Consider the following 55,914-nt stretch of genomic DNA (forward strand, 5'->3'; position numbering starts at 1 on the left):
GCCCAACTCGACGATTCGAGTAAACACGCGCATGGCATTAAATCGGTCCAAAGCGGGGTGAACTCCGGGGATTGTTTAGAAAATTATAATAGTGATAGCGGTTTTAGCGACTTTATCCCTGAGTTGTCGAGGAGAACAATGGGCCTTTCCCTCCAAGGAGCTGCTCCGATGCACACACGTCAACTCGGCAAGAACGGCCCTCACGTCTCCGCCATCGGCCTCGGCTGCATGGGCATGACCGATTTCTACACCACCGGCATTGATACCCGGGAAGCGATTGCGACCCTGCACCGCGCCCTCGAACTGGGCGTCACCTTGCTGGACACCGCCGACATGTATGGCCCCTACACCAATGAAGAACTGATCGGCAAAGCCATCGCCGGCAAACGCGACGAGGTGTTCCTGGCGAGCAAATTCGGTTTTGTGCGGGACCCGGCAAACCCGGCGGCACGCGGTGTGAATGGTCGCCCTGAGTACATCCGCACGGCGATTGACGGCACGTTGAAGCGCCTGGGCGTGGACACCCTGGACCTTTACTACCAGCACCGCGTGGACCCCGAGGTGGCCATCGAAGAAAGCGTCGGCGCCATGGCCGAGTTGGTCAAACAGGGCAAGGTGCGTTACCTGGGCCTGAGTGAAGCCTCCGCCGCCAGCCTGGAGCGTGCCCACAAGGTGCACCCGATCAGCGCCTTGCAAAGTGAATACTCGTTGTGGAGCCGCGACCAGGAAGACAACGGTTGCCTGGAGACGTGCCGGCGCCTGGGCATCGCCTTTGTGCCTTACAGCCCGCTGGGGCGCGGCTTTCTCACCGGCACCCTGAAAAGCCCGGAGGACTTCGCTGCCGACGACTACCGCCGCTCCAGCCCACGGTTCCAGGGCGAGAACTTCGCAAAAAACCTGCTGCTGGTGGATAAAGTGCAGGCGCTGGCCGCCGAAAAAGGCGTGACGGCCGGGCAATTGGCTTTGGCCTGGGTACTCGCCCAAGGGGATTACCTGATCCCGATCCCGGGCACCAAACAGCGCAAGTACCTGGAAGAGAACGTCGCGGCCGTCGATATCGTCTTGAGCCCTGCCGAAGCGGCAGCGCTGGCATCGATCTTCCCCGCCGGCGCCACGGCCGGTTTGCGCTACACCGAGGCCTCGATGGGCTTGGTCAATCAATAGCCGGTGTGGCCCGGGCGCACCGATTCAGGGTGCGCCCGATTTTTGTTGCACGATGTTACCTAAAGCTCCGCCTTACCAAGCCGATAGCCTGATGAAGCTCTAACAAAGCCGCGTCGATAATAAACGCTTCGTAAGGACGACCCCATGCCCCCAATTCGCTCTATCCAAACCCGCTATACCCTGTTCCTGGTGCTGTTCGTCCTGGTGCTATTTGTACTGACTGTCGTGGGTATAGGCCAGTTGGTGGCACCCAAGCTGCAGCAAACGGAAGAGCAGGTGGTGCTCAACCGCGTCGCGGAGGTGGCCGAACAGATCAAGGGCGAACTGAACAAGGTCCAGGCCCAGCAACGCAGCATCACCCAAACCATTCCCCTGCTCGACAGCGATGCCATCGACAAAGTCCTGCCCGGCCTGGTGGACCAGTACGGCGAGCTGAAAGTATTCGGAGGTGGCATCTGGCCGCTGCCTAACCAGCGTACGCCCGGGCGCAACAAGCACAGCACCTTCTGGCACCGCGATGCCTCGGGCAAGCTGGCCGTCAATACCTTCTGGAACAGCGACGCTGCGCCCAATTACTACGACCAGAGCTGGTACAAAGGCGGCCTCGCCTCGCCGCGCGGCCAATGCGCCTGGGCAGCCGCCTATAAAGACGATGCCAGCCAGGAGCCGCGCACCAATTGCGCCATGGCCATCCAGCGTGACGGCGCAGCCTATGGCGTCGCCACCATCGACGTGACCCTGGGGTTCTTCAATGACCTGGTGGCCAACAAGGAAAAAGACATCGGTGGGCAGATGCTGATCGTCGAGGGCGACGGCAAGATCATCAGCAACAGTTCGCGCATCAGCAGCCCCGTGGTGTTGAAGAACATCAGCGAACTGGCCGGCACCTCGGCGTTTGCCGCTCAGGTCAGCAAGGCCCTCGCCCATCGCGACCAAGGGCTTCAACGCGCTGAGTTCGACAACCAGGGCGTGGCCAGCACCTTCTATCTGCGTGCGATCGAAGGCACTCCATGGTTCCTCGCCACAGCCCTCCCGACGGCGCTGATCACCGCTCAGCGTGATGACGTGCTCGGCAGCCTGGCCCTGCTGCAAATTCCCATGGTGCTCCTGCTGGTGCTGCTGGCGTTCTTTGCAATCCGCCAACTGGTGCAGCGCATGAAGTCGCTGAGAACCAATATCGAAGCACTGTCTGCCGGCGATGCCGACCTGACGCGACGCATTACCATTCGTGCCGAAGATGAACTGGGTGCCATCGGCCACTCGGTGAACCACTTTATCGTCTACTTGCAGAACATGATCGGTGAGGTGACCCAGGCCACGGGGGCCATGTCTTCCGGCCTTGAGCAGTTGCAGAAAACCTCGGCCCACACCAACCAGATTCTGGTCCGCCACGCCTCGGAGACCGATCAGACCGTCACCGCCATCACCGAAATGAGCTCCACCGCCGACACCGTCGCGCAAAACGCGGCCGAAACCGCCTCGTTTACCCAGCGCGCCAACGAGCATGCCGACCGCTCCCGCGTGGTCGTGGGCGAAGCGTCCAGCAGCGTCAGCGCCTTGATCGGCGAAGTCGCCAGCGCGACCCACACCGTGGAAAATATGCGCCAGGATGCTGCGCGCATCACCGAAACCCTTGGTGTTATCGGCGCGATTGCCGGCCAGACCAACCTGTTGGCACTCAACGCCGCGATTGAAGCCGCCCGCGCCGGCGAGCAAGGCCGTGGTTTTGCGGTGGTGGCCGACGAAGTCCGGGCACTGGCCGCACGTACCCAGTCCAGCACCTCGCAGATCAATGAGATGCTGGCACGCCTGACTACCGGGGTGAGTTCGTCGGTGGCAGCCATGGAAAACACCCAGGCCAGTTGCCAATCGGCGGCAGATGCCACCGCACGGGTGAACACCGGGCTTGACGAGATGGCGGGTTCGGTCAGCCATATCAACAACCTCAGCACCCAGATCGCCACGGCCGCCGAGCAGCAAAGCGCGGTGACCGAGGAGATCAACCGCAGCATGGTGCAGATCCGACATATGGTCGACGAGCTGGTGGAAAGTGGCCATGCCACTGAAACCAATACGCAAAGCCTGTTGAATGCCAATGGCCGAGTGATCGCGCTGATGAGTCGCTTCAAAGTCCGCTGATCATTTGCCTCAGTACTCCCGTGCAAAGCGCGGGAGTCGGACTATTCTGACAACTCCGATACGGTGCAAAAACTCGCCACACAGGAGGTGTGTCATGCACGCTGCTGAGCCTTCGGTCCGCTTGGAGCAAATCAGTCAGGAACGCTTTATTCAGGCGCCTCCCGAGATCGTTTACGACTATGTGACCCAGCCTGATCGCTGGCACGAGTGGCACCCCACTTCTCTCAGCGCCGACACCGGGACCACCGGTTCACTTGCGGTCGGCGCGCGCTTTACCGAAATCATCGACTTGCTGGGCGTGCGCGTGCCCTTGAGTTATCGCGTGCAGGTAGCCTGCCGCCCCAGTGAATTCAAAACCGTCTTCACCTCCCTGGCCGTCGACGGCACCATTCACTATTTCTTGCAGGCCTATCGCGACGGCACCCTGTTCAAGCGCGTATTGACCTACGAGACCGAGCTGCAGCTTGCCACCTTGCATGAGCGCATGATCGCTCTGTCAGCCATTGCGCTGGACCAGCTCAAACATCGGTTGGAAAACACCACCTCCGTATAATTTTGAAACATTACCACCGCGTCCTGCTCGAAAAAGCAGGGAGAATGCCCGGCTTATTGCCCTGCATTCAGTGAGATCCCATGAAAACCACCTTGCGACTGGCCCTGCTTTCAGCCCTGTTCACCACCACCCTGGCGCAGGCTGCCGACCTGATTCCCATTGACGTACATCGCGACGCCAACTGCGGCTGCTGCAAAAAGTGGATCAGCCACCTGGAAAGCAACGGGTTCAAGGTCAATGACTATGTGGAAGCCGACATGAGCGCCGTCAAGCAGCGCCTGGGCGTAGCGCCGCGCCTGGGTTCGTGCCATACCGCGGTGATCGCCGGCAAGTTCGTCGAAGGCCACGTGCCCGCCGAGCAGGTGCTGGCCCTGCGCAAGCGCGACGACTTGCTGGGGATTGCAGCGCCAGGCATGCCCATGGGTTCACCGGGTATGGAAATGGACGGAATGAGCGATGCCTACCAGGTCATCGGCCTGACCCGGGAAGGTAAAGACGTGGTGGTGGCCGACTACCCGGCCCGTTGATTGATGCTCGCCGGTTACCTGGGGCTATTTTTCGCCGCCTTCGGGGCTGCCACGCTGTTGCCGATGCAATCGGAGGCGGTGCTGGTGGGCCTGTTGATCAGCGGGCATTACAGCCTGTGGGGGCTGCTCTGCATCGCCACCGTCGGCAATGTACTCGGCTCGGTGGTCAATTGGTGGCTGGGGCGCTCGGTTGAGCGCTTTCAGGCACGGCGCTGGTTTCCGGTCAGCCCACGGCACCTGGAAAAGGCCCGAGCGCACTATCAGCGCTGGGGGCACTGGTCGTTGTTGCTCAGTTGGGTGCCCATTATCGGCGACCCGCTGACCTTGGTGGCCGGGGTCATGCGCGAGCCGTTCTGGCGATTCCTGCTGCTGGTCACCGTTGCAAAAGGCGCCCGATACTGCGTACTGGCCCTGCTGACGGTGAACCACCTGGCAACCGCATAACCAGGGTTGAAAGCCTTCGACTGATCGCTACCGCAGCGCCGGCCTATCTCGCCGCGCTCCGTTAATCCTCGCTTAATCCCCTCGCCACAGCATCCGGACACTGTCGCCTTCGGAGCCTGACCCCATGCCGTTGATCCGTTCACTGTGCGCTGCCGGCCTGCTGCTGGGCAGCGCCCTTCCCGCCCTCGCAGCCACCGAAAGCCCTGCCTACGGCCCTGAGCTGCAAGGCTTCCAATACCCCTACCCGGTCGAACATTTCAACTTCCAGTCCCAAGGTAAAACCTTGCAGATGGGGTATATGGACGTGCCCGCCAAGGGCAAGGCCAACGGGCGCACTGTGGTGTTGATGCACGGCAAGAACTTCTGTGGTGCCACGTGGGATGAGTCGATAAAGGCCCTCAGCGCCGACGGGTATCGCGTGATTGCGCCGGATCAGATCGGCTTTTGCACCTCCAGCAAGCCGGATCACTACCAATACAGTTTCCAGCAATTGGCGATCAACACCCACCAACTGCTTGAGCATCTCGGCATTCAAAAGGCCACCCTCGTCGGCCACTCCACCGGCGGCATGCTCGCCACCCGTTACGCGCTGCTCTATCCGGCGCAAACCGAGCAACTGGGGCTTGTGAACCCCATCGGCCTGGAAGATTGGAAAGCCCTGGGCGTGCCCTACCGCAGCGTCGACCAATGGTATGAGCGTGAGCTGAAACTCAGCGCCGACGGCATCCGCCACTATGAACTCAACACCTATTACGTCGGGCGCTGGAAGCCTGAATACGAGCGCTGGGTCGACATGCTCGCCGGCTTGAATAAGGGGCCGGGGCATACCCAGGTCGCCTGGAACTCGGCGTTGATTTACGACATGATCTTCACCCAGCCGGTGTACTACGAGTTCAAGGACTTGCAAATGCCCACCCTGCTGCTGATCGGCACGGCCGACACCACCGCCATCGGCAGCGATATCGCACCGCCTGCGGTCAAGGCCAAGCTCGGTCACTACGACGTGCTGGGCAAACAAGTGGCCAAGCTGATCCCCCACGCCACCCTGGTTGAATTCCCGGGCCTGGGGCATGCACCACAGATGGAAGAACCGGCTCGGTTTCACCAAGCGCTGTTACAGGGCTTGAACGCCCTTTAATCCAACCTTTTTCGAGGCACTCGTGAATGTCGGTACAGATCGCAGTCATTGATGATTGGCAAAATGTGGCCAGTGGCGTAGCGGATTGGTCGGTTCTTGCATCAGTCGGCGAAGTGCATTTTCTTCACGACTACCCGGGGGATACCGCCACGATGGTCGAGCGTTTGAAGGGGTTCGAGGTTATTTGCGTTATGCGCGAGCGCTCCACCTTCGGTAAAGCCCTGCTGCAAGGTTTGCCCAATCTGAAACTGCTGGTGACCGGCGGCATGCGCAATGCCGCCATCGACATCCCTGCCGCCAAGGCGCTGGGCATCCAGGTCTGCGGCACCGACAGCTATAAGCAGGCGGCGCCGGAACTGACCTGGGCATTGATCATGGCCTCTACCCGCAACCTGCTGGCTGAAGCCAACTCGCTGCGGGAGGGTGGATGGCAGGTTGGCCTGGGTGGTGATATGTATGGCAAAACCCTGGGCGTGCTCGGGCTGGGCAGCATTGGCCAGAAGGTCGCGCAGTTTGCCCAGGTGTTCGGCATGCGGGTGATTGCCTGGAGTGAAAACCTCACCCCTGAGCGTGCTGCCGAGTCAGGTGTCACTTGGGTCAGCAAGCGTGAGCTGTTTGAGCAGGCGGATATCCTGACCGTACACCTCGTACTCAGCGATCGCAGTCGCGGCCTGGTGGATGCCCAGGCATTGAGCTGGATGAAACCGAGTGCGCGCCTGGTCAATACGGCGCGCGGGCAGATTGTGGACGAACAGGCCCTGGTGCAGGCGCTGCGAGCGGGTCGATTGGCGGGGGCTGCCCTGGACGTATATAGCGAAGAGCCGCTACCGGCTGATCACCCGTTCCGCCGTTTGCCGAATGTCTTGGCGACCCCTCATGTCGGTTATGTCAGCGAGCAGAATTATCGGCAGTTCTATCAGCAGATGATCGAGGATATTCAGGCGTGGGCAAAAGCCGCGCCCATTCGCGTGCTTGGCTGACGCACCAATCGAGGGCACACGCACTCCTGTGGAGAGCGGACTTGCTCCCTTGCTACAACCACCGCGCTGATCCCCTCAATCAGCGCGCGTTTCAAACCTTGCATATCGTTACAACTTTTTTGTCCTACAAAATTCCCACATAAACCGTACAGGCTCTGGGATCTCGCCTAGACTCATGACCGATGGGTCCGTTCCAAAACAAAAACCCCGCAAAAAATCGAAACTTTCCAACTCTGCCATAGGTCCAGTTTTTAAGGGAGGCGAGTGCACGCGGCTCACACCAAATGCCCGTCCATCCAATCTTTTTTAGCAATGAGTGCAACTGGCATACGCATTGCCAGTTTGTACAGTGCTTGTGCGCCTGGCCGCAGGATGTGGCCAATCGGAGCCGATGGCAGCGGGCCATTAGCCAACCAAATATGTGGGAGAGAACTATGATCAGTGCCGCTGTAGATACTCAGGGAGAGCGTTTTAGTCAGCCGGCAGGGGGACCGACTACGTTGGCCGACCTGCCCAACACTGTGCGGCCGATCGTGAGTCAGAACCCTAATCGCAAGAAAGTCCTGTTTGTGACCTCGGAATTCGCCGACCTGGTGAAAACCGGCGGCCTGGGCGACGTGTCCGCCGCCCTGCCCCGCGCCATGGCCCACCTGCATGATGTGCGGGTGTTGATTCCGGGCTATCCGCAGGTGATGGAAAGCGACAACCCGATCCATATCATCGGCGAGCTGGGCGGTCACGCTGCATTGCCGCCCTGCAAGATCGGGCGCATGGACCTCAAGGACGGTCTGGTCATCTACGTATTGATCTGCCCTGAGCTCTATGAGCGTGAAGGTACGCCGTACGGCGCCAATAACGGCCGTGACTGGCCGGACAACCATATTCGCTTCGCCCGCCTGGGACTGGCCGCCGCCGACATCGCCGCCAACCTGGCACAGATCCACTGGTGCCCTGACCTGGTGCATGCCCACGACTGGCCTGCCGGGCTGGCGCCTGCCTATATGCACTGGCGCGGGTCGCGTACGCCCACCCTGTTCACCATTCATAACCTCGCCTATCAAGGTGTGGTCAGCCTGGCCTCCACGCCTGAGCTGGGTATCCCGCCGCATGCCCTGCAACAGGAAGGCATGGAGTTCTACGGCAAAATGTCATTCCTCAAGGCGGGCATGGCGTACTCCAGCCATATCACCACCGTGAGCGCGACCTACGCCCAGGAAATCACCACCCCGGAATTCGGCTGTGGCCTTGATGGTTTCCTGGCCAGCAAGACCCAGCAAGGTCTGCTCAGCGGCATTCCCAATGGCATCGATGAAAGCTGGGAAACCTCCACCGACACGCACCTGACCCATAACTTCAATATCGGTGACTGGGACGGCAAAGGCATTAACGCCGCCCACGTGCGTGAGTTGTTCGGCCTGGCCGACTCCACCGGTCCGCTGTTCGCTGTTGTCTCGCGCCTGGTGTATCAAAAAGGCCTGGACCTCACCGAAGCGGTCAGCAGTTATATCGTCGAAAACGGTGGCCAAATCGCGATTATCGGCCGCGGCGAGCCGGAAGAAGAGCAAGCCATGCGTGAACTGGCCTTGCGCTTCCCCGGCCAAATCGGCGTACGCATCGGCTTCAACGAAACCGATGCGCGGCGCATGTTTGCCGGCAGCGACTTCCTGCTGATGCCTTCGCGCTATGAACCATGCGGCTTGAGCCAGATGTACGCGCAACGCTTCGGCTCGTTGCCGGTGGCGCGCAATACCGGCGGCCTGGCGGACACCATCGAAAATGGCGTCACCGGGTTCCTGTTCAATGAATCTACCGCACAAAGCTACGAAGAGGCGTTGAGCCGCGCGTTCAGGGTATTTGCCAACAAAGGCCTGCTCAATGCCATGCGCAGCCGCGCCATGACTCAACCTTTCAACTGGTGCCAGGCGGTAGAACCCTACGCCGAACTGTACGAACAGCTTGTCGCCAAGGCGCTGGGGAAATCGGCTAAATAATCAAGGGAGGGCTTCATAGATGCCGTCACGGAATCTGGAAACCTGGCCCCACGGCGCAATCATGTTGGACGCGCAACACACGCGTTTTGCCTTGTGGGCGCCAGACGCGTTTTATGTCAGCGTTGAATTGGAAGACGGCAAGTCCATTGCCATGCTGCCCCAGGCCGATGGCAGGTTTGAGGTAGAGGTGAAGTGCCCGGCGGGCACTCACTACCGCTACAACATCGACGGCGAAACGGATGTTCCCGATCCGGCGTCCAGGGCTCAAGCTGCGGATGTGCATGGCTGGAGCGTCGTCGTCGATCCGCTCGCCTATCAATGGCGACACAGCAACTGGCAGGGCCGCCCCTGGCATGAGGCCGTGATTTACGAGCTGCATGTTGGCGTATTGGGGGGCTACGCTGCTGTTGAAAAGCAACTGCCGCGCCTCGCCGAACTAGGCGTTACCGCGATTGAACTGATGCCCTTGGCGCAATTTCCCGGCGAGCGCAATTGGGGCTACGACGGGGTTCTGCCCTACGCGCCCCAATCTTCCTATGGCTCCCCCGAACAGCTCAAGGCGCTGATCGACAGCGCACACGAGCATGGCCTGGCCGTGATCCTTGATGTGGTCTACAACCACTTCGGCCCCGATGGCAATTACCTGGGCCAATACGCCAAAGGCTTCTTCCAGGAAGAGGTGCACACGCCCTGGGGCGCAGGCATTGATTTCGATCGCCGTGAAGTCCGCGACTTCTTCCTCGATAACGCGTTGATGTGGCTGCTGGAGTACCGCTTCGATGGCCTGCGCCTGGATGCGGTACACGCCATCGACAACCCGGGGTTCCTCAAGCAATTGGCACATCGGGTTCGCCAGCAGGTGGACACCGGCCGTCATGTCTGGTTGGTATTGGAAAACGAACTCAACCAGGCCAGCCTGTTAAAGCACGATTTCGATGCGCAATGGAACGATGACTTCCATAACGTCCTGCATGTATTGCTGACCGGCGAAACCGACGCCTACTACAGCGACTTCGCAGAAAACCCTACCGACAAACTGGCGCGCTGCCTGGGCGAAGGTTTTATCTATCAAGGCCAGACCACACGCCATGGTCATGAGCGCGGCGAACCCAGTGGTGACTTGTCACCGAGCGCCTTCGTGGCGTTTTTGCAGAACCACGACCAGATCGGCAACCGCGCCTTGGGCGAACGCCTGCACCAGCTCTGCTCGCCCCAGGCACTTAAGGCGGCGACCACCTTGCTGCTCATGTCGCCGATGATCCCACTGATGTTCATGGGCGATGAGACCAACGCCAGCGAACCGTTTCTGTTTTTCACTGACCACCATGGCGAACTGGCGCAAGCGGTGCGCGAAGGTCGGCGCAACGAGTTTGCCGACTTCGCCGCCTTTGCTGACCCCGAACGACGCGAACGCATCCCCGACCCGAACGCCCTGCCGACGTTTCTGCAATCGGCGCCCAGCTTTGCCGAGAACGCGCACGCCCAGCTCTACCGCCAACTGCTGAGCCTGCGCCACCTGCATATCGTGCCGCATTTGCCGGGGAGCGTTCCCCTCGGCGCACAGGTGCTGGCTGAAGGCGCCGTGACTGCGCGTTGGCGCCTGGGTAACGGCAGCGTGTTGCAGATTGACTTGAACCTGAGTGCCACACCGCTGGATCACCCCGCGCCGCGCCACCTGTTATTCGAAACGCATGCCACTGATGAGGCGCATCTGCCGCCGTTCAGCGCACGCGTCGCCTTATCCCCTGTTGGAGAGCACCTTTGAGCGAAGCGAACCTGGAAATACTCGCCAGCCGCGCGGGCCTGGCCGTCGATTGGATCGACGCAAACGGCCGCCCGCAACATGTGAAACCCGCTGCCCTGCGTGCCGTTCTCAAAGGCCTGGGCCACCCGGCCGATACGGACGCCGAGATCGATGCCAGCCTGCTGGAACTGGAGCGGGTGCAACAAGACAAACACTTGCCGCCGCTGATGACCGTCGACACCGGCGATGGCCTGGACCTGGCGCGCTACTTCGCCCCGGACACGCCCTGCCGCGTCAGCCTGGAACAAGGCGAGACGCTGGAACTGCGCCTCGACAGCAACGCGGTGCTGCCGGGCGTCATCGCGCTCGGCTACCACCAGGTGCATATCGACGACCAGACTTTCACCCTGGCCGTGGCGCCCACCCATTGTTACAGCGTGGCGCAAGCGGTTGACAGCCAACCTGCCCGCGCCTGGGGGCTGAGTGCCCAGCTGTATTCGCTGCGCCGCCTGGGCGATGGTGGCTTCGGTGACACGCTGGCCCTGGAACACCTGGTGCGCTGCGCCGCCGAACGTGGCGCCGATGCCCTGGCAATCAGCCCGATGCACGCGATGTTCAGTGCCGATACGACGCGCTACAGCCCGTATTCACCCTCTAGCCGTTTGTTCCTTAACAGCCTGTATGCGTCACCCGGCTGCATTCTTGGCGAGCGCGAAGTGCGCAACGCCATAGAGGCCTGCGGTTTGGCCGATGAGTTGCACACACTCGAGCAACACACCCTGATCGACTGGCCCGCCGCCGCCAAGGCCAAGCAACAATTGTTGCGCGCCTTGTATGAAGACTTCCGTCACGGCGAGCATCCACAGCATGCCGACTTCCTGAGCTTTCGACAGGCGGGCGGCGAAGCCCTGGAAAACCACTGCCGCTTCGAGGCTGTGCAGGCCGTTCGCGCCGCCGCCGGGGAAGACCTCGACTGGCGGCACTGGCCCGAAGCATGGCGGACCCCGCAGAGCCCGGCACTGGCGCAGTTCGCCGAGGAGAACCGCGATGAAATCGGCTATTTCGCCTTCAGCCAATGGCTGATCGCCCGCTGCCTGGAGCGCGCCCAGCAAGCCGCCCGAGGCAGCGGCATGGGCGTCGGTTTGATCGCCGACCTGGCCGTTGGCGCGGACGGCGGCGGCAGCCAGGCCTGGAGCCGTCAGGATGAGCTGCTGGCCGGCCTGACTGTCGGCGCGCCACCAGACATCCTCAACCGTGCCGGTCAAGGTTGGGGCATCTCGGCGTTTTCCCCGGAAGGCCTCAAGCGCAACGGCTTTCGCGCCTTTATCGAAATGCTGCGGGCTAACTTCGCTCACGCCGGCGGCTTGCGTATCGACCATGTCATGGGCCTGAAACGCCTGTGGGTCATCCCGATGGATGCTTCGCCGCGTGAAGGTGCGTACCTGTATTACCCGGTCGACGACCTGTTGCGGCTGCTGGCATTGGAATCCCAGCGTCACAAGGCGATTGTGCTGGGTGAGGACCTGGGCACCGTACCCGATGGCCTGCGCGAAAAACTCATCGGCCGTTCGATTCTGGGCATGCGCGTGTTGCTCTTCGAACAAGGCCACGACGGCCAATTCAAGCCAATCCTCGACTGGCCGGACAACGCCCTGGCAACCACCAGCACCCACGATTTGCCGACCCTCAATGGCTGGTGGCACAGCCGTGATATCGAGTGGAACATCCAGTTGGGCCTGATCGATGCGCCGACTGTGGAGCAATGGAGCGAACACCGCCTGCGCGAACGGCAGGCACTGCGCCAGGCCTTGAGCCAGGACCCGCAGAACTTTGTCGATGAAATTCGCAATGACACGGACCACATGATTGACGCCAGTGTGCGTTACCTGGGCCACACCCGCGCGCCGCTGGTGCTGCTGCCGTTGGAGGACGCCCTGGGCGTTGAGGAACAAGCCAACCTGCCCGGCACGCTCGATACCCACCCCAATTGGCGCCGCCGCCTGGCGGGTGAAGCGGCAAGCCTGCTCGACAACGCTGGCGCCGCCCGCCGCCTCGAGCTGCTGGCCGTCGCTCGCAACCAAGCCCGTGAGCGTGACCGATGAAAGCCTTACCCCTGCGCGCCACCCAGCGCCTGCAATTTCATAAAGGTTTCACCCTGGATGATGCGGTGCCTTTGGTGCCCTACTTCGCCCAGTTGGGCATCAGCCATGTATATGCCTCCCCGCTGCTCGCTGCACGCGCCGGTTCCATGCACGGTTACGACGTGGTCGACCCGACCACCGTCAACCCCGAGCTGGGCGGCGAACCGGCCTTGCGCCGTCTGATCGCCGCGCTGCGTGAGCACGACATGGGGCTGATCCTCGATATCGTCTCCAACCATATGGCCGTGGGCGGCGCCGATAACCCGTGGTGGCTGGACCTGCTGGAATGGGGCCGGTTAAGCCCCTACAGCGAATTCTTCGATATCCAGTGGCACTCGCCCGACCCGCTGCTCAAGGGCCAACTGCTGATGCCATTTCTTGGCAGCGACTACGGCGAAGCGTTGCAAACCGGCACCCTGGCCCTGCATTTCGACGCCGCGCACGGTGCGTTCTACGTTGAGCATTACGAACACCGGTTCCCCATCTGCCCTCGCGATTACGCGGTGATTCTGGGCACCGATGCGTTGCTCAAGCCACTGTCCGACCGCTTCAGTGCCCTTGCCTATCAAGACGACGCCTATGCCGAAGCGGCGTGGCTCAAACAGGCGCTGGCCGAACGGGCCTCCGAGGGCGACGTGCTGCATGCCATCGAGCACAGGCTCAGCGAATTCGACGGGCGCCAGCCTGAAGGCTTTGACCGTCTGCACTCGCTGCTCGAGCAACAGGCCTACCGCCTGGCCAGTTGGCGCACGGCGGCAGACGACATCAACTGGCGGCGCTTCTTCGATGTCAACGAGCTGGGCGGGCTGCGGGTAGAACGCAGCGCCGTGTTCGAGGCCACCCACGGCAAGATTTTCCAGCTGATCAGCGAGGGCCTGGTGGATGGCCTGCGCATCGACCATATCGACGGGCTGGCCGACCCACGCGGTTATTGCCGCAAGCTGCGCCGTCGAGTGGATTCGCTGTCACCCAAGCGGCACTTGCCGATCTTCGTCGAAAAAATCCTCGGCGAAGGCGAGACGCTGCGCGAAGACTGGCAAGTGGACGGCACCACCGGCTACGAATTCATGAACCAACTGTCGCTGCTGCAACATGACCCTGAGGGCTTCGGCCCCCTCGCCGACTTGTGGACGCGTCACAGCGAGCGGCCCGCGGCCTTTATCGAAGAGGCTTGGCTGGCGCGCCGGCAAATCCTCAACGGTTCGCTGGCCGGTGACTTTGAAAGCGTGGCCCAGGCCCTGCTGCAAGTGGCTCGCGATGACGTGATGACCCGCGACCTGACCTTGGGCGCCATCCGCCGCGCCTTGCAGGAGCTGATTGTGCACTTCCCGGTGTACCGCACCTACATCAGTGCCCGGGGCCGCAGCGAACGTGACGATGTGTTTTTCCTGCAAGCCCTGGCCGGTGCCCGAAGCACCTTGAGCGAAGGTGACTGGCCGGTGCTCGATCACCTGGAAAAATGGCTCGGCGGCCAGCCATGGCGCAATCGCCCGGTGGGCCGTGAGCGCAAGATACTCAAGCATGCCTGCGTGCGTTTCCAGCAACTGACCTCACCGGCCGCCGCCAAGGCCGTGGAAGACACCGCGTTCTATCGCTCGGCGGTGCTGCTGTCGCGCAACGACGTGGGCTTCAGCACCGAACAGTTCAGCGCGCCGGTGGACGCGTTCCACGCCGTCAACCAGCAACGTTTGCAGACGTTCCCGGACAACTTGCTGGCCACCGCCACCCACGACCACAAGCGCGGCGAAGACACCCGCGCGCGTCTGGCAGTGCTCAGCGAATGTGCACCGTGGTATGCCGAACAGGTCGAGCACTGGCGTACCCTCGCCGCCAAATTGCGCGACGATGCCCAAAGCCCATCGGCAGGCGATGAACTCATCCTTTATCAAGTGCTGCTGGGCAGTTGGCCGCTGGACCTGGAGCTTGACGTTGAGGACTACCAGCAACGCCTCTGGCAATGGCAGCAAAAAGCCTTGCGCGAAGCCAAGTTGCAGAGCAGCTGGAGTGCGCCCAACGAGGCCTATGAACAGGCCGTCGAAGCGTTCCTGTCACGCCTGTTGCTCAGCGAGGAAGGCCACACGCTGCGGACCGCCCTCGCCGCCGCCGCCCACGCCATCGCCCCGGCCGGTGCCGTGAACAGTCTGGCGCAGTCCTTGCTTCGCCTCACCGTGCCGGGTGTGCCGGACCTGTACCAGGGCGATGAGTTCTGGGACTTCAGCCTCGTGGACCCGGACAACCGGCGCCCGGTGGACTTCAACGCGCGGCAACACGCGCTGAACACACCACCGGATACCGGCGAGCTGTTGTTCAACTGGCGTGACGGGCGTATCAAACAAGCGCTGATTGCCCAGGTATTGGCCCTGCGCAAGGCTGATCCCGAGATCTTTCAGTACGGCAGTTACACGCCACTGGAGGTCACCGGCAAACACGCGGACCACGTCGTCGCGTTCGCTCGTGAACATCAAGGCAAACGCCTGCTGGTGGTGGTGCCACGTTGGCCCCATCGCCTGCTGGAAAATGCGCCTGAAAAGCCTGTGCAGCCCCACTTCAATGCGCAGGTTTGGGGCGATACGCGGGTGAAATTACCATTTGCCGCCACAACACAAAACTGGAAGGGACTTTTTCATACAGACGCAGTCACACCAGACAAGGAGCTGTTGATCAGCGCTGCCCTGGGGGATATCCCGGTCAATGTCTTTATCAATCCTGATGGTCGAGAAAGCTGAAAATTTTCTGTGAGGAGCATTTCGATGAGTACTGAAGACAAACGCATTCGCGAGTTAGCGCATCAGATCTGGGAGTCCGAAGGCAAACCCCATGGGGAGGACACGCGCCACTGGGAAATGGCGCGCAAGCTGGCCGAAGCCGAAGCGCTGACGCCGAGCAAGCCCAAGACCGCCGCCAAGCCCAAAACCGCACCCAAGCCTGCGGCAAAAGCCAAGCCTGCGGCCCCGGCTGCCGGCAAACCGGCGCCCCCGGCGGCTAAAAAGCCGGCAGCACCGAAAAAGCCCAAACCTTAAGCCACTTTGTCTAATGAGCCTCCTGGCGCGTTGTCGGCGGGAGGCCATTTTCACTTTTTACTGCGTCAGCTGAACGATCGTCGGCATGACCGCGTTCGGCCCGAAAAAAGACCCTTTGCAGGAGCAACTCGATGAGCAAACCCGATAAAACCCAACCGACGCCGGAAAACGAGCCGTCGCGGATTCGTGAAGGTTTGCCCTTCCCTCTCGGCGCCACTTGGGACGGCTTGGGCGTTAACTTCGCGTTGTTCTCGGCCCACGCCACAAAAGTCGAGCTGTGCCTGTTCGACGATACCGGCGAGGTGGAACTGGAACGCATAGAACTGCCCGAATACACCGACGAGACCTTCCATGGTTACTTGCCCGACGCCCACCCCGGGCTGATTTACGGCTACCGCGTGTACGGTGCGTACGACCCGGCCAATGGCCACCGCTTCAACCACAACAAATTGCTGATCGACCCCTATGCCAAACAGCTGGTGGGCGAACTCAAATGGTCCGAGGCCCTGTTCGGCTACACCATCGGCCACCCGGATGACGACCTCAGTTTCGACGAACGCGACAGCGCGCCCTTCGTGCCCAAGTGCAAGGTGATCGACCCGGCGCACACCTGGGGCAACGACCAGCCGGTGCGCGTGCCGTGGGACCGCACGATCATCTATGAAACCCACTTGCGCGGCATCAGCATGCGCCACCCTTCGGTAGGCGAGGCAGTGCGTGGCACGTGTGCCGGGCTGATGGAAGAGGACGTGCTCAAGCATATCCGCCAGCTGGGCGTGTCGTCGGTGGAGCTGCTGCCGGTGCATGCGTTCGTCAACGACCAGCACCTGCTGCAAAAAGGCATGACCAACTATTGGGGCTACAACAGCATCGCCTTCTTCGCACCGGACCCGCGCTACCTGGCCAGCGGCAAAATCGCCGAGTTCAAGGAAATGGTCGCGCACCTGCACGAAGCCAAGCTGGAAGTGATCCTCGACGTGGTCTACAACCACACCGCCGAGGGCAACGAACGTGGTCCAACCCTGTCGATGCGCGGCATCGACAACGCTTCGTACTACCGGCTGATGCCTGAAGACAAGCGCTTCTACATCAACGACTCCGGCACCGGCAACACCCTGGACTTAAGCCACCCGTGCGTATTGCAGATGGTCACCGACTCCCTGCGTTACTGGGCCACCGAGATGCACGTCGACGGCTTCCGCTTTGACCTGGCGACGATTCTCGGCCGCTATCGCGATGGCTTCGACGAGCGCCACAGCTTCCTCGTGGCCTGCCGCCAGGACCCGGTGCTGCGCCAGCTGAAAATGATCGCCGAGCCATGGGACTGCGGCCCCGGTGGCTATCAAGTGGGTAACTTCCCGCCGGGCTGGGTGGAATGGAACGACCGCTTCCGCGACACCGTGCGCGCCTTCTGGAAAGGCGATGACGGCCAGTTGGCGGACTTCGCCGGGCGCATGACCGCCTCCGGGGAAATGTTCAACCATCGCGGGCGCCGGCCTTACAGCTCGGTGAACTTCATCACCGCCCACGACGGTTTCACCCTGCACGACCTGGTGTCGTACAACGACAAACACAACGAAGCCAACGACGAGGACAACCAGGACGGCAGCAACAACAACCTGTCCTGGAACCATGGCGTCGAAGGCCCCACCGACGACCCGGAGATCAACGCACTGCGCCTGCGCCAGATGCGTAACTTCTTCGCCACCCTGCTGTTGGCCCAAGGCACGCCGATGCTGGTGGCCGGGGACGAATTCGCACGCACCCAGCACGGCAACAACAATGCCTATTGCCAGGACAGCGAGATCGGTTGGGTCAACTGGGACCTGGACGACGACGGCAAGGCGCTGCTCAAGTTCGTAAAACGCCTGATCAAACTGCGCATGGCCTACCCGATCCTGCGTCGCGGCCGGTTCCTCGTGGGTGATTACAACGAAGATATCGGCGTGAAGGATGTCACCTGGCTGGCGCCGGACGGCAACGAGATGAGCACCGAACAATGGCAGGACAGCCATGGCCGTTGCCTGGGCATGCTGATGGATGGCCGCGCGCAGGAGACCGGGATTCGTCGCCCGGGTGGCGATGCCACCCTGCTGCTGGTGGTCAACGCCCACCACGACATGGTGAATTTCCGCCTGCCCCCGGTGCCTGAGGGCGAGTTCTGGACCTGCATGCTCGATACCAACGACACCGCGGTGCGTGCCCAGGAACGCTTTGATTTCGAGCATGAGTACGCCGTCACCGGCCGCTCACTGTTGCTGTTCGAACTGCAGCACGACGAGGTGTGAAATGGCCCTGCATGGATTCCTTCAAGGCAACCGCAGCTATGCGAATACGCAGGCGCTGGGGGATGCCCTGAGGGCGCTTCAGGAGGAAGGCCTGGACCAGCTGCCGTTGCCCGGCAGCGGTCAGACATTGGAGCGCTTCAGCCAACTGGCACAGGTGGCAGGGCATGATCTGCGCCTGTGCAAGCTGTTCGAAGGCCACACCGATGCCTTGGCGATCATCGCCGAACTCGACAGCCCCTTGCCGCCGTTGGGCAGCCTCTGGGGCATGTGGGCCGCCGAGCCGCCCACCGCCAAGGTTCGGGTGCGGCGTGACGGCCATCGGTTAATTGTCGACGGGCGTAAAGCCTGGTGTTCCGGCGCGGCCGTGGTCAGCCATGGCCTATTGACGGCCTGGGACGAAGACGACCATCAGCAGTTGGTCGCGGTAGAGATGGACCAGCCTGGCGTGACGGTGACGGACGAAGGTTGGAGCGCCGTCGGCATGGCGGCTACGGCCAGTGTCGAGATTGTCTTCAACTCCGCCCGGGGCATCGCGGTCGGCGGCCCGGGCGATTACTTGTCGCGCCCGGGCTTCTGGCAGGGCGGCGTCGGCATCGCGGCATGCTGGTATGGCGGCGCCCAACGTTTGGCCGAAGTGTTGCGCGCGCAATGCAGCAAACGGCCCGAACCCCATGCCCTCGCCCATCTGGGTGCGGTCGACAGCCTGCTCAACAGTGCTGCCTGTGTGCTGCGTGATGCGGCTGAACAGATCGACCGTGAACCCCGGGCGGATGCTCGACAGTTGGCCCAACAGGCACGGGCATGCATTGAAGACACCGTCGAACAGGTGATCCGTCATGTCGGTCGCGCGGTCGGTGCGGGGCCTTATTGCAAAGACGCGCACTTCGCCCAGTTGATGGCGGACTTGCCGGTGTATGTGCGCCAGAGTCACGCCGAACGTGACTTGGCAGCCTTGGGCGAGCTGGTGCTCGAGCAACCTGCAGGGAGGTGGCTGTTGTGAAACCCAACCCGATCGTAGGCCAGGGTACGCCGCTGCATCAGTGGCAAGCCTCGTCTCACATGGCCGAGCTGCCCCATATCAGCATTGAAGAGTTGGTGCCTGCTGGCCATCGCGCCGTGATCATCGCCCCACACCCGGACGACGAAGTGCTCGGTTGCGGGGGACTGCTGCAGGGCTTGGCGGCGCTGGGCCGGCCGCTGCAGTTGATTTCCGTGACCGACGGCAGCGCCAGCCATCCCGGCTCCACCCGTTGGCCGGTGGCGCGTTTGGGCGTAATACGCCCGCAGGAATCGGCGCAGGCCCTGCACCGCCTGGGCGTGCCGCTGCACAGTTTAATCTGGCTGCGCGCGGGGTTCACCGACAGCAAGGTGGCGGAACGGGAAGAGGAACTGAGCGCGTTTATCCAACGCTACCTCAAGCCCACCGACGTGGTGTTCACCACCTGGCGCGAAGACGGTCACTGCGACCATGAGGCCGTCGGCCGGGCCAGTGCGAAGGCCGCCCTCGCAGTGGGCGCGACCCTCTACGAGTTGCCGGTCTGGACCTGGCACTGGGCAACCCCCGAGGACAGCCAGGTGCCATGGCACCGGGCACGTAAAATCCTGCTGACACCCCAAGCGGTGGCGCGCAAACGGCACGCCATTCACGCCTTCGCCAGCCAGTTGGAGGGCGACCCGCAGATCGGTCTTGCGCCGGTGCTGGCGCCCTTTGTGGTGGAGCGCTTGTTGCAACCTTTTGAAGTGGTGTTCATATGAGTGTGGCCACGCCTTATTTTGATCAACTGTTCGCCGGCAATGACGACCCCTGGGCGTTTCGCCAACGCTGGTACGAGCAACGCAAACGCGCGCTGACCGGGGCGGTGCTGACACGACCGCGCTATGCGTCGATTTTTGAACCCGGTTGCGCCAATGGCGAGCTGAGTGCCGAGTTGGCGCTGCGCTGCGACCGCCTGGTGTGCTGCGACACCGCCGCTGCCGCCGTCGCGCTGGCGAAAACCCGGTTGCTGGAGTTCCCCCACGCCCAGGTCTACCAGGGCCGCCTGCCCGAACAATGGCCGACAGGCCGGTTCGAACTGATCGTGTTGAGCGAGCTGTGCTACTACCTCGACGCCGATGACTTGCACCGCCTGATTGACTGCGTCCTCGGTTCACTGACGGACGACGGGCAGTTGCTCGCCTGTCACTGGCGCCCAACGATCGAAGGCTGCCCGCACACCGCCGAACACGTACATGCCGTACTGCAACAGCGACTGGACATGCCCCACGTCGTGCAACATCACGAAAGTGATTTCCTACTCGACATGTGGAGCCGCGACGGCACCTCGGTCGCCACCCATGAGGGCTTGCGATGATCGGCATTCTGATCCCGGTGCATAACGAAGAAACGCTGCTGGCCGAGTGCCTCGAAGCCGCAATGATTGCTGCAAGCCACCCTGGATTGCTCGGTGAGGCCGTGCAGATCCTCGCGGTGCTCGACAGCTGCAGCGATGGCAGTGCGGCGATTGCCCAAGCGTATCCGGTGCAGTGCCTGCAGGTACAAGCGCGCAATGTCGGCCACGCGCGCGGGGTGGGTGCGCGGCATTTGTTGAATCAAGGTGCGCGCTGGATTTCGTGTACGGACGCCGATAGCCGTGTCGCCCCCGACTGGTTGGTGGCGCAATTGGCGCTGGGCGCCGACGCGGTATGCGGCACAGTGACCGTAGACGCCTGGAGCCAGGGCTTCGGCCCCGCCGCCCAAATTCGCTACCACCAGGCCTATGAAGCTCGCGACGGCCATCGCCATATTCACGGCGCCAACTTGGGTGTGAGTGCAAGCGCCTATGTGCAGTCCGGTGGCTTCGAGCCGCTGGCCTGCCACGAAGATGTGCAACTGGTGCGCAACCTGGAGCGGTGCGGCGCATCAATCGCCTGGAGCCACACCCCGCAGGTGACGACCAGCGCGCGCCTGGACTGCCGTGCACAAGGCGGGTTTGGCGATTACTTGAAAAGTCTGATGCAGGCCACCTGAAAAAAATCGACATTACACGATGTAAAAGCGACGAATCCTTGTCTATGCTGAAAACGCCTTGCTGGCCATCCAGGGTTGGATGGCCGCATTTCACCGCAGCGGAGCCTGCTGTGAAAAAACACAGCTGAATATAAGAAGTCGTCCCCGCGGGGGCACGACCCAGCATCAATCGACAAGGACGTACTATTCATGAAGCCTGCCTGCTTAAGCGAGGGCCGCCGCGGCCCTGCGCAAATCTGGAACAGTGCGCCCCAGCTGGCGCAAACCCCCGCCATCAATCCCTCTTCACTGGTGCCCCGAGGGGCGCGAGTGGTGGTCATCGCCCCCCATCCGGGTGACGAGGTATTGGCCTGTGGGGGCTTGCTGCAACTGCTCAGCACCCTTGAACACCCACTGCTGCTGATCTCGATAACCGACGGCAGCGCCAGCCATCCAGGCTCAAACCTATGGCCGGCGAGCCGCCTGAGTGTGATTCGGCCCCAGGAAAGCGCCGAGGCATTGCGCCGCCTGGGGATGCCATTACACAGCCTGAAGTGGATTCGTGGCGGCTTTAGTGACAACGCCCTCGCCGCCCGCGAGCAGCCATTGAGCCAATTTATCGCGCGCTACCTGCAACCCAGTGATGTGGTCTTCACCACCTGGCGCCACGACGGCAACGACGACCATGACGCCGTCGGCCGCGCCAGTGCCAAAGCCTGCACACTGACGGGCGCGCGCCTGTACGAGTTGCCGGTCTGGGCGTGGCACTGGCCTGCTCGCGAAGGCTCGGTGATCCCTTGGCAACGCGCGCGTAAAGTGCGCCTGGACACCTGGAGCGTCGCCCGCAAACTTCACGCCGCCCATGCGTATGCCAGCCAATTGGTCGGCGACCCGGAAATCGGGCTGGCGCCGATACTCGCCCAGGATTTGCTGGAGCGCATGCGCGAGCCTTACGAAATCGTGTTCACCTAAGTGAGGCGTATGTATCGCACTGTGTACGACACCGCCTGCGATACATGGCGTTTAACCCGAGACAGTTTCTGAAACACCGCCGATACAACGCAGCGTTCAACTGTGAGCCAGGCACACATCCCGCCGTAGGAGGCTCGCCATGCATACGCCGTTGAAACGTCACCCACTGTTTCTGACCTTTGCCCTGTTGCCGTTCGCTGCCATGGGCATGGCCCACGCCGACATGCCCCAGGCGCAAGCCCCGGTATCGCACACCCAATCGGCTGTCGGCGCCCTCAAGCACATCAAGGCCGGCCTGCTCGATGTGGCCTACGCAGAAGCCGGTCCGGCCAACGGCCAGGTGGTCATCCTGCTACACGGCTGGCCGTACGATATCGACAGCTACGCCGACGTCGCGCCCTTGCTCGCCGCCAAGGGCTATCGCGTGTTGATCCCGTACGCCCGTGGCTATGGCGACACCCGCTTCCTGTCGGATAACACCCTGCGCAACGCTGAGCCTGCGGCGCTGGCCCAGGACGTGATCGACTTCATGGACGCGCTGAACATCAAACAGGCAGTGCTCGGCGGCTACGACTGGGGCGCACGCACGGCGGATATTGTCTCGGCGCTCTGGCCGCAACGCGTCAAGGCGCTGGTGTCAGTGAGCGGCTACCTGATCGGCAACCAGGCTGCCGGCAAGAACCCGTTGCCGCCCAAAGCCGAATTGCAGTGGTGGTACCAGTTCTATTTCGCCACCGAGCGCGGCGCCGCCGGCTACCAGAAAAACACCCATGATTTCGCCAAGCTGATCTGGCAGACCGCTTCGCCGAAATGGGCGTTTGACGACGCCACCTTCGAGCGCAGCGCCAAAGGCCTGGACAACCCCGACCACGTCGCTATCACGGTCTTCAATTACCGCTGGCGCCTGGGCCTGGTGCAAGGCGAGGCCCGCTACGACGCACTGGAACAGAAACTCGCCCAGTCACCGTCCATTGGCGTACCGACCATCACCCTTGAAGGCGACGCCAACGGCGCACCGCACCCTCTGCCGGAAGACTATGCGAAGCGCTTCACCGGCAACTACCAATTCCGCCTGATCAGTGGCGGCATCGGTCACAACTTGCCACAGGAAGCGCCTGCGGCGTTCGCCAAGGCGGTGATGGACGCGGATCATCTGTGAAGGGGAAATGCCAGCGGCGACGGCCAAAACGGCGGTAACCGTCGAGACAGCAACTTGAGCACCGCACGCGATACCATGAAGCAGTAATCCACGAATCACGCGGGGCCAGCAGCTCGTCATCATCGACGCGGGCCCCGCGACACTGAATGCCTCGATTGTCATCACGCCTGCCCATCTCTTACTCTTGTGAGCACCTCAACCCGAGTCGCTATCGGAGTTCACATGGATTTTGCCACCCTCAGCCTCTTCCTCCCGGCTTGCTTTGCCCTGAACATGGCACCCGGGCCGAACAACTTGCTGTCCGTCAGCAACGCCACGCGCTATGGCTATCGCACCTCTTGCCTCGCCGGTATTGGCCGCTTGCTGGCCTTCGCGGGCATGATCGCCCTCGCCTCAGCCGGCCTGGCGGTGGTGCTGCAAAGCTCGGAGCTGTTGTTTTACGCGATCAAGATCCTGGGGGCGGCGTACCTGTTTTATCTGGCGTTTCAGTTGTGGCGGGCTAATCCGGCGGCGCAGACTGAAGCGGCTACGGCCAAGGTGGGATTGTGGGCATTGGCGCGTCAGGAGTTTCTGGTGGCGGCAGGCAACCCAAAAGCCATTTTGATCTTCACCGCCTTCCTCCCGCAGTTCGTAGTACCCGGCCAACCGATTACGCCGCAATTCGCACTGCTGGGCGCGATGTTCCTGATGCTGGAATGGATCGCCATCAGCGCCTACGCCTATATGGGCCTGCACATGCGCCGTTGGTTTGCCGAGCCACGTGGGCAGCGGATGTTCAATCGATGCTGTGCGGGGCTGTTGTCGGCAGCAGCAACGGTGTTGTTGATGGCGCGCAGGGCCTGAGCCATATCGCTTCCAACGGAGTGCCCATTTATGACCAAAACCGAACTCGCCGACTTCTACCAGGGCTACATCGATTGCCTGAACCGTGAGGACTGGGACCAGTTGGGCCACTTCGTCCACCCGGACGTCACCTACAACACCGCCCCAATCGGCCTCGCCGGCTACCGCGCCATGCTCGAACGGGACTTCCGTGAAATCCCCGACCTGGTGTTTCGCATCCAACTGTTGGTAGCCGACCCGCCCACCCTCGCCAGCCGGTTGAATTTCAACGTCAGCCCCAAAGGTGAGTTCTTCGGGCTGCCAATCAATGGCAAGACGGTGACCTTCGATGAGAACGTATTCTATGAATGCGTCGACGGGAAAATCGCGCACGTCTGGTCAGTGATCGATAAAGCGGCGATTCAGCAACAGCTTGATGGATGAGGCGATGGACCCCATCCCGCCCCGGCGACGGCCAAGCGCGCGTTTGACGCGATGATGACCATGACCAAAATCGAGAGTGGCGCCATTGAGGCCGCCGTGGCCGGGCGCTGAAAGCCTCCAAAGATCGCGGCTGGGGGCGGGTTTGAGCGCTCCCACATACGTCAGCGTTCTGGCATCCTTACCGCCCCAAGTCGTCAAACGCGAGCGGTAGGCCCATGAACCACGGCGTCAAACTCGAAGCACGCACAATCCCGGTCCCGCCGTCGATCAGCCCTGAAGCCCAAGCGACGCTGCAACGCCTGGTCGGCGCGGACGGCGTGCCGCTCAACGCGCTGCACGCCATGCCCGCGCCCGACGACCACGACGGCTGGCGCCTTCTGCAAGCCGCCGTTGCCGAGCGTTACGCCACGGCCAACGCCGGGCAAGCGGCCACCCTGCGCGCCAGCCTGCACACCATCACCGTGGAAAATGCCACCGTGCACGTGGCCACTCCGGCTGCTGCAACTGACTTTGCCTATATCGACCTGCACGGCGGCGCGCTGGTATTCGGTGGCGGGGAAAACTGCCGCATCGCAGCAGGCAAGCAGGCCGATTTGCACAACGTGATCTGCTATGGCATTGATTACCGCATGCCACCCGAGCACCCTTACCCCGCGGCGCTGGATGACTGCATGGCCACCTATCGCCATGTGCTCCAGCACCACGCTGCGGAACACATCGTGATTGGCGGCCGTTCGGCCGGCGGCAACCTTGCGGCGGCCATGGTATTGCGCGCCCGCGATGAAGGTTTGCCTCTACCGGCGGCGCTGGTGCTGCTGTCGCCGGAGGTGGACCTTACCGAGTCCGGTGACAGTTTCCAGGTCAACCGAACCGTCGACGTGATAATGCCCAACCCGTTGATGAGCGCCAACCTGCTGTACGCCAACGGCGCCGACCTGTCGCACCCGTACCTGTCGCCATTGTTTGGCGATTTTGCACCCGGCTTCCCGCCGACCTTCCTGCAAAGCGGCACGCGGGACCTGTTCCTGTCCAACACCGTGCGCCTGCACCGCGCCTTGCGCCAGGCGCGGGTGCCTGCGCTGCTGCATGTGTTCGAGGCGATGCCCCATGGCGGTTTCATGGGCGCACCGGAAGATGCAGAGTTGGCCGCCGAGGTTGCAGAATTTGTGCGGACGCAGCTGCAGCGGGGTTGACACATTCAGTCACACACCCTGAAGATAGAGGTCTTATCCAGGGTGTGTCAGCTCATGTCCGCAACGTCTTTCGCTAACGCTTTCGTCATTGGCCTGATTGCCAAGGCGCAAGCTTGCGTTGCGCGCACCCTCAAATCGAAGAAACAGTCGCTCATGTGACCGGGGCGCGCTGTCCCGTCAGATGAGCTGACAGGACATTGAGCGCGACGGACCTCCCTCCTCTTTGCACAATTCCCTCTGCCCTTCTGACGGTGACTTCAGCGGTCAACTATCAGGAGAAAGTGCATGTCATCGTTTCAAGGTATCTGGGTTCCCGTGGTCACGCCGTTTCATGACGGCGCCATCGACTTTATCGGCCTGCACCGGCTGGTCAGCCATTTGCTGGAAAAGCACGTGGCCGGGATCATGGTGTGCACCACCACCGGGGAAGCCGCCTCGTTGAGTCGTCCCGAACAGCTGGCGGTGCTGGATGCAGTGTTGCAACAGGTGCCGGCACACCGTGTGGTGATGGGCCTGTCGGGCAACAACCAAATTGAACTGCTGCAGTTTCAGAGCGAGATCCTCGAGCGCCCGGTGGCCGGCCTGCTGGTGCCGGCGCCGAGCTATATCCGCCCTTCTCAGGCGGGCCTTGAAGCGTTTTTCCACACCGTGGCCGATGCGTCCGGCGTGCCGATCATTCTCTACGACATTCCCTACCGCACGGGCGTGACCTTCGAACAGGCCACGTTGCTGAACATCATCAAGCATCCGCGAATCGTCGCCATCAAGGATTGTGGCGGTAACCTGGCGAATACCCTGGCGCTGATCGCCAGCGGCGAGGTGGCTGTGTTGTGTGGCGAAGACATGCAGATTTTCAACGCGCTGTGCCTGGGCGCCAGTGGCGCGATTGCGGCCTCGGCGCATGTGCAGACCGAAGACTTTGTGGCGCTGTGCCAGCAAGTGCGGGATAACCAGCTCGTCGAGGCCCGGGCGACTTTTTTCAAGTTACTGCCACTGATCAACACCCTGTTTATGGAGCCTAACGCGGCGCCGGTAAAGGCTGCGCTGGCCCTGAAGGGGTTGATCGGCAGTGAGTTGCGGGCGCCGATGCAAGCCGCCAGTGCGCGGGTGCAGCAAGCATTAAGCCTGATGGTGTAATGCACCGACCCGGCTCATGCGCCAAAAAAAGACATCCAGCGGACCGCCCGGTTGCGACCGGCGCGATCCCGGCCTATGTTCCAAGCCATGCTTTGCATTTTTGCTGTCCCCCTCCCTCCACGTAACCCGTGCCCAGGTGACGACATGCCCACGCTTTCCCGTCCCGCCGTACTCGAGCTGATCGGCAATACGCCGCTGGTCAAGGTCAGCCGTTTTGATACCGGCCTGTGCACGCTGTTTCTCAAACTCGAATCGCAAAACCCCGGCGGCTCGATCAAGGACCGTATCGGCCTGGCCATGATCGACGCCGCCGAGCGTGATGGTCGCCTGCGCCCGGGCGGCACCATCATTGAAGCCACCGCCGGCAACACCGGCCTGGGCCTGGCGCTGGTCGGCCGGGCCAAAGGCTACCGCGTGGTGCTGGTGGTGCCCGACAAGATGTCCACTGAAAAAGTGCTGCACTTGAAGGCCATGGGCGCCGAGGTGCATATCACCCGCTCCGACGTCGGCAAGGGCCATCCCGAGTATTACCAGGATGTCGCCGCGCGCCTGGCCAAGGACATTCCCGATTCATTCTTCGCAGACCAGTTCAACAACCCGGCCAACCCCCTCGCCCACGAAACCAGCACCGCCCCGGAGATCTGGGCGCAAACCCAGCATGATGTGGATGCGATTGTGGTGGGCGTCGGTTCAGCCGGCACGCTCACCGGCCTGACACGCTTCTTCAAGCGGGTGCAACCGGACCTGGCCATGGTGCTGGCCGACCCGGTGGGCTCGGTGATGGCCGAATACAGCCGCAGCGGCCAGTTGGAGACGCCGGGGTCGTGGGCGGTGGAAGGCATCGGCGAAGACTTCATTCCGTCGATTGCCGACCTCTCCAGCGTGCGTCACGCCTACTCCATCAGCGATGAAGAAAGCTTCGACCACGCCCGCCAGCTACTCAAGGCCGAAGGTATCCTGGGCGGCTCATCCACCGGCACCCTGCTGGCCGCCGCCCTGCGCTACTGCCGCGAACAAACCGAACCGAAACGGGTGGTCACCTTCGTCTGCGACACGGGGACGCGCTACTTGTCGAAGGTTTACAACGACCAATGGATGAAGGACGCGGGCCTGCTGCAATACAAACACTACGGCGACTTGCGCGACCTGATTGCGCGCCGTTTTGAAGACGGCCGAGTCATCAGCGTCAGCCCCGACGACACCTTGCTCACCGCCTTCCAGCGCATGCGCCTGGCGGACGTTTCACAACTGCCGGTGCTGGTGGACGGCCAGGCGCTGGTGGGGGTGATCGATGAATCCGACATTCTGCTGGGCCTGCACAATGACGCCGCGGACTTCTCCATGACCGTCGCCAGTGCCATGACCGATACCGTGCAAACCCTCGCCCCCGGCGCCAGCCTGGCCCAATTGCAGGCGGAACTGGATCGGGGCCTGGTCGCCATCATCGCCGACGCGGCGGGCTTCCACGGCCTGATAACCCGCGTCGACTTGCTCAATCACCTACGGAGATCCCTTGCATGAGTCAGCCCGATAAAAGCGCCTTTGCCACCCGCGTGATCCACGCCGGGCAATCACCCGACCCGACCACGGGAGCGCTGATGCCGCCGATCTATGCCAACTCCACCTACCTGCAAGACAGCCCCGGCGTGCACAAAGGCTTTGATTACGGTCGCTCGCACAACCCAACGCGTTTTGCCCTGGAGCGTTGCGTCGCCGACCTTGAGGGCGGCAGCCAGGCGTTTGCCTTTGCATCCGGGCTGGCCGCGATCTCCACCGTGCTGGAACTGCTGGATGCCGGTGCGCATGTGGTCTCCGGCAACGACCTGTACGGTGGCACCTTCCGCCTGTTCGACAAGGTGCGCCAACGCAGTGCCGGGCACCGTTTCAGCTTTGTCGACCTGACTGACCTGGCCGCGTTTGAAGCGTCGTTGCAGGACGACACGCGCATGGTCTGGGTCGAGACCCCGAGCAACCCGCTGCTGAGCCTCACCGACCTCAGCGCCATCGCGCGCATCTGCCGTGACCGTGGCATCCTCTGCGTGGCTGACAACACGTTCGCCAGCCCGTGGATTCAACGGCCGCTGGAGTTGGGTGTCGACATCGTGGTGCACTCCACCACCAAATACCTCAACGGCCACTCCGACGTGATCGGCGGCATCGCCATCGTCGGCCACAACCCGGACCTGGCCGAGCGCCTGGGTTTCCTGCAAAACTCGGTCGGCGCCATCGCTGGCCCGTTCGATGCCTTTTTGACCCTGCGCGGCGTGAAAACCCTGGCGCTGCGCATGGAGCGCCATTGCAGCAACGCCCTGGACCTGGCGACCTGGCTGGAACAACAGCCGCAAGTGTCACGGGTTTACTACCCGGGCCTGGCGTCGCACCCGCAACACGCGCTGGCGCGTCGGCAAATGCGCGGGTTTGGTGGGATGATTTCAGTGGACTTGAACACTGACCTGGCTGGCGCTACGCGCTTTCTGGAGAACGTCAAGATCTTCGCCCTGGCCGAGAGCCTGGGCGGTGTGGAAAGCCTGATCGAACACCCGGCGATCATGACCCATGCCAGCATCCCGGCGGCGACGCGGGCGCAATTGGGCATTGGTGATGGGTTGGTACGGTTGTCGGTGGGGGTTGAGGACGTGGAGGATCTAAGGGCAGACCTGGCCCAGGCGTTGGCACTTATCTAACCCAATCGCCCAACAATGAATTACCCCTGTGAGAGCGGGCTTGCTCGCGAAAGCGCAGTGTCAGTCAACTGATGTATCAACTGACCCAACGCCTTCGCGAGCAAGCCCGCTCCCACAGTTGGTTTAGCGTCAGGCTGAAGTGATGTGGGCATGCGCCGATTTGGCGTTGCCGCTGATCCAACGGCAAAACCCGGTCAAATGTGGGAGCTGGCTTGCCTGCGATGGCATCACCTCGGCGCAGCTGATAAACCGAGGCGTCTGCATCGCAGGCAAGCCAGCTCCCACAGGGGTAGGCGCCAAGCTGAAGTGATGGTGGCAACTGCCGATTTGGCATTGCCGCTGATCCAACGGCAAAACCCGGTCAAATGTGGGAGCTGGCTTGCCTGCGATGGCATCACCTCGGTGCAGCTGATAAACCGAGATGTCTGCATCGCAGGCAAGCCAGCTCCCACAGGGGTACGCGTCAAGCTGAAGTGATGGTGGCAACTGCCGATTTGGCATTGCCGCTGATCCAACGGCAACACTCGGTCAAATGTGGGAGCTGGCTTGCCTGCGATAGCATCACCTCGGTGCAACTGATAAACCGAGGTGTCTGCATCGCAGGCAAGCCAGCTCCCACAGGGATAGGCGTCAAGCTGAGGTGATATTGCCAGGTGCCGATTTGGCGTTGCCGCTAATCCAACAACAACACTCGGTCAAATGTGGGAGCTGGCTTGCCTGCGATGGCATCACCTCAGTGCAACTGATAAACCGAGGCGTCTGCATCGCAGGCAAGCCAGCTCCCACAGGGGTACGCGTCAAGCTGAAGTGATGGAGGCAACTGCCGATTTGGCGTTGCCGCTAATCCAACAACAACACTCGGTCAAATGTGGGAGCTGGCTTGCCTGCGATAGCATCACCTCGGTGCAGCTGATAAACCGAGGCGTCTGCATCGTAGGCAAGCCAGCTCCCACAGGGATCGGCATCAGGCTGAGGTGATATTGGCCCGCGCCGAGTGCAGTTTTTTGTAGCTCTCGATCAAACGCAAATGCCGGTCCAACCCTTCCAGCTTCAGGCTGGTCGGCGTCAAGCCATGGAACCGCACCGTGCCATTCACCGAGCCGATCACCGCATCCATCCGCTCGTTACCAAACATCCGGCGGAAGTTGGCCTCGTAGTCCGCCAGTTCCAGGTCCTCGTCCAGGTGCATCTCCAGCACTGCATTCACCGCCTGATAGAACAGGCCGCGATCGGCGGTGTTGTCGTTGTACTGCAGGAACATTTCCACGCACTCTTTCGCCTCTTCATATTGCTGCAAGGCGAGATAGATCAGCAGCTTCAGCTCCAGGATCGTCAGTTGACCCCACGCGGTGTTGTCGTCGAACTCGATGCCGATCAAGGTGGTGATATCGGTGTAGTCGTCCAGCTCGCTTTCCACCAGGCGCTCGACCAGTGCCTTCAGTTCGTCATCGCCCAGGCTGTGCAGGTTGAGGATATCGGCGCGGAAAAACAGGGCCTTGTTGGTGTTGTCCCAGATCAGGTCATCCACCGGGTAAATTTCCGAGTAGTCCGGCACCAGGATGCGGCAGGCGGTGGCGCCAAGGTGTTCGTACACGGCCATGTAGGACTCTTTGCCCATGCCTTCGAGAATACCGAACAGGGTCGCAGCTTCTTCGGCATTCGAGTTCTCACCCTGGCCCGAGAAGTCCCACTCGACGAACTCATAATCGGACTGGGCACTGAAGAAGCGCCACGACACCACTCCGCTGGAGTCGATGAAGTGCTCGACGAAGTTGTTCGGCTCGGTGACCGCGTGGCCTTCAAAGGTCGGCTGCGGCAAGTCGTTCAAGCCTTCGAAGCTGCGCCCCTGGAGCAATTCGGTGAGGCTGCGCTCCAGCGCCACTTCCAGGCTCGGGTGCGCGCCAAACGAAGCGAACACGCCGCCGGTGCGCGGGTTCATCAGGGTCACGCACATCACCGGGAATTCACCGCCCAGGGACGCGTCCTTCACCAATACCGGGAAGCCCTGGGCTTCCAGGCCTTGAATACCGGCCAGAATTTCCGGGTACTTGGCCAGCACCTCGGCAGGCACGTCCGGCAGCGCGAATTCGCCTTCGATGATTTCGCGTTTTACTGCGCGTTCGAAAATTTCCGACAGGCACTGCACCTGGGCTTCGGCCAGGGTATTGCCCGCGCTCATGCCGTTGCTGAGGTAGAGGTTTTCGATCAGGTTAGACGGGAAGTACACCACCTCGCCATCGGACTGGCGTACAAACGGCAGCGATACAATGCCGCGCGCTTCATTGCCGGAGTTGGTGTCGAACAGGTGCGAGCCACGCAGTTCGCCGTCGCGGTTGTAGATCTTCAGGCAGTAGGCGTCGAGGATTTCCGTTGGCAGCTCATCCTTACGGCCCGGCTGGAACCAGCGCTCATCCGGGTAATGCACGAACGGCGCGCTGGCCAGTTCTTCACCCCAGAACTGATCGTTGTAGAAGAAGTTGCAATTGAGCCGCTCGATAAACTCACCCAACGCCGACGCCAGTGCGCCTTCCTTGGTCGCGCCCTTGCCGTTGGTAAAGCACATCGGCGAGTGCGCATCGCGGATATGCAACGACCACACGTTAGGCACGATGTTGCGCCACGAGGCGATTTCAATTTTCATGCCCAGGCCAGCCAGGATGCCGGACATGTTGGCGATGGTCTGCTCCAGCGGCAGGTCCTTGCCCGCAATGTAGGTGCCCGCCTCTGACGTCGAGCCGGGCATCAACAGCGCCTGGGCATCAGCGTCGAGGTTTTCCACCTCTTCAATGACAAATTCCGGCCCGGCCTGCACCACTTTCTTTACCGTGCAACGGTCGATGGAACGCAGGATGCCCTGGCGATCCTTGTCGGAGATATCCGCCGGCAACTCGACCTGAATCTTGAAGATCTGGTTGTAGCGGTTTTCCGGATCAACAATGTTGTTTTGCGACAGACGAATATTGTCCGTGGGGATATTGCGCGTTTCGCAGTACAGCTTCACAAAGTACGCCGCACACAACGCCGACGAAGCCAGGAAGTAATCGAACGGACCCGGGGCCGAACCGTCGCCTTTGTAGCGAATCGGCTGGTCGGCAATCACCGTGAAGTCATCGAACTTGGCTTCAAGCCGAAGGTTGTCGAGAAAGTTGACCTTAATTTCCATGCGGGCACACCAGAATAACGAGCTAAACAAATTGGCCGCTATTATGAGGATTTTCAGCGGGAAGTCTCAGGGTTTTCAGAATTGCCTGCCGATCGGTGCTAACGTCCAGCCACCTCTCGTTGAAGTCATCCGCCCATGTCCATCGCCGATAACCTCCTCGCCTTCACCTTCGCCGCCACCTTGCTCACGCTCACGCCCGGGCTTGATACCGCCCTGGTATTGCGCACCGCCACGGTAGAAGGCAAACGCCAGGCGCTGCATGCCACGCTGGGCATCAACGCCGGCTGTTTGTTGTGGGGCGCGGCCGTGGCCTTTGGGCTGGGCGCGTTGATCGCAGTGTCGGAGCTGGCGTTCAACCTGCTCAAGTATTGCGGCGCGGCTTACCTGGCGTGGTTGGGGCTCAACATGCTGCTGCGTCCGCGCCGTTCACTGTCACCCGCCGAGGCCGACGGCAAACCGGGCGGCAACTGGTTTTTGAAGGGTATGCTGGGCAATGTGTTGAACCCCAAGGTGGGGATTTTCTACGTGTCGTTCCTGCCGCAATTCATCCCCCAAGGGCATTCATTGATTGCCTGGACCTTCGGCCTGGTGAGCATTCACGTGGTGCTGGGCCTGGTGTGGTCGCTGGCGTTGATTGGGGCCACCCGCCCCCTGTCGGGTTTCCTGCGCCGGGAGAAGGTTATCCAGTGGATGGACCGCACCACTGGAATGGTCTTCGTGTTGTTTGCCGCGCGATTGGCTTTCAGCAAGCGCTGAGCGCGAGCGGCCGTTAGCGCAAGCGGATCGACAGTTCGATGTCATCGGCAAACGGCACCGACAAGTAGCCGTTCTGCGGCGAGCGTACATGGGCCAGGTATTCCGGGCAGTAGTCGGTGTTGTCGGCCACCACCAGCGCACCGGGCCGCAAGTGTTTTTCCACGCGGTTCAGTACCTCGCCATACAGCGCCTTGGCACCGTCCAGCAGCAGCAGGTCGACCACTTCGGGCAGATGCGTGGCCAACGTGACCAGCGCATCCCCTTCTCGGATTTCGATCAGATCACTCACGCCGCCTTCGATGAAATGCTGCCGCGCCAGGGCAATTTTAGACGGCTCGAACTCGCTGCCAATCAATACCCCACCGCCGTTGTCGCGCAGGGCTGCGGCCAGGAACAACGTGGACAGGCCGAACGAAGTGCCGAACTCGACGATGGCCTTTGCTTGAGTGCTGCGCGCCAGCAAATAGAGCAGATTGCCCGTGTCGCGGGAAACCGGCAGCCACAAATCCTTGAGCATCGTGTAGAGGGCCACGTAGTCGGTTTTGCTGTGCATCAGGCGGTCGCGCTCTTCGTCGCTGACGCTGTTCAGGCTCGGGCTGGTGGCAGCGCCCGCTTGTTGGTAGAGCCGTTCGATCAAGGGCGCCAAGGGCGCAGTAGTCAGGGTGGTCATGATGGATTTCCGTGTGGTCGGGACTAGAATGCGATTAATTCGTCGCATTAAAAGTATGCGAGTGATTCATCTCCTTCGCTATTCGCGTTCGCCCCGCGGCCGGAGCCCAGCATGACAACCCGCCAGACGCCCCGTATTTCCTCACGCAAACAGCCGCAGCAGGCGCGTTCCACCGAGCTGGTGGCGGCGATCCTCGAAGCGGCTATTCAGGTTTTGGCCAAGGAAGGTGCCACACGTTTCACCACCGCACGGGTGGCGGAAAAGGCCGGTGTGAGTGTCGGTTCGGTGTATCAATACTTCCCCAACAAGGCCGCGATCCTGTTTCGGCTGCAGAGCGATGAGTGGCAGCAGACCACGCAGATGCTGCGCGACATTCTCGACGAAACCGACGTGCCAGCGCTGACGCGCCTGCGCACCATGGTGCATGCCTTTATCCATTCTGAGTGCGAGGAAGCGCAGATGCGCGTGGCGTTGAACGACGCAGCGCCGCTGTATCGGGATGCGCCCGAAGCGCTGGAAGTACGCGCCGCGGGCCAGCAGGCCTTTGAGACCTTCATGCTGGAGTTGCTGCCGCAATTACCTGAGCCAACCCGCGCGCTGGCCTGCGACTTGATCCTGACCACGCTCAGTTCGGTGGGTAAGGATTTTTCCAGCAGCCCGCGTACCGCAGCAGAAATAGCTATTTACGCCGATGGAATGGCTGATATGTTTCGCGCCTACGTGAACGCGCTCAATCATCTGTAATGCACTCATCTCCAGCAAAGGAATGCACATGAACTTCTTCAAGAAGTTGTTCGGCGCTGCCAAAAAGCCCGAAGCCGAAGCGACCCTGTCGACGCCGGTTGACCCGGTTGAAACTCCAGCGGATGCCGCCAATATGGCAGCCCGCATTGCTAGCGAAGAATGCCTGGACCGGCATTGGCAGGCCGTGGGCACTGTGGAGCGCGACGTGCTGACGTACATGATCAGCCCAAGCTTTACCGGCGGTCCTCATTGGCCGTCCACCCGCCAGGCCTACCGCGTGGTGCGCCGTGACGGCTCCATCGTTCTCGCCACCGAGGGCCTGTCCGACCCGTTCGACGATGCCGAAGGGCTGGGTAATGGGTTCGAGATGGAGTTGTTCCTGGAAACCACAGATATACCCAACGATGCCCGTGGCGAGCTGGGTAATGTCGACCCTCTACGCCGCAGCTGGGCGTTCGAACTGCTCGAACACGTGGCCAAAACCGTGGCCAATGCAGGCGGCATCACGCATCAGTTGGACAACCATGGCGTACTGTCCCTGGAACTGCCGGGGTTCAGCCTGTCACACCAGATGAGCGAGCAAGTGCCTAAGCTGTTCGTCACTGAAGACGATGCCACCGGCGTATTGCTCGGTGGGCCGGAACCCGACTTCCCGACCCGCCTGGAAGACATGCCGCTATCGCCCGTACGGCTGGTACCCGTGGTATTGATCACCGCGTCGGAGCTGGAGTACGTGCGATCCGGTGGGCGCGCGGCGCGGGAAGATCTGGTGGAGCGGTTGAAGGCCGCAGGCGTAGGCCATACCAGCAGCCTGTATCGCGCAAGCGTGGTGTGAACATTCGTTGCGTCGACGCGTTGATTGTTTAACAAAGCCATAACTGAAGGTTCACAAACGACAATTGAACGCGCCTGCGCACGATGGGAGCATCGACGACCATGATTGCGCGCTTAAGCTTGATCCGTCGTCACCTGCTGCCTTCCTTCCCGAAGGTGCAGGCGCGTCCTTGCGAGAATCCTCTGTTCAATATCATCCTGGCCTTCTGGGCGCTGTGGCATTGCCGCCATGCGCGCCCGCCCGACACCCGCCTCTGATTCAAATCGAATACGCCTCGCCGGCATTCATTTATCAGAAGGATCACCCCATGACCGCAGCCATGCGCCCCGTCATCGGCGCTGCCCAGCGCAGTGCCTCGTATTACACCGCCAGCCTCAACGACACCACTCAATACCCGACCTTGCAAGGCCAGGTCAGCGTCGACGTGGTGATTATCGGCGGCGGCTTCACCGGTGTCGCCAGCGCTGTGGAACTCGCCGAACGCGGGCTCAAAGTCGCGATTGTCGACACCCACCGTATCGGCTGGGGCGCCAGTGGGCGTAATGGCGGGCAAGTCACCGGCAGCCTGTCGGGCGACGAAGCCATGCGCGAACAAATGCGCAAGCGCCTGGGCGATGAGGTCGACGATTTCATCTGGCACCTGCGCTGGCGCGGCCATGAAATCATCGAGCAACGGGTCAACAAATACGCCATTGCCTGCGACCTCAAGCACGGCCACCTGCATGCCGCGATGAAACCCGCGCACTTGACCGAACTGCGCGCCTTTCACGATGAAGCACAACGGCGCGGCATGGGCGAGCACGTCAGCCTGCTCGATGAGACTGCGGTGCGACAGCACCTGGACAGCACGCTGTACCTGGGCGCGCTGAAAAACACACGCAACCTGCACCTGCACCCGCTCAACCTGTGCCTGGGTGAAGCACGTGCGGCACAGAGCCTGGGTGCGTTGATTTTCGAGAACTCCGAGGTACTGCAAATCGTGCATGGCGACCGCCCCGCCGTGATAACGGCGCAAGGCCGAATCGACGCGCGCCAAGTGCTGCTGGCCGGCGATGTGTACCACCAACTTGAACCCAGGCAACTCAAGGGCAAGATATTCCCGGCGATGGGCGGGATTGTCACCACGGCGCCACTGGGCGAACTGGCGCGCCAGATCAACCCGCAGGATTTGGCGGTGTACGACTGCCGGTTTGTCCTCGATTACTACCGCCTGACGGGTGATGGGCGATTGTTATTCGGTGGCGGCGCCAATTATTCCGGGCGAGACTCACGCGACATCGCAGCGGAGTTGCGCCCGTGCATCGAGCGCACGTTCCCGGCGCTCAAAGGCGTGGACATCGAATTCCAGTGGAGCTGCGCCATGGGCATTGTGATGAATCGCATCCCGCAGTTGGGCAAACTCTCCGACAACGTCTGGTACTGCCAGGGCTACTCCGGACATGGCATCGCCACCAGCCACATCATGGGCGAGATCATGGCTGAAGCGCTGACCGGCACACTGTCAGCGTTCGACACCTTTGCCGGGTGCAAGCACATCAAGGTGCCGCTGGGCGATGTGTTCGGCAACCCGATGCTGGCGGTGGGCATGTGGTACTACCAGATGCTGGAAAAGCTGCGCTGACACACGGCGCATTCCATGGCACCGGCATTCGCTGCTATGTTTCGCTCCTCGCCAGCGAAGGGATGTGCCATGGATCCGCTAGACATAAACGCCGCATTGATCATCATCGACATGCAACAGGGCATGAACGATCCCAAGCTGGGCCGACGCAATAATCCGCAGGCCGAGTTGCAGATTCAGCACCTGCTCCACGCGTGGAGGCAGGCGCAACGCCCCATCGTCCATGTCCGGCATATGTCTCGCACCCCGGGCTCGGTCTTTTGGCCCGGCCAGCCGGGCTGCGAGTTCCAGCCCGCACTCGCACCGCTCCAGCATGAGCATGTGCTGGAAAAAAACGTTCCGGATGCGTTCACCGCCACAGGCCTGGAGCGCTGGCTGCATGTGCGTTCGATCAAGCAATTGGTGGTCGCTGGGATAATCACCAATAACTCTGTCGAGTCTACGGCACGCTCCGGCGGCAACCTGGGCTTTGAGGTGATAGTCGCGGCAGATGCCTGCTATACCTTTGATCAAACCGATTTGTCCGGCCGCCTTTGGCCCGCTGAGGACGTGCATGCGCTGTCGCTGAGTAACCTGGCGATGGACTACGCCACGGTCATCGAGACACGCGACCTGTTGGCCCGCTGTCAAGCCGGGAGAGGGAAATGAGTAAGGGCGCTGGCAAGCGAAGCGTCGTTTGAGTGCCCAACGCTTAGAACACGCCTGCGTTCACCAGCATGTCGACAAGTGCCTCCGGCCATACCGTATCCGCCATCGATAGCAACTCGTCAGCGGACCACCAGTGATGATCCGCCATGACCTGGGCTTCCTGCACCGTCCATTCGTCTCGGGAAAGGACTTCGTTTTGCGCATGAACAACAAAATACTGCTCAATGGCTAACACGGTTTCGCCACTGGGTAACATCAGCGAAAACCGGCGGTCTGCCACCGGCGCTTGCACAGCGCCGACCACAATGCCGGTCTCTTCACGCAACTCGCGGAGTGCAGCCGCCTGGAAGGTCTCTCCCTCCTCAACGCCGCCGCCGGGTGTAGCCCAGTAATTTCTGCCGGCCAGCGCCCCCTCTTTATGCACGAACCTGAAAAGAAGCACCTTTCGCGAAGGGCTGATAACCAGCAGCCGAGCGGCTTTTCGCTCACGCATGGGACGTGATTCCATCTTCAAAAACCATACATACGCGTTCGCCAAGCCGCTCGACCAGTCTCACCAAATAGCCGTCCGGGTCCTGCACCAGAAACTCACGCTGCCCAACCTCGACCTCGCCCGCCCGGTACCACACGTCCTGGCTGGCCTTGAACAAGGGATAGGCAGCCGTCTCCAGTCGTTGAATAACCGGGCGTACCGCCGCGACGTCAATCTGCAGATTGATACCGCGTCCAAACGGGCGATCCAACGCAGCGGTCAGCCATTGATTGGCCTGGGGGTCGACTTGCTCAAGCATCACCTGGGCGCCGTCCAGGTCAAGGTAGGCAAAGCCGTCTTCCAGACGTTGGTAGGCAACCTTGAACCCCAGGCACGTCCCCCAGAACGCCAGGCTCTTGTTCAGATCGGTCACCATCAACTCCGGGACCAGTTTATTTCTCTTCATCATGGACCTGCTTCCATTGCGGGTTAACTCAGTCGCTGGGCAATCTTCCTGCGCAGCTCACCGTGCTGTTCTTCAGCGTAAGGCGTTGCGGTTTTCCAGTCATAGAACCAGACGGGCATCTTGCGCTTGTCGTCCGGCTCCGAGGCGTATCGAGGGAAAATATGGCTGTGTAACTCCGGCTCGGTATTTCCCAGGATCTCGTAGTTCATGCGCACTGCACCGGTGACGTGCAGTACGGCGTCGCCGATCCGGGCCATGTCGAGCAAGTACGTTGCCCTGGCCTGCTCGTCCAGATCATTCAAACTGGCAACTACAGGATCGGGCAACAGCAGGCAATAACCCGGCAGAAACTGCACGTCACCCATCACCGCCCAGCCCGACGCCATGCGGCAGATCACCTTATCGTTGGCACCGTTGCGGGCCAGTTCTACGCGTTGCGAAATCAGCGGCATGCCGTGTCCCCAATAGTGACGTCGATTCAGTCTCTTGCACCGCAATTCATCCGGAGTTTGCCCGCTGAGCTTACATGACCCAGGTATTGATAACCGGTGTTCCGGGCACATGCTGTTGCGCTCAAGCACGTCGAGACCACGCTGATCGACCTGCCGAATTTACACAACAAAAACAATTTTTGTTGTACACAAAATATCGCTAAAGATTTTCCGAGCACGAGCCGAAACAGCAGTGATAGCAAATCGCCGCTCCTGCCCCATGAGTTGACGGTTTGGCCGCCCTCCCCGCTGATGGTCGTCTCGATGAAAATAAAAAATAAGCTGGTGCTCGCGTTTGTATCCGTCGCTTTTATCCCGGTCAGCGTGGTCGCGGTGATCTCCGTGCTGAACACACGAACCCAGGCTGTCGAGCAGTTCATTGATGGCAGCACCCGCGAAATTCGCCAGATCGATGGCAACATCCGCCAGTTTTTCGATGGCACGATGCAGAACGTCGATCAAATGTCCGCCGATCCTGTATACACTTCCGTGAACACGCTAAAGGATTACCAACCCGCCAATGCTGCCAGCCAACCGATGCCGGCGCAGGCGCAACAGGTGATCGACCAGTTCGCCCGGTTCGGCGCCACGCACCCGTCGGCGGCGATTCTGTCGATTGGCCTGGAAGATGGCACCTACGCCAAATGGCCCGACGACCCGCAGTTGGCCAAGTACGACCCGCGCGCCCGTCCGTGGTACAAGGCCGCGATGGCCACCCCCGGCAAGACCGTGCGCACGCCCGCTTACTATTACGACAAAGACGACGTGGCCCTGGTCGGCACCGCGCGGGCGCTTCTGGACTCTGCCGGCAAAGCCAAAGGCGTGTTCGTGGTCAGCGTATCGTTAAAAAACCTCACCGAATTGCTCAAAAGCATCAAGCTCGGTGAAAGCGGCTATGTGATGTTGATCGAGGACGGCGTGGTGCTGGTCGACCCGCGTAACGCCGCGCACAACTTCAAGCCGCTCAAAGACCTCGGCGCGCCGTATGCACAGTTGGCCAATACGCCCCAGGGCTCGACCGAGGTGGTGATCGATGGCGTGCGCTACATGGCCAACGTGTGGACCTCGCCCGGCCTCGGCTGGCGTTATGTGGGGTTGATCGAATACAGCGAAGTGATGGCTGCAGCCACTCGCATGACCTACCTGACCACGGTGATCGTGGCGGTACTGGTGCTGATTTTCGGGTTGATCGCAGCGGCTTTTTCCAAGGTGATCGTCAAGCCGATCGGCCAGGTCAGTACCGGCTTGCAGTCCATCGCCCAGGGTGAAGGCGACTTGCGCCATGAGCTGCACGTACAAGGCAAGGATGAAACCGCCGAGCTGGCCGGCTGGTTCAACAAGTTTCTCGCCGCGATCCGCCAGTTGATTCAGCACATCGGCGCGGCCTCGACCAACTTGCAGGACGCGTCACGGGTCAACAGCCAGGTGGCGCACAACATGAACGAGGCTGCCGGGCGTCAGCGTGAGGCGGTGGAGCTGGTGTCCACCGCCTTCAACGAGATGGTCGCCACCGCCAACGAAGTGGCGCGTTCGTGCAGCGGCGCGGCGGAATCGGCCGAGAACGGCCATCGCCGCGTGGCCGAGGGCAAGCAGCAAATTGAAGTGACCACCGACAACGTCAATCGCCTGGGCCGGCGGTTGACCGAGTCGTCCCAGGCCATGGTCGAACTGGAAGCCGGCAGCCGCAGCATCAACCAGATCCTAGGCACCATTCGCGCCATCGCCGAACAAACCAACCTGCTGGCGCTTAACGCCGCCATCGAAGCCGCCCGGGCCGGCGATCAAGGCCGTGGGTTCGCCGTGGTGGCAGATGAAGTGCGGGCGCTGGCCAAACGCACGTCCGACTCTACCGGCGAGATCGAGCAACTGCTCGGCACCCTTGGCAGCAAGACCGAGGAAGTCACGCAGAAGATGAGCAGCTGCCTGGACCTGTCGCGCGCCAGCGTATCGTCCATCGAAAACGCGCGGGACAGTTTTGAGGGCATCCAATTGTCAGTGAATGAAATCCGCGACCAGAACCTGCAGATTTCCGCCGCCGCCGAGGAGCAACACAGCGTGGCCGAAGAAATCAACCGGCATATCCAGCAGATCTATGACGAGGCACGGCTGGTGGAAAGCCTGGCTAACTCCGCCCAGGACGATTCGGGGCAACTGGCCAAACTGTCGGAAGAGTTGAACGGCTTGGTGGGGCGTTTCAAGTCGTGACGTCGAAATACTCCCGTTGATCAAGGACGATCCATGTGCGTGGCGGTTGTAACCGGACGCTGAACGCCAACCAACCAACCTAAACCTGCTGTGAAACCATCCAGCTCACAAAGGCTTGCAGCCGCGTGTTAAAGGGCTCGCGCTCGGCACTTGGGTTGCGTGCCTCAAACAGAAAGTACGCAATCTGAATGCGCATCGTCGGGTAATGCTGCCCGAACAACGCAACATGCTCTTCCAGGGTGTGCGGCCAGCCTAATGCGCCATCGGCGCGCAACGTGTGAGTGGCCCGGATCACCCTGCGGGCCGCTTCTCGCTGCAAGCGAAGTCGCTCTGGCTCAGTACCGGCCTGCGTGATGCGTGTGAGATAAGCGCTCAACGCGTGTTCGAAGTCAGCATTCAAGGCCCGGGCGATTTCACGCGAAGGCCTGAATCGTTCGAAGTGCAGAGAGAGGTCATCGCCCCACACACAACGGCAATGATGCTTGAGCCAGAAGCCCCATTTATTGGTGTTTTCAGGCACGAACACGTCGGCGCGATAACCCAGGTCGAAGTCGATTTTGCTGACGACCGGATGTCGCTGCTCCAGCGCCTGGCGCAGCGCTTCCAACGACTCAAGTACCTGCGCATCAGGCTGGTCGCGGGTTACCAGTGTGAGGTCAAGGTCCGAATCACCCGGGCGGGCATCGCCCCTGGCCACACTGCCATAGACAAAAATAGCCTCCAGCCCCAACCCGGCCTGCGAAAGGGTCGCACACACATCCGTCAGCACGGGCTGGAATTCAGGCTGAAGGGCAGCATCGCCAACGGTTTGTACAAAGCCCTGCGCATCAACACCGTTCACCATGCTCATGGGCGATGCACCTCAATCACCAGGCCTTCCTCCTCACTCGGAGCACAGAAGTGGCGGGTGATCAGGTCAAACTCGGCATCGGTGGCGGCAAAATCATGCTCGCCCCGCGCATTGCGCGCATGCAGGCGAGCGCGGCAGGTGGCGTCATCCAGTTCAAGGTAATGCAGGCGATGGGGCACCTGCGCCGCCTGTGCCAGGCCGAGCAGCCACTCGCGATTGGCCAGAGTATTGGCGGGAAAATCCAGGACCACACTGACACCAGACTGCAACAGGTTAATCACCAGCGGGCCCAGTACACCGCGAACGCGCTGGGCACGGCTTACGTAATCGGTAATCGAGCGGACCTCACCGGGGTAAAGCTGTGCAAGCCAGTGGTCCTCGCTGAGCACGATGGCCGCGTGCTCGGCGGCGAGGGTTTTAGCCAGTGTGGATTTTCCGGAGGCGATCTTGCCGCAAAGCAGATGCAGGGTGGGCATGGGTCGGTTCCTTATGTCTGGCGCACAAGCATGGCATTTTTTCAGGCCGAACGACGTTGCCAGTGCTTATAAAATGCCAGCGGCGCCAGGTTCTTTTCCTAATGGCGTGGGTGGAATGACAAACGGGTAATGAGCCTGACCCGCGTGTTCATAATATCTCGACACGAAATAGGCTGAACTATCTGACGAACCCCAGGCTCCTTTCCTATGCGCTGCCCCAACCCCAGGGGCGTTGTACAACAAGGAGCCGCCATCACCATGACTACCCTTCCCGTCTACCGACACGCCCTCCCGGGCCCGCTGCACGCGACCCTGCTGGCCGGCACCGTGCCGTTGTTTCTAGGCGCCTTGCTCAGCGACATCACCTACACACAGACCTATCAGATTCAATGGGCCAACTTTGCCTCCTGGCTGATCGCCGGTGCGCTGGTGTTCTGTGGGTTCGCACTGTTGTTTGCACTGGTCAATCTGGTGCGTGCCGAGCGCAAGTCGGGTCAACCGGTTGTGTATGCCCTGCTGCTGTTGGCTACATGGGTGCTGGGCCTGGTCAATGCGTTCCAGCATGCCAAGGACGCCTACGCCGCCATGCCCGCCGGCCTGGTGTTGTCGGTGGTCGTCACCGTGCTGACGATTGCCGCGACCTGGACCGGACTGCGCACAGGAGCCACCAAATGAAAACCTCCCACACACTGACCTTACTCAGCGCTGCCCTGTTATTGACCGCCTGTGGCGGCGAAGGCGACAAGTCCCAGGCCCGCGGCCCCGATCCTAAATTGCCGGAACAGCAAAGCAGCCTGTTGCCGAGCATGAAAATCGCCGAGCCCACGCCGTGGGGCACGCAAAAACCCACGGTGCCCGAAGGCTACAGCGTCACCGCCATTGCCACCGACCTGGCCATCCCGCGGCAAACCCTGGTATTGCCCAACGGCGACATTCTGGTCGCCGAAGGCCGTGGCGGCAGCGCGGCCAAGCTCAAGCCCAAGGATGTGATCGCCAGTGTGATCAAGGCCCAGGGCAACACCAAGGTCAAGGGTGGCAACCGCCTGACCCTGCTGCGCGATGCCGATGGTGACGGTACTTATGAACTGAAGACGGTGTTCGCCGACAACCTCAACGCGCCCTACGGCCTGGCCTTCGCCGATGGCAAACTCTACGTGGCCAACCAGGACGCGCTGGTGCGCTTCGACTATGCCGAGGGCCAGACCAAGGCGAGTGGCCCGCCCACCAAAATCACCGACCTGCCGGCGCAGATCAACCACCACTGGACCAAATCCCTGGCCGTGAGTGCTGACGGGCGCCAGCTCTATGTGGGCATTGGCTCCAACAGCAATATCACCGAGCGCGGCATGGAAGTGGAAATCGACCGGGCGATGGTCTGGCAGATCGACGCCGCGACAGGCGCACACAAGCCCTACGCCACCGGCATCCGCAACCCGACCGCGCTGACCATTCAGCCCGGTTCCGGGCAATTATGGGCGGTGGTCAACGAACGCGATGAACTTGGCCCGGATCTCGTGCCGGACTACCTGACCTCCGTGCGTGAAGGCGCCTTCTACGGCTGGCCCTACAGCTACTGGGGCCAGAATGTGGACCCGCGTGCGCAACCGCAGAACCCGGCGAAAGTCGCCGCTGCGATCAAACCGGATTACAGCCTGGGTTCCCACGTAGCGGCACTCGGCGTGGATTTCTCCATTGCCGAAATGGGTGAGAAATTCGCCGAGGGTGTATTTGTCGGCGAACACGGCAGCTGGAACCGCGAGAACCCGGTGGGCTACAAGGTGATTTTCGTGCCGTTCAGCCATGGCAAACCCGCCGGCGAGCCGATTGATTTCGCCACCGGTTTCCGTGGTGATGACGGCAAGACGCGCGGGCGCCCCGTGGGCGTCACGGTAGACCCTAAAGGCGCACTGATCATCGCGGATGACTTGGCCAATACCGTTTGGCGGGTGACGCGGAACCGTTAAACAAAGCGTTTGACTTGGTTGCCTGAGGCAACAATATAATTGCCACAGGCAACCAACCGAGCATCCTCATGTCCGCGCCCCTTGTAGAACGCGCCGCGATCATTCGCGGTTTCAACCGTTTTTACACCCACCAGATCGGCGTGCTGCAGGAACACCTGCTGCAAAGCGACTTCTCGCTCACCGAAATCCGTGTGATGTACGAACTGTCCTCCCGTGGCGACCTGACCAGTGCCGACTTGTGCCAGATGCTTGGCCTGGACGCGGGCTACCTGAGTCGACTGATCAGCGGGTTCGAAAAGAAGGGCCTGATCCAGAAAGTCCGGTCCACCTCTGATGCGCGGGCCGTGCAACTGCACCTCAGCGACCTTGGCCGCGCGGTGCTGGCACCGCTGGAACACAAGACCCAGCAAGAAGTCATCGCCTTGCTCCAAGCCCTGCCCGAACCGCAACAACAGCAACTGACCGGCGCCATGCAGCGGATCCAGACGCTGCTGCAAGGCCGCACGCCGAGCTACCTGCTGCGCGATCCGCAACCGGGCGATATGGGCTTGGTGGTGCAACAGCAATCGGCGCTGTATGCGCGTGAGTACAGCTGGAATTGGGAGTTCGAGGCTTTGGTGGCGGAGATCGTCGCCAAATATCTGCGCGAATTTGACCCAACGTGCGAGCGCTGCTGGATCGTGGAAAAGGATGGCGAGGTGGTGGGTTCAGTCTTCGTGGTGCGCCATGACGAAACGACCGCCAAGCTGCGCATGCTCTACGTGGACGCCAGTGCGCGCGGCATGGGCATAGGTCAGCGCTTGGTGGACGAATGCCTGCGGTTTGCACGGCATGCCGGTTATAAAAGCATGCTGCTGTGGACGGTTGACGCGCTGACCGATGCACGCAAGCTGTATCAGAAAGCCGGGTTCAGCTTGGTTGAAGAAGAGGCCACGGTCAGTTTCGGCAAGTCGCTGGTGAGTGAAACCTGGGCCCGCGAGCTATAAGGCAATTGCCATGTGGGAGCGTGCTTGCTCGCGAAAGCGGAGTATCAGTCGACTGGTGTGTGACTGATCCACCGCCTTCGCGAGCAAGCCTGCTCACACAGTTGATCTTCGCTGCTCTGAGAATTGCGTCCGCTTAACTGAGTTACAGATCAGTGATTTCCTTGTGGCGTGGCACCAGCGCTTTCATCACGCTCCACGCCACCAGGTACGCCAGCGCACAGATCGCAAACATGATCATGTAGCCGGTGTGAATGTCGTTGATGGACTTGTAATAGTCGAACACCCAGCCACCGATCTTGGTCATCACCACACCGCCCAAGCCGCCCGCCATGCCGCCGATACCGACCACCGAGGCCACGGTTTTTTGCGGGAACATATCCGACACGGTGGTGAAGATGTTGCATGACCACGCCTGGTGCGCCGAAGCGCCAACGCCGATCAGCAACACCGGTACCCAGAAGCTGAGGTAACCGAACGGTTGCGCCAGCAACACCACCAACGGGAACAACGCAATCACCAGCATGGCTTTCATGCGGCCGTCATACGGTGCATCGCCACGTGCCATAAAGTAGCTGGGAAACCAACCGCCGCCGATACTGCCGACCATGGTCATGCTGTACAGCACGGCGAGCGGCATCACGATATCCGCGCCTTTCATGCCGTATTGCGCCGACAGGTAGGTGGGCAGCCAGAACAGGAAGAACCACCACACGCCATCGGTCATGAACTTGCCGAAGGCGAACGCCCAGGTCTGGCGGTAGGTCAACAATTTGAACCAGGAGACTTTTTTCGCGGTGGCACCCGCAGGCTCCGGGGTGAAAGGCTGCACCGTCTGGTCGCTACGGATATAGGCCAGTTCTGCAGCCGACAAGCGTTTTTGCTGCTCCGGCGTCTGATAAAGCGCCGACCATACGGCCACCCAGACAAACCCCAACATGCCAATCACCATAAACGCGGCTTCCCAGCCCCACAGGCCGGCAATCAACGGCACGCAGATCGGCGCCAGGATCGCACCGACGTTAGCGCCGGAGTTGAAGATACCGGTGGCCAGGGAGCGTTCTTTCTTGGGGAAGTATTCAGCGGTGGCCTTGATCGCGATGGGAAAATTGCCTGCCTCGCCAATCGCCAATACGGCGCGAGACAGCATGAAGCCGGCAATCGACACCGGAATCACCGCCAGGCCGATTGCGCCGCTGAGCGCAGCGATCCCCTCGCCCATCGGCACCGAAAACGCATGCATGATCGCGCCGGTGGACCAAATGGCAATCGCCACCACGTAGGCGGCCTTGGTGCCGATCTTGTCGACGAACCGCCCGGCAAACAGCATGGAAATCGCATAGACAAACTGGAACACCGCCGCAATGTTGGCGTAATCGGTGTTGCTCCAGCCAAATTGTGTCGACAGCTGCGGCGCTAAAAGGCTTAGCACCTGACGGTCGAGGTAGTTGACGGTCGTGGCGAAGAACAACATCGCGCAGATGGTCCAGCGATAGTTGCCGACGGCCGTGCCGACGCGATGGGCGTTGAGGGGCTCATTCAAATTCATGGCATCACTTTTTATTTTTGTTAGATAGGACATATGCAGTGTCATATGTCGTCGTACAACCATAACTTTTATAGCGGGCTCCCTACACGCTGTCAATCTGAAAGATTACCGTTTGTTGAGGTATCAGGCGGATATAGAAATATTCAACCAGGCACAGTTGTAGGATGACAAATACGAAATACCTGGCTCGGCGCTTTGCCCGGCACATCATCGAGCACGCCGAAAGGCTTCAGCCCAAGCTTCTCCAGCACCCGAATCGAGGCCGCGTGATCGGGCCGTACCAGCCCGAATACCTCGGGAAAATTGAGAGTATCGAACGCCAGCTCCAGCGCATCACGGCCCAATTCGGTGGCATAGCCCTGCCCCCAGGCCTCGACCGCAAAGCGATAACCCAGGTTGATGCGCCGCTCGGTCAGGTAATTGAGCGGCGCGACACCGCCGAAGCCAATCAGGTGGTGCGGTGCTTCGATGCGCGCAATCGCCCACCAGCCGTAACCCTGAGTGGCCCACTGTTCAAGCCAGCGGTTGAGCAAGCGTTGGGCATCGTTAAGGCTGGTCATGGGACCGGCAGGATTGAACAGGTTCGTCTGTGGATCGCCGAAGATCGCGAACAATCGCTGCACGTCGCTGGGCGATGGTTTGCGGTAGACCAGCCTCGGGGCAGTGTCGGGCATTCTGATAACTCCCTGGTTAAACCGTGAAGTTCAATGCATCTGCAAAAAAACGCAATTAGTGGTGAATTATTTCGTGTCGGCTTGTATCTGAACTGACAGAGCGGTGCCATCGCAACGATGGCACCTCCCCTGTTCAGTTTTAGAGTGGCCCGCATGAAATTACGTAAGAAAAGCGTCAAACCCATTGGATTAAAAGACATCACGATTGTCGACGATGCCAAGGTGCGCAAGGCGATCACCGCCGCCGCACTGGGCAACGCCATGGAGTGGTTCGACTTCGGCGTCTACGGTTTTGTCGCCTATGTGCTCGGCAAGGTGTTCTTCCCGGACGCATCGCCCAGCGTACAAATGATCGCGGCCTTGGGCACCTTCTCCGTGCCCTTCCTGATTCGCCCCTTGGGCGGCCTGTTCTTCGGCGCCCTGGGCGATAAATACGGACGGCAGAAAGTCCTCGCCGCGACCATCGTGATCATGTCCCTGAGCACCTTCGCCATTGGCCTGATTCCAGGGTACGCGTCGATTGGCATCTGGGCGCCGATCCTGTTGTTACTGTGCAAAATGGCCCAGGGTTTCTCGGTGGGCGGTGAATACACCGGCGCCTCGATCTTTGTCGCCGAATACGCGCCGGACCGTAAACGCGGGTTCCTCGGCAGCTGGCTGGACTTCGGCTCCATCGCAGGCTTCGTGCTCGGCGCTGGTGTGGTCGTGCTGATTTCCACGATATTGGGTGAAGCCGATTTCGAGGCCTGGGGCTGGCGCCTGCCGTTCTTCCTCGCCTTGCCCCTGGGCATGATCGGCCTTTACTTGCGCCATGCGCTGGAAGAAACCCCGGCCTTCCAGCAGCACATGGACAAACTTGAACAAGGCGACCGCGAAGGCCTGACACACGGCCCCAAAGTATCGTTCAAAGAAGTGGCCACCCAGCACTGGCGCAGCCTGCTGACCTGCATCGGTATCGTCGCGGCCACCAACGTGACCTATTACATGCTGCTCACTTATATGCCGAGCTACCTCTCGCATAACCTGCATTACAAAGAAAACAGCGGCGTGCTGATCATCATCGCGATCATGGTCGGCATGCTCTTCGTGCAACCGTTCATTGGTTTTGTCAGTGACAAAATCGGCCGCAAGCCCTTCATCATCGCCGGCAGCATCGGCCTGCTGTTCTTGGCCATCCCGGCGTTCATGCTGATCACCAGCGGCAAGATCGGCCTGATCTTCGCCGGCTTGCTGATCTTGGCCGTGATCCTGAACTTCTACATCGGCGTCATGGCCTCGACCCTGCCCGCGATGTTCCCCACTCACTTGCGCTACAGTGCGTTGGCCAGTGCGTTCAATGTCTCGGTATTGATCGCCGGCCTGACACCGACGGCGGTGGCCTGGCTGGTGGAAAGCACCAACGACCTGTTCATGCCTGCTTACTACCTGATGGTGTTTGCCGTGGTCGGCCTGATCACCGGCCTGACCATGAAGGAAACCGCCAACAAGCCCCTGCGCGGCGCGGCACCAGCCGCCTCGGACATGGCAGAAGCCAAGGAGATACTGCAAGAGCACCACGACAATATCGAGCAGAAGATCGAAGACATCGACGCCGAAATTGCCGCACTCGAAGCCAAGCGCCAGAACCTGGTGCAGCAGCATCCTCGGATTAACTAACACCTGACCGTGCGTGGTGGTTCGCGCCACCACGCCATTGGAGTGCTCAGCATGATTCCAAGCGTCACCGCAGCACATTCGTTACTCAGCGCCGCTGAACGCGCGGCCATCGCCGAAATAGAAGCGACCACCAGCATTCTGCAGCTGGTCACCCGTCTGACCGGCATGCGCTTCGCCGGTATCGCCAAATTCACCGATCTGGAATGGGTGGTGTGTTCAGCCTATGACCCGTTGCAAATGGGGATTCATGTCGATGACGTACTCGACCTGGAAACCACCCTGTGCAGTGAGTTCTGCATCAACCCGCAAACATTGTTCATCCCGCAAGTCAGCCGGAACGGCCGCTTTGCGGCGCGCCCGGTGGTCAAGCAATACGCCATCGAGAGTTATGCCGGCGCGCCAATCTTCCTGCCCGACGGCCGCCTGTTCGGCGCACTGTGCGCACTGGATTCGCGGGCGATGCTGTTTGACGACCCCAATCTGCCGGAAACCCTCAGCCTGTTTGCGCGGCTAATTGGCTGTATTTTCTTCGCTAACTTGACGGCGGCTGATCAGTGACTTTGCCGCGCAGCGCGGCCATATCGCGCTTGGGCGGCATACCAAACAGTCGGCTGTACTCACGGCTGAACTGTGACGGGCTTTCATAACCGACCTTGAACGCGGCGCTGGAGACATCCTGATGCTCATTCAACATCAAGCGCCGCGCCTCGTTCAGGCGTAACCACTTCTGATACTGCAACGGGCTCATCGCCGTCAGCTGCCGAAAGTGATGGTGAAAGGTGGCGGCGCTCATTTGCACGCGCGCAGCCAATTCATCCACGCGCAACGGCGCGTCGTAATTGAGTTTCAGCCAATCGATCGCCTTGGCAATCCGATAGCCCTGCCCGTCCACGGCGCAGATCTGGCGCAGTCGGCCGGCCTGATCGCTCTTCAACAGCCGATAGTGGATCTCGCGCTGAATCAAGGGGGCGAGCACCGGTATCGCCTCAGGCTCATCCAGCAACGCAACCAGGCGTGCAAACGCCGTCAGCATGCCTTCGGTGACAGTCCCGATGCCGACCCCCTTCATCACCGCCCGTTGACGGGTTGGCGGCATATCACTCTGGGCGATCAATTCGGCCAGGATGCGCACATCCAGCTTGAAGGTCAGCCCCAGACAAGGTTTCGCCGGGCTGGCGGCCAGCACCTCTGAGTTGGCCGGAATGTCCAGCGAGGTCAGCAGAAAGCGCGACGTGTCATACGGGTAGCCCTCGCCGCCGACCCAAAGCTGCTTCTCGCCCTGGGCGACCAACACGATGCTGGGTTCGACCATGCATACCACCGGCGTCGCCGGCTGCTCGCGCCGATAAAAGCCCAGGCCGGGAATGGGCATGGGGTAATCGCCCGGTGCGGAAACCCGCGAACCAATGGACTGGATCAGCGCCTCCAGGGGCGATGGATTGATCTTCATAGCGGGCTCTGTCCTCTCTTCAGTGAACTTTACCCCGGTCAGGGTCTGAGCGTCCCCGACATGTGGCAAGACTCAGAGGATCAGGCAAGTAATCCAGTGGAACGCACTACAGAAGCCCCGCCCCCATCGGGAAAATGTGCGCACCAACCTCCTCAAGGATCAACGCATGAAACGCTTCTTGCTCGCCCTGTGTGTGCTGGTCACGTCTTTTTCTTCACTGGGAGCCGATATGTCCAACGGTGCTGACAACTTCTACACAAGCGACAAGGTGACGGTGGAAAAGGTCACCTTCAACAACCAGTACGGCATGCCCGTTGCGGGCAATCTCTTCATCCCCAAGGGCTTTGCCTCGGGCTCAAAGAACGCCGCAATCATAGTCGGCCACCCGATGGGCGCCGTCAAAGAACAGAGCGCAAACCTTTACGCGACCAAAATGGCAGAACAAGGCTTCGTCACCCTTTCACTGGACCTGTCGTTCTGGGGTGAAAGCGCAGGCGTGCCGCGCAACGCGGTGTTGCCCGATCTCTACACCGAAGCCTTCAGCGCCGCCGTGGATTACCTCGGCACCCGCCCACTGGTTGATCGAGAACGCATCGGCATTATCGGTATCTGTGGCAGTGGCAGCTTCGCCATCGCTGCCGCCAAGATCGACCCACGGCTCAAGGCCATCGCCACGGTCAGCATGTACGACATGGGGGCGGCCAATCGCAACGGCCTCAAGCATGGGGTGACACTGGAGCAGCGCCAACAGCTGCTTCGCCAGGCCGCCAACCAGCGCTATGTGGAATTCCAGGGTGGCAACACCGCCTATACCGGCGGAACCCCGCTGACCCTCACCGGCGATGCGGTGGGCGATGAGTTCTACGACTTCTACCGGACCCCGCGCGGCGAATTTACCCCGGCCGGTGCGTCGCCCCAAACGACCACGCGGCCGACGCTGACCAGCAACGTGAAGTTCATGAATTTCTACCCGTTCAACGACATCGAGACCATCTCCCCGCGCCCGCTGTTGTTGATTACCGGCGCCGACGCCCACTCCCGCGAGTTCAGTGAAGACGCCTATCGGCGTGCTGCCGAGCCCAAGGAATTGGTGATTATCCCGGGTGCCGGCCATGTGGACCTGTACGACCGGGTCGACCTCATCCCGTTTGCCAAGCTCAGCACCTTTTTCAAAGGCCACTTGAAGTAATGTCCGATAACACTCATACGCACAGCTGGGGTGCCGTGTTCGCGATGTCATTGGCGGCATTCGCCCTGGTGGCCTCCGAATTCATGCCCGTAAGCTTGCTCACGCCCCTGGCGAGCGACTTGCACATCTCTGAAGGCCAGGCTGGCCAGGGCATTTCGGTATCCGGGTTGTTTGCCTTGCTCACCAGTCTGATCATCGCTGCTGTCGCAGCGCGGGTTGAACGCAAACGCCTGCTGCTGGCATTGACCTCGCTGATGATTCTGTCCGGCACCGTGGTGGCGTTAGCGCCGAACTATCTGACATTCATGCTCGGTCGCGCGCTGATCGGCGTGGCCATTGGTGGTTTCTGGTCACTGTCAGCCGCTACCGCGATGCGCCTGGTGCCTTTGGCGCAGGTGCCGCGCGCCTTGGCGATCGTCAACGGCGGCAACGCGCTGGCGACCGTGATTGCGGCACCGTTGGGCAGCTTTCTCGGCGGGCTGATCGGTTGGCGTGGCGCGTTCTTTTGCGTCATCCCGGTCGCCGTTGTGGCCGGCGCCTGGCTGCTGGTGAGCCTGCCTTCGCTCAAGCACGACGACAGGGTCAAGACGCGCAATGTGTTTCGCCTGATGAAGGATGCCCGCGTAGCCCTGGGCATGCTGGCCGCCAGTGGGTTTTTTATGGGCCAGTTCATGCTGTTCACTTACCTGCGCCCGTTCCTGGAAACGGTAACCCAGGTCAGTCTTTCCATGCTGTCACTGATGTTGCTGGTGCTCGGCCTGGCCGGGCTTGCCGGGACGTTCCTGATTGAGCGTTTTCTGAAAAACCACCTGTACCACGCGCTGACGGCCATCCCGTTATTGATGGCAACAATTGCCCTGGCGCTGGTTGCATGGGGCAGTTCGCCGGTGGCGACCACTGTTTTGCTGGGCCTGTGGGGCCTGGTTGCCACCGCCGCGCCGGTGGGCTGGTGGACCTGGCTGTCGCGGGTCCTGCCTGACGATGCCGAGGCGGGAGGCGGCCTGATGGTGGCGATTATCCAGTTGGCGATTGCCTGCGGCGCCACGCTTGGGGGTGTGGTGTTCGACCTGAGTGGCTACCGGGCGACCTTTGAACTGAGCGCGGGTTTGCTGGGTATCGCTGGCCTGCTGGCTTACCTGACCTCTCGGCGTGTTTCGGTGACACGTGTGGCAACGCGCACTACCTGAAAAACTGACTCGGTGTCTTGCCAAACTGTTTCTTGAACATGCTGGTAAAGGCACTCGGGCTTTCGTAGCCCAGCTCGATGGCGACATCAATAATCTTCTCCCCCACCGCAATGCGCTCCAGCGCCAGCAGCAACCTTGCCTGTTGGCGCCATTGGCCAAACGTCAGGCCGGTTTCCTTGCGGAACAGGCGCTGGATGGTCTTCTGGTCCAGGTCCAGTCGATCACTCCAATCAGCGACCGTCGACGCATCGCCAGGGTCGTGTTGCAGCGCCTGGCAAACCCGGTTGATCCGTGGGTCGGCGGGCTGTGGCAGCGACAAGGGCAACGCCGGAAGAATCGCAAGTTCGTCGAGGATCAAGTGCATGATCCTGGCGTCGCGCGAATCCTCGGCATACGGCGGCTTCAAACTCACCGACGCCTTGATCAGCTCGCTCAGCAACGGCGAGATACTCACCGCCTTGGTCTCGGTCGGCAGGTTCGGGAAGGCATCGGGCCGCACAAACACACTGCGCATCTTCAGTGTGCCCACGCAGCGCAGAGAGTGGACTTGCCCGCTGGGCATCCAGAAGCCGCGACTGGACGGCACTGTCCACTGGTTCTGCGCCGAGTGCACCACCATCACGCCTTCGATGGCGTACAGCAGTTGATGCTTCTCGTGGCGATGTTCGGGTATCACCCAATTCTCGGGATAATCGGTGGCGGAACTGATGACCGCCCAATCGCCCGCGTCGATCTCCTGCAGAAATAAATCCAGTGGTTTTATCATTTCGCCCTTTTTGCGACAGTTGTCTCCCGAATTTCGTGAGACAGGCATTTTTGTCGAATCTAGCATGAACGCCGAAACAATTAGAAATGGGCAGCCGGCATCGTACTGGCTGCCCCTGTTCGCTGCCTTGTATGGAATGCCTGCATGTCGACCCTGACCGCGTCACCCGCCGCTGCAACCACTGCGCCCCAGATAAGCCCGCTGGTCATGCGCGTTCTCGGCGCCTGCGCCCTGGCGCACATGATCAATGACCTGATCCAGGCCGTGCTGCCGTCGATTTACCCGATGCTCAAGGCCAATTACGGGCTGAGCTTCACCCAGGTGGGCCTGATCACCCTCACCTTCCAGCTGACCGCCTCCCTGCTGCAACCCTGGATCGGCTACCACACCGACCGCCATCCCAAACCCTGGCTGCTGCCGGCGGGCATGGTGTGCACCTTGATCGGCATTCTGATGCTGGCGTTTGTCGGCACGTTCCCGGCGATACTGCTGGCGGCGGCGCTGGTCGGCGTCGGCTCGTCGACCTTCCACCCGGAAACCTCCCGCGTGGCCCGCCTGGCCTCCGGCGGCCGCTATGGCCTGGCGCAATCGACCTTCCAGGTCGGCGGCAACACCGGCAGCGCTTTCGGCCCGTTGCTCGCGGCGGCGATCATCATTCCCTACGGCCAAACCCACATCGCCTGGTTCGGGCTGTTCGCGGTTTTTGCGATTCTGGTGCTGTATGGCTTGAGCCGCTGGTACCGTCACCACCTCAACCTGTTCAAGCTCAAGCAAGGCGGTAAAGCCACCCATGGTTTGTCCAAAGGACGCGTGACGTTTGCCCTGGTGGTACTGGCGCTGCTGGTGTTTTCCAAATACTTCTACATGACCAGCCTGACCAGCTACTTCACCTTCTACCTGATCGAGAAGTTCCAGCTGTCGGTGGCCAGTTCGCAGATGTACCTGTTCCTGTTCCTTGGCGCGGTAGCGGTCGGCACCTTTGCCGGCGGCCCTATCGGCGACAAGATCGGCCGCAAGAAAGTCATCTGGTTCTCGATCCTCGGCGCCGCGCCCTTCACCCTGGCGCTGCCCTATGTCGACCTGTTCTGGACCGCGGTGCTCAGCGTGGTGATCGGCTTTATCATCGCCTCGGCCTTCTCCGCTATCGTGGTCTTCGCCCAGGAACTGGTGCCGGGCAATGTGGGGATGATTGCCGGTATTTTCTTCGGCCTGATGTTCGGTTTCAGCGGGATCGGCGCCGCGCTGTTGGGCTTGCTCGCCGATAACCATGGCATCGAGTACGTCTACAAGATCTGCTCGTTTCTGCCGCTGGCGGGCATCCTCACGGTATTGCTGCCCTCGACCAAAGGCGTCTGACCGGTCAATCATGCCTGGCGCTTGGCGCACATGCGCCCCAGCGCCAGGCATGAGGATGCTGAAGGGTGTTGACAGGGCTGCCATGCCACCATCTCAAGCACGCTCTCTTGCCACGAAAACCGTGGTTCATATCAGCCTGGCAACCACCTGGCTGCCCAGCCCGAACAGACAAACCACGCCCACTGCGTACGTCAGCGTGCGCCAGGGCTGAAGCCCC

Annotated in this window: 52 protein-coding genes and 4 pseudogenes (2 of these 56 cut by a window edge); 43 read left to right on the top strand and 13 right to left on the bottom strand. The window is 61.1% G+C overall.

The annotated features are described in order from the left end of the window. On the bottom strand, positions 1-51 hold the beginning of the coding sequence (locus tag ACLBW8_RS06655) for a LysR family transcriptional regulator (protein ID WP_447804966.1). Its footprint begins 858 nt before the window's first position; only the first 51 of its 909 coding nucleotides appear in the window; it begins with the start codon at positions 49-51; its stop codon lies off the left edge, out of view. A gap of 117 nt (positions 52-168) precedes the next feature. Between ACLBW8_RS06655 and ACLBW8_RS06660 the strand changes: the two genes are divergently transcribed. The 27 genes and pseudogenes from ACLBW8_RS06660 (at position 169) to ACLBW8_RS06790 (ending at position 29,526) form a co-directional block, all read left to right on the top strand. Continuing rightward, a complete protein-coding gene (locus ACLBW8_RS06660) occupies positions 169-1,164 on the top strand; it encodes an aldo/keto reductase (protein WP_447804967.1) in 996 nt (331 codons plus the stop codon). Positions 1,165-1,308: 144 nt separating this feature from the next. Beyond that, a pseudogene (locus ACLBW8_RS06665) lies at positions 1,309-2,442 on the top strand (HAMP domain-containing protein); the annotation flags it as partial. Positions 2,443-2,784: 342 nt separating this feature from the next. Beyond that, positions 2,785-3,303 (top strand): annotated as a pseudogene (locus ACLBW8_RS06670) (methyl-accepting chemotaxis protein); the annotation flags it as partial. 94 nt (positions 3,304-3,397) lie between these two features. Continuing rightward, positions 3,398-3,856, top strand: a complete 459-nt coding sequence (locus ACLBW8_RS06675) for an SRPBCC family protein (RefSeq protein ID WP_447804968.1) — start codon at positions 3,398-3,400, stop codon at positions 3,854-3,856. Positions 3,857-3,936: 80 nt separating this feature from the next. Further along, positions 3,937-4,383 carry a DUF411 domain-containing protein gene (locus ACLBW8_RS06680; protein ID WP_447804969.1) on the top strand — a complete coding sequence of 149 codons (447 nt, stop codon included), beginning with the start codon at positions 3,937-3,939 and terminating at the stop codon, positions 4,381-4,383. A gap of 3 nt (positions 4,384-4,386) precedes the next feature. Continuing rightward, positions 4,387-4,827 (top strand): YqaA family protein, encoded by a 441-nt coding sequence (locus ACLBW8_RS06685; RefSeq protein WP_221294881.1) that lies wholly within the window; start codon positions 4,387-4,389, stop codon positions 4,825-4,827. Positions 4,828-4,951: 124 nt separating this feature from the next. Beyond that, entirely contained in the window at positions 4,952-5,965 is a 1,014-nt protein-coding gene (locus ACLBW8_RS06690) for an alpha/beta fold hydrolase (RefSeq protein WP_447804970.1), read from the top strand. Positions 5,966-5,991: 26 nt separating this feature from the next. After that, complete coding sequence (locus ACLBW8_RS06695) at positions 5,992-6,945, top strand: D-2-hydroxyacid dehydrogenase family protein (protein WP_447804971.1); 954 nt, start codon at positions 5,992-5,994, stop codon at positions 6,943-6,945. Between the two features lie 434 nt (positions 6,946-7,379). Further along, on the top strand, positions 7,380-8,936 hold the full coding sequence (gene glgA / locus ACLBW8_RS06700; protein ID WP_262664844.1) for a glycogen synthase GlgA: 1,557 nt from the start codon (positions 7,380-7,382) through the stop codon (positions 8,934-8,936). 19 nt (positions 8,937-8,955) lie between these two features. Further along, entirely contained in the window at positions 8,956-10,701 is a 1,746-nt protein-coding gene (gene treZ, locus ACLBW8_RS06705; protein ID WP_447804972.1) for a malto-oligosyltrehalose trehalohydrolase, read from the top strand. Beyond that, the gene (gene malQ / locus ACLBW8_RS06710) at positions 10,698-12,782 is read left to right on the top strand and encodes a 4-alpha-glucanotransferase (protein WP_259762434.1); all 2,085 of its coding nucleotides are present in this window, start codon (positions 10,698-10,700) and stop codon (positions 12,780-12,782) included. Before treZ ends, malQ begins: the two co-directional genes overlap by 4 nt. After that, positions 12,779-15,547 carry a malto-oligosyltrehalose synthase gene (locus ACLBW8_RS06715; protein WP_447804973.1) on the top strand — a complete coding sequence of 923 codons (2,769 nt, stop codon included), beginning with the start codon at positions 12,779-12,781 and terminating at the stop codon, positions 15,545-15,547. The genes malQ and ACLBW8_RS06715 overlap by 4 nt, the downstream gene beginning before the upstream one ends. 24 nt (positions 15,548-15,571) lie before the next feature. Next, on the top strand, positions 15,572-15,841 hold the full coding sequence (locus ACLBW8_RS06720; protein WP_447804974.1) for a DUF2934 domain-containing protein: 270 nt from the start codon (positions 15,572-15,574) through the stop codon (positions 15,839-15,841). A gap of 131 nt (positions 15,842-15,972) precedes the next feature. Further along, positions 15,973-18,129 carry a glycogen debranching protein GlgX gene (gene glgX / locus ACLBW8_RS06725; protein WP_064452610.1) on the top strand — a complete coding sequence of 719 codons (2,157 nt, stop codon included), beginning with the start codon at positions 15,973-15,975 and terminating at the stop codon, positions 18,127-18,129. A 1-nt stretch (position 18,130) separates the two neighbouring features. Then, on the top strand, positions 18,131-19,129 hold the full coding sequence (locus ACLBW8_RS06730) for an acyl-CoA dehydrogenase family protein (protein WP_447804975.1): 999 nt from the start codon (positions 18,131-18,133) through the stop codon (positions 19,127-19,129). After that, the gene (locus tag ACLBW8_RS06735) at positions 19,126-19,884 is read left to right on the top strand and encodes a PIG-L deacetylase family protein (RefSeq protein WP_259762433.1); all 759 of its coding nucleotides are present in this window, start codon (positions 19,126-19,128) and stop codon (positions 19,882-19,884) included. The genes ACLBW8_RS06730 and ACLBW8_RS06735 overlap by 4 nt, the downstream gene beginning before the upstream one ends. Continuing rightward, positions 19,881-20,480 carry an SAM-dependent methyltransferase gene (locus ACLBW8_RS06740; RefSeq protein ID WP_447804976.1) on the top strand — a complete coding sequence of 200 codons (600 nt, stop codon included), beginning with the start codon at positions 19,881-19,883 and terminating at the stop codon, positions 20,478-20,480. Before ACLBW8_RS06735 ends, ACLBW8_RS06740 begins: the two co-directional genes overlap by 4 nt. After that, positions 20,477-21,136 (top strand): glycosyltransferase, encoded by a 660-nt coding sequence (locus ACLBW8_RS06745; RefSeq protein WP_064452614.1) that lies wholly within the window; start codon positions 20,477-20,479, stop codon positions 21,134-21,136. The genes ACLBW8_RS06740 and ACLBW8_RS06745 overlap by 4 nt, the downstream gene beginning before the upstream one ends. Before the next feature lie 189 nt (positions 21,137-21,325). After that, on the top strand, positions 21,326-22,087 hold the full coding sequence (locus ACLBW8_RS06750; RefSeq protein ID WP_447804977.1) for a PIG-L deacetylase family protein: 762 nt from the start codon (positions 21,326-21,328) through the stop codon (positions 22,085-22,087). A gap of 139 nt (positions 22,088-22,226) precedes the next feature. After that, positions 22,227-23,246 carry an alpha/beta fold hydrolase gene (locus ACLBW8_RS06755; RefSeq protein WP_447804978.1) on the top strand — a complete coding sequence of 340 codons (1,020 nt, stop codon included), beginning with the start codon at positions 22,227-22,229 and terminating at the stop codon, positions 23,244-23,246. Between the two features lie 222 nt (positions 23,247-23,468). Continuing rightward, the gene (locus ACLBW8_RS06760; protein ID WP_447804979.1) at positions 23,469-24,089 is read left to right on the top strand and encodes a LysE family translocator; all 621 of its coding nucleotides are present in this window, start codon (positions 23,469-23,471) and stop codon (positions 24,087-24,089) included. A 30-nt stretch (positions 24,090-24,119) separates the two neighbouring features. After that, on the top strand, positions 24,120-24,512 hold the full coding sequence (locus ACLBW8_RS06765; RefSeq protein WP_064452618.1) for an ester cyclase: 393 nt from the start codon (positions 24,120-24,122) through the stop codon (positions 24,510-24,512). Positions 24,513-24,524: 12 nt separating this feature from the next. After that, positions 24,525-24,623 (top strand): annotated as a pseudogene (locus ACLBW8_RS06770) (VOC family protein); the annotation flags it as partial. Between the two features lie 104 nt (positions 24,624-24,727). Then, on the top strand, positions 24,728-25,705 hold the full coding sequence (locus ACLBW8_RS06775) for an alpha/beta hydrolase (protein ID WP_447804980.1): 978 nt from the start codon (positions 24,728-24,730) through the stop codon (positions 25,703-25,705). A gap of 285 nt (positions 25,706-25,990) precedes the next feature. Then, complete coding sequence (dapA, locus tag ACLBW8_RS06780) at positions 25,991-26,842, top strand: 4-hydroxy-tetrahydrodipicolinate synthase (RefSeq protein ID WP_447804981.1); 852 nt, start codon at positions 25,991-25,993, stop codon at positions 26,840-26,842. 144 nt (positions 26,843-26,986) lie between these two features. Continuing rightward, entirely contained in the window at positions 26,987-28,363 is a 1,377-nt protein-coding gene (locus tag ACLBW8_RS06785; protein WP_064452621.1) for a pyridoxal-phosphate dependent enzyme, read from the top strand. After that, entirely contained in the window at positions 28,360-29,526 is a 1,167-nt protein-coding gene (locus ACLBW8_RS06790; protein WP_064452622.1) for a cystathionine gamma-synthase, read from the top strand. The genes ACLBW8_RS06785 and ACLBW8_RS06790 overlap by 4 nt, the downstream gene beginning before the upstream one ends. Before the next feature lie 964 nt (positions 29,527-30,490). On the opposite strand, the gene ACLBW8_RS06795 is transcribed toward ACLBW8_RS06790, so the two are convergent. Further along, entirely contained in the window at positions 30,491-32,689 is a 2,199-nt protein-coding gene (locus ACLBW8_RS06795; protein WP_447804982.1) for an OsmC domain/YcaO domain-containing protein, read from the bottom strand. Between the two features lie 135 nt (positions 32,690-32,824). Between ACLBW8_RS06795 and ACLBW8_RS06800 the strand changes: the two genes are divergently transcribed. Beyond that, entirely contained in the window at positions 32,825-33,445 is a 621-nt protein-coding gene (locus ACLBW8_RS06800; RefSeq protein WP_432751827.1) for a LysE family translocator, read from the top strand. A gap of 13 nt (positions 33,446-33,458) precedes the next feature. Here ACLBW8_RS06800 and ACLBW8_RS06805 read toward each other — a convergent pair whose 3' ends face one another. Next, positions 33,459-34,115: an O-methyltransferase gene (locus ACLBW8_RS06805; RefSeq protein ID WP_064452625.1), complete on the bottom strand. Its 657-nt coding sequence runs from the start codon at positions 34,113-34,115 to the stop codon at positions 33,459-33,461. Positions 34,116-34,226: 111 nt separating this feature from the next. Here ACLBW8_RS06805 and ACLBW8_RS06810 point away from each other — a divergent pair, with 111 nt between their 5' ends. From ACLBW8_RS06810 to ACLBW8_RS06830, 5 genes are all read left to right on the top strand, one after another. Beyond that, positions 34,227-34,859, top strand: a complete 633-nt coding sequence (locus tag ACLBW8_RS06810) for a TetR family transcriptional regulator (protein WP_447804983.1) — start codon at positions 34,227-34,229, stop codon at positions 34,857-34,859. Positions 34,860-34,887: 28 nt separating this feature from the next. After that, positions 34,888-35,694 (top strand): suppressor of fused domain protein, encoded by an 807-nt coding sequence (locus ACLBW8_RS06815; protein WP_407016884.1) that lies wholly within the window; start codon positions 34,888-34,890, stop codon positions 35,692-35,694. Positions 35,695-35,795: 101 nt separating this feature from the next. Continuing rightward, a complete protein-coding gene (locus ACLBW8_RS06820) occupies positions 35,796-35,951 on the top strand; it encodes a hypothetical protein (protein WP_447804984.1) in 156 nt (51 codons plus the stop codon). Between the two features lie 50 nt (positions 35,952-36,001). Continuing rightward, a complete protein-coding gene (locus ACLBW8_RS06825) occupies positions 36,002-37,315 on the top strand; it encodes an NAD(P)/FAD-dependent oxidoreductase (RefSeq protein WP_447804985.1) in 1,314 nt (437 codons plus the stop codon). A gap of 69 nt (positions 37,316-37,384) precedes the next feature. Continuing rightward, complete coding sequence (locus ACLBW8_RS06830; RefSeq protein WP_447804986.1) at positions 37,385-37,963, top strand: cysteine hydrolase family protein; 579 nt, start codon at positions 37,385-37,387, stop codon at positions 37,961-37,963. Between the two features lie 43 nt (positions 37,964-38,006). On the opposite strand, the gene ACLBW8_RS06835 is transcribed toward ACLBW8_RS06830, so the two are convergent. The 3 genes from ACLBW8_RS06835 to ACLBW8_RS06845 are packed head-to-tail and all read right to left on the bottom strand — an operon-like array spanning position 38,007 to position 39,353. Further along, positions 38,007-38,456 (bottom strand): NUDIX hydrolase, encoded by a 450-nt coding sequence (locus ACLBW8_RS06835; RefSeq protein ID WP_447804987.1) that lies wholly within the window; start codon positions 38,454-38,456, stop codon positions 38,007-38,009. Beyond that, a complete protein-coding gene (locus ACLBW8_RS06840) occupies positions 38,449-38,904 on the bottom strand; it encodes a bleomycin resistance protein (RefSeq protein WP_447804988.1) in 456 nt (151 codons plus the stop codon). The genes ACLBW8_RS06835 and ACLBW8_RS06840 overlap by 8 nt, the downstream gene beginning before the upstream one ends. A gap of 20 nt (positions 38,905-38,924) precedes the next feature. Continuing rightward, positions 38,925-39,353, bottom strand: a complete 429-nt coding sequence (locus tag ACLBW8_RS06845) for an HIT family protein (RefSeq protein WP_447804989.1) — start codon at positions 39,351-39,353, stop codon at positions 38,925-38,927. Between the two features lie 303 nt (positions 39,354-39,656). Between ACLBW8_RS06845 and ACLBW8_RS06850 the strand changes: the two are divergent. Together ACLBW8_RS06850 and ACLBW8_RS06855 are read left to right on the top strand one after the other, a co-directional pair. After that, positions 39,657-40,742 (top strand): annotated as a pseudogene (locus tag ACLBW8_RS06850) (cache domain-containing protein); the annotation flags it as partial. Positions 40,743-40,829: 87 nt separating this feature from the next. Further along, entirely contained in the window at positions 40,830-41,597 is a 768-nt protein-coding gene (locus ACLBW8_RS06855) for a methyl-accepting chemotaxis protein (protein WP_420492097.1), read from the top strand. A gap of 79 nt (positions 41,598-41,676) precedes the next feature. On the opposite strand, the gene ACLBW8_RS06860 is transcribed toward ACLBW8_RS06855, so the two are convergent. Further along, positions 41,677-42,447 carry a nucleotidyltransferase domain-containing protein gene (locus ACLBW8_RS06860; RefSeq protein ID WP_447804990.1) on the bottom strand — a complete coding sequence of 257 codons (771 nt, stop codon included), beginning with the start codon at positions 42,445-42,447 and terminating at the stop codon, positions 41,677-41,679. Further along, on the bottom strand, positions 42,444-42,923 hold the full coding sequence (locus ACLBW8_RS06865) for an AAA family ATPase (protein WP_064452633.1): 480 nt from the start codon (positions 42,921-42,923) through the stop codon (positions 42,444-42,446). Before ACLBW8_RS06865 ends, ACLBW8_RS06860 begins: the two co-directional genes overlap by 4 nt. A gap of 252 nt (positions 42,924-43,175) precedes the next feature. Between ACLBW8_RS06865 and ACLBW8_RS06870 the strand changes: the two genes are divergently transcribed. From ACLBW8_RS06870 to ACLBW8_RS06880, 3 genes are all read left to right on the top strand, one after another. Continuing rightward, entirely contained in the window at positions 43,176-43,598 is a 423-nt protein-coding gene (locus ACLBW8_RS06870) for a DUF2231 domain-containing protein (RefSeq protein WP_447805029.1), read from the top strand. Next, positions 43,595-44,887: a PQQ-dependent sugar dehydrogenase gene (locus tag ACLBW8_RS06875; protein WP_447804991.1), complete on the top strand. Its 1,293-nt coding sequence runs from the start codon at positions 43,595-43,597 to the stop codon at positions 44,885-44,887. The genes ACLBW8_RS06870 and ACLBW8_RS06875 overlap by 4 nt, the downstream gene beginning before the upstream one ends. Before the next feature lie 68 nt (positions 44,888-44,955). Further along, positions 44,956-45,873, top strand: coding sequence for a bifunctional helix-turn-helix transcriptional regulator/GNAT family N-acetyltransferase (locus ACLBW8_RS06880; protein WP_447804992.1), 918 nt, complete (start codon positions 44,956-44,958; stop codon positions 45,871-45,873). 142 nt (positions 45,874-46,015) lie between these two features. Here the strand turns inward: ACLBW8_RS06880 and ACLBW8_RS06885 are convergent, their stop codons facing one another. Both ACLBW8_RS06885 and ACLBW8_RS06890 read right to left on the bottom strand, forming a co-directional pair. Further along, on the bottom strand, positions 46,016-47,419 hold the full coding sequence (locus ACLBW8_RS06885; RefSeq protein WP_064452637.1) for an MFS transporter: 1,404 nt from the start codon (positions 47,417-47,419) through the stop codon (positions 46,016-46,018). Positions 47,420-47,562: 143 nt separating this feature from the next. Beyond that, entirely contained in the window at positions 47,563-48,093 is a 531-nt protein-coding gene (locus ACLBW8_RS06890) for a GNAT family N-acetyltransferase (RefSeq protein WP_447804993.1), read from the bottom strand. A 153-nt stretch (positions 48,094-48,246) separates the two neighbouring features. Between ACLBW8_RS06890 and proP the strand changes: the two genes are divergently transcribed. Both proP and ACLBW8_RS06900 read left to right on the top strand, forming a co-directional pair. Continuing rightward, complete coding sequence (gene proP, locus ACLBW8_RS06895; RefSeq protein WP_064452639.1) at positions 48,247-49,749, top strand: glycine betaine/L-proline transporter ProP; 1,503 nt, start codon at positions 48,247-48,249, stop codon at positions 49,747-49,749. 51 nt (positions 49,750-49,800) lie between these two features. Next, a complete protein-coding gene (locus ACLBW8_RS06900) occupies positions 49,801-50,307 on the top strand; it encodes a GAF domain-containing protein (protein WP_064452640.1) in 507 nt (168 codons plus the stop codon). On the opposite strand, the gene ACLBW8_RS06905 is transcribed toward ACLBW8_RS06900, so the two are convergent. Continuing rightward, positions 50,282-51,199, bottom strand: a complete 918-nt coding sequence (locus ACLBW8_RS06905) for an AraC family transcriptional regulator (protein ID WP_432751837.1) — start codon at positions 51,197-51,199, stop codon at positions 50,282-50,284. The genes ACLBW8_RS06900 and ACLBW8_RS06905 overlap by 26 nt on opposite strands. Before the next feature lie 166 nt (positions 51,200-51,365). Here ACLBW8_RS06905 and ACLBW8_RS06910 point away from each other — a divergent pair, with 166 nt between their 5' ends. Both ACLBW8_RS06910 and ACLBW8_RS06915 read left to right on the top strand, forming a co-directional pair. Continuing rightward, the gene (locus ACLBW8_RS06910) at positions 51,366-52,388 is read left to right on the top strand and encodes an alpha/beta hydrolase (protein WP_064452642.1); all 1,023 of its coding nucleotides are present in this window, start codon (positions 51,366-51,368) and stop codon (positions 52,386-52,388) included. Continuing rightward, positions 52,388-53,575, top strand: a complete 1,188-nt coding sequence (locus tag ACLBW8_RS06915; protein ID WP_447804994.1) for an MFS transporter — start codon at positions 52,388-52,390, stop codon at positions 53,573-53,575. The genes ACLBW8_RS06910 and ACLBW8_RS06915 overlap by 1 nt, the downstream gene beginning before the upstream one ends. Here ACLBW8_RS06915 and ACLBW8_RS06920 read toward each other — a convergent pair. Further along, positions 53,568-54,389, bottom strand: coding sequence for an AraC family transcriptional regulator (locus tag ACLBW8_RS06920; protein WP_447804995.1), 822 nt, complete (start codon positions 54,387-54,389; stop codon positions 53,568-53,570). The two genes, ACLBW8_RS06915 and ACLBW8_RS06920, sit on opposite strands and share 8 nt — an antisense overlap. Positions 54,390-54,485: 96 nt before the next feature. On the opposite strand from ACLBW8_RS06920, the gene ACLBW8_RS06925 reads away from it, so the two are divergent. Beyond that, entirely contained in the window at positions 54,486-55,697 is a 1,212-nt protein-coding gene (locus ACLBW8_RS06925; protein ID WP_262664895.1) for an MFS transporter, read from the top strand. Between the two features lie 126 nt (positions 55,698-55,823). Here ACLBW8_RS06925 and ACLBW8_RS06930 read toward each other — a convergent pair whose 3' ends face one another. Then, a protein-coding gene (locus ACLBW8_RS06930) for an MAPEG family protein (protein WP_447804996.1) crosses the window boundary here: on the bottom strand, positions 55,824-55,914 show its final stretch. Its footprint extends 332 nt past the window's final position; only the last 91 of its 423 coding nucleotides appear in the window; its start codon lies beyond the right edge, outside the window — the gene reads right to left on this strand; the stop codon is at positions 55,824-55,826.

The organism is Pseudomonas sp. M5A4_2d, assembly GCF_053345295.1.

Excerpts from the sequence above, each read along its gene's own strand:
- ACLBW8_RS06890 (WP_447804993.1), bottom strand. The coding sequence starts at position 48,093 with ATGCCCGACACTGCCCCGAGGCTGGTCTACCGCAAACCATCGCCCAGC.
- ACLBW8_RS06920 (WP_447804995.1), bottom strand. The coding sequence starts at position 54,389 with ATGCCTGTCTCACGAAATTCGGGAGACAACTGTCGCAAAAAGGGCGAA.
- ACLBW8_RS06805 (WP_064452625.1), bottom strand. The coding sequence starts at position 34,115 with ATGACCACCCTGACTACTGCGCCCTTGGCGCCCTTGATCGAACGGCTC.
- ACLBW8_RS06775 (WP_447804980.1), top strand. The coding sequence starts at position 24,728 with ATGAACCACGGCGTCAAACTCGAAGCACGCACAATCCCGGTCCCGCCG.
- ACLBW8_RS06865 (WP_064452633.1), bottom strand. The coding sequence starts at position 42,923 with ATGCCCACCCTGCATCTGCTTTGCGGCAAGATCGCCTCCGGAAAATCC.
- ACLBW8_RS06915 (WP_447804994.1), top strand. The coding sequence starts at position 52,388 with ATGTCCGATAACACTCATACGCACAGCTGGGGTGCCGTGTTCGCGATG.
- ACLBW8_RS06755 (WP_447804978.1), top strand. The coding sequence starts at position 22,227 with ATGCATACGCCGTTGAAACGTCACCCACTGTTTCTGACCTTTGCCCTG.
- ACLBW8_RS06860 (WP_447804990.1), bottom strand. The coding sequence starts at position 42,447 with ATGAGCATGGTGAACGGTGTTGATGCGCAGGGCTTTGTACAAACCGTT.
- ACLBW8_RS06925 (WP_262664895.1), top strand. The coding sequence starts at position 54,486 with ATGTCGACCCTGACCGCGTCACCCGCCGCTGCAACCACTGCGCCCCAG.
- ACLBW8_RS06800 (WP_432751827.1), top strand. The coding sequence starts at position 32,825 with ATGTCCATCGCCGATAACCTCCTCGCCTTCACCTTCGCCGCCACCTTG.
- ACLBW8_RS06660 (WP_447804967.1), top strand. The coding sequence starts at position 169 with ATGCACACACGTCAACTCGGCAAGAACGGCCCTCACGTCTCCGCCATC.
- ACLBW8_RS06910 (WP_064452642.1), top strand. The coding sequence starts at position 51,366 with ATGAAACGCTTCTTGCTCGCCCTGTGTGTGCTGGTCACGTCTTTTTCT.
- ACLBW8_RS06730 (WP_447804975.1), top strand. The coding sequence starts at position 18,131 with ATGGCCCTGCATGGATTCCTTCAAGGCAACCGCAGCTATGCGAATACG.
- ACLBW8_RS06820 (WP_447804984.1), top strand. The coding sequence starts at position 35,796 with ATGATTGCGCGCTTAAGCTTGATCCGTCGTCACCTGCTGCCTTCCTTC.
- ACLBW8_RS06855 (WP_420492097.1), top strand. The coding sequence starts at position 40,830 with ATGAACGAGGCTGCCGGGCGTCAGCGTGAGGCGGTGGAGCTGGTGTCC.
- ACLBW8_RS06685 (WP_221294881.1), top strand. The coding sequence starts at position 4,387 with ATGCTCGCCGGTTACCTGGGGCTATTTTTCGCCGCCTTCGGGGCTGCC.
- ACLBW8_RS06875 (WP_447804991.1), top strand. The coding sequence starts at position 43,595 with ATGAAAACCTCCCACACACTGACCTTACTCAGCGCTGCCCTGTTATTG.
- ACLBW8_RS06825 (WP_447804985.1), top strand. The coding sequence starts at position 36,002 with ATGACCGCAGCCATGCGCCCCGTCATCGGCGCTGCCCAGCGCAGTGCC.
- ACLBW8_RS06695 (WP_447804971.1), top strand. The coding sequence starts at position 5,992 with ATGTCGGTACAGATCGCAGTCATTGATGATTGGCAAAATGTGGCCAGT.
- ACLBW8_RS06740 (WP_447804976.1), top strand. The coding sequence starts at position 19,881 with ATGAGTGTGGCCACGCCTTATTTTGATCAACTGTTCGCCGGCAATGAC.
- ACLBW8_RS06760 (WP_447804979.1), top strand. The coding sequence starts at position 23,469 with ATGGATTTTGCCACCCTCAGCCTCTTCCTCCCGGCTTGCTTTGCCCTG.
- ACLBW8_RS06810 (WP_447804983.1), top strand. The coding sequence starts at position 34,227 with ATGACAACCCGCCAGACGCCCCGTATTTCCTCACGCAAACAGCCGCAG.
- ACLBW8_RS06905 (WP_432751837.1), bottom strand. The coding sequence starts at position 51,199 with ATGAAGATCAATCCATCGCCCCTGGAGGCGCTGATCCAGTCCATTGGT.
- ACLBW8_RS06795 (WP_447804982.1), bottom strand. The coding sequence starts at position 32,689 with ATGGAAATTAAGGTCAACTTTCTCGACAACCTTCGGCTTGAAGCCAAG.
- ACLBW8_RS06690 (WP_447804970.1), top strand. The coding sequence starts at position 4,952 with ATGCCGTTGATCCGTTCACTGTGCGCTGCCGGCCTGCTGCTGGGCAGC.
- ACLBW8_RS06885 (WP_064452637.1), bottom strand. The coding sequence starts at position 47,419 with ATGAATTTGAATGAGCCCCTCAACGCCCATCGCGTCGGCACGGCCGTC.
- ACLBW8_RS06745 (WP_064452614.1), top strand. The coding sequence starts at position 20,477 with ATGATCGGCATTCTGATCCCGGTGCATAACGAAGAAACGCTGCTGGCC.
- ACLBW8_RS06880 (WP_447804992.1), top strand. The coding sequence starts at position 44,956 with ATGTCCGCGCCCCTTGTAGAACGCGCCGCGATCATTCGCGGTTTCAAC.
- ACLBW8_RS06790 (WP_064452622.1), top strand. The coding sequence starts at position 28,360 with ATGAGTCAGCCCGATAAAAGCGCCTTTGCCACCCGCGTGATCCACGCC.
- ACLBW8_RS06840 (WP_447804988.1), bottom strand. The coding sequence starts at position 38,904 with ATGATGAAGAGAAATAAACTGGTCCCGGAGTTGATGGTGACCGATCTG.
- glgA (WP_262664844.1), top strand. The coding sequence starts at position 7,380 with ATGATCAGTGCCGCTGTAGATACTCAGGGAGAGCGTTTTAGTCAGCCG.
- ACLBW8_RS06815 (WP_407016884.1), top strand. The coding sequence starts at position 34,888 with ATGAACTTCTTCAAGAAGTTGTTCGGCGCTGCCAAAAAGCCCGAAGCC.
- treZ (WP_447804972.1), top strand. The coding sequence starts at position 8,956 with ATGCCGTCACGGAATCTGGAAACCTGGCCCCACGGCGCAATCATGTTG.
- dapA (WP_447804981.1), top strand. The coding sequence starts at position 25,991 with ATGTCATCGTTTCAAGGTATCTGGGTTCCCGTGGTCACGCCGTTTCAT.
- ACLBW8_RS06750 (WP_447804977.1), top strand. The coding sequence starts at position 21,326 with ATGAAGCCTGCCTGCTTAAGCGAGGGCCGCCGCGGCCCTGCGCAAATC.
- ACLBW8_RS06675 (WP_447804968.1), top strand. The coding sequence starts at position 3,398 with ATGCACGCTGCTGAGCCTTCGGTCCGCTTGGAGCAAATCAGTCAGGAA.
- ACLBW8_RS06680 (WP_447804969.1), top strand. The coding sequence starts at position 3,937 with ATGAAAACCACCTTGCGACTGGCCCTGCTTTCAGCCCTGTTCACCACC.
- ACLBW8_RS06765 (WP_064452618.1), top strand. The coding sequence starts at position 24,120 with ATGACCAAAACCGAACTCGCCGACTTCTACCAGGGCTACATCGATTGC.
- ACLBW8_RS06845 (WP_447804989.1), bottom strand. The coding sequence starts at position 39,353 with ATGCCGCTGATTTCGCAACGCGTAGAACTGGCCCGCAACGGTGCCAAC.
- ACLBW8_RS06900 (WP_064452640.1), top strand. The coding sequence starts at position 49,801 with ATGATTCCAAGCGTCACCGCAGCACATTCGTTACTCAGCGCCGCTGAA.
- ACLBW8_RS06720 (WP_447804974.1), top strand. The coding sequence starts at position 15,572 with ATGAGTACTGAAGACAAACGCATTCGCGAGTTAGCGCATCAGATCTGG.
- ACLBW8_RS06835 (WP_447804987.1), bottom strand. The coding sequence starts at position 38,456 with ATGCGTGAGCGAAAAGCCGCTCGGCTGCTGGTTATCAGCCCTTCGCGA.
- glgX (WP_064452610.1), top strand. The coding sequence starts at position 15,973 with ATGAGCAAACCCGATAAAACCCAACCGACGCCGGAAAACGAGCCGTCG.
- ACLBW8_RS06785 (WP_064452621.1), top strand. The coding sequence starts at position 26,987 with ATGCCCACGCTTTCCCGTCCCGCCGTACTCGAGCTGATCGGCAATACG.
- ACLBW8_RS06830 (WP_447804986.1), top strand. The coding sequence starts at position 37,385 with ATGGATCCGCTAGACATAAACGCCGCATTGATCATCATCGACATGCAA.
- ACLBW8_RS06715 (WP_447804973.1), top strand. The coding sequence starts at position 12,779 with ATGAAAGCCTTACCCCTGCGCGCCACCCAGCGCCTGCAATTTCATAAA.
- proP (WP_064452639.1), top strand. The coding sequence starts at position 48,247 with ATGAAATTACGTAAGAAAAGCGTCAAACCCATTGGATTAAAAGACATC.